The organism is Dialister pneumosintes, from assembly GCF_001717505.1.
GTDB lineage: Bacteria > Bacillota > Negativicutes > Veillonellales > Dialisteraceae > Allisonella > Allisonella pneumosinta.
Genome location: NZ_CP017037.1, coordinates 744,042 through 801,712, shown reverse-complemented (window position 1 = coordinate 801,712; position 57,671 = coordinate 744,042). Strand labels below are relative to the sequence as shown.

The 57,671-nt window shown below is 33.7% G+C and carries 54 protein-coding genes and 1 pseudogene (2 of these 55 cut by a window edge); 50 read left to right on the top strand and 5 right to left on the bottom strand.

Features of this window, described 5'->3' with window-relative positions:
- From BCB69_RS06475 to BCB69_RS03895, 13 genes and pseudogenes are all read left to right on the top strand, one after another.
- Positions 1-67, top strand: the 3' end of a protein-coding gene (locus tag BCB69_RS06475) for an FRG domain-containing protein (protein WP_216821527.1). It extends 704 nt beyond the left edge of the window; the window shows 67 of its 771 coding nt (coding positions 705-771); the start codon falls outside the window, past its left edge; it ends in the stop codon at positions 65-67.
- 127 nt (positions 68-194) lie between these two features.
- On the top strand, positions 195-590 hold the full coding sequence (locus tag BCB69_RS06470; protein WP_216821526.1) for a hypothetical protein: 396 nt from the start codon (positions 195-197) through the stop codon (positions 588-590).
- Positions 590-3,736, top strand: coding sequence for a type I restriction endonuclease subunit R (locus BCB69_RS03940; protein ID WP_069177071.1), 3,147 nt, complete (start codon positions 590-592; stop codon positions 3,734-3,736). Before BCB69_RS06470 ends, BCB69_RS03940 begins: the two co-directional genes overlap by 1 nt.
- A gap of 33 nt (positions 3,737-3,769) precedes the next feature.
- Positions 3,770-4,450 (top strand): GIY-YIG nuclease family protein, encoded by a 681-nt coding sequence (locus BCB69_RS03935; RefSeq protein WP_335582817.1) that lies wholly within the window; start codon positions 3,770-3,772, stop codon positions 4,448-4,450.
- 42 nt (positions 4,451-4,492) lie between these two features.
- Positions 4,493-5,353 carry a DNA damage-inducible protein D gene (gene dinD / locus BCB69_RS03930; protein ID WP_069177069.1) on the top strand — a complete coding sequence of 287 codons (861 nt, stop codon included), beginning with the start codon at positions 4,493-4,495 and terminating at the stop codon, positions 5,351-5,353.
- Between the two features lie 517 nt (positions 5,354-5,870).
- Positions 5,871-6,872, top strand: a complete 1,002-nt coding sequence (locus BCB69_RS03925) for a DNA cytosine methyltransferase (RefSeq protein ID WP_069177068.1) — start codon at positions 5,871-5,873, stop codon at positions 6,870-6,872.
- Positions 6,873-6,918: 46 nt separating this feature from the next.
- A complete protein-coding gene (locus tag BCB69_RS03920) occupies positions 6,919-7,875 on the top strand; it encodes a HaeIII family restriction endonuclease (RefSeq protein ID WP_069177067.1) in 957 nt (318 codons plus the stop codon).
- Positions 7,876-8,064: 189 nt separating this feature from the next.
- The gene (locus tag BCB69_RS03915) at positions 8,065-8,688 is read left to right on the top strand and encodes a hypothetical protein (RefSeq protein ID WP_069177066.1); all 624 of its coding nucleotides are present in this window, start codon (positions 8,065-8,067) and stop codon (positions 8,686-8,688) included.
- Positions 8,689-8,774: 86 nt separating this feature from the next.
- Positions 8,775-9,287: pseudogene (locus tag BCB69_RS06500) on the top strand (type I restriction enzyme endonuclease domain-containing protein); the annotation flags it as partial.
- 41 nt (positions 9,288-9,328) lie between these two features.
- Entirely contained in the window at positions 9,329-10,885 is a 1,557-nt protein-coding gene (locus BCB69_RS03910) for an ATP-dependent nuclease (protein WP_069177065.1), read from the top strand.
- Positions 10,870-11,895 carry an AAA family ATPase gene (locus BCB69_RS03905; RefSeq protein ID WP_069177064.1) on the top strand — a complete coding sequence of 342 codons (1,026 nt, stop codon included), beginning with the start codon at positions 10,870-10,872 and terminating at the stop codon, positions 11,893-11,895. The genes BCB69_RS03910 and BCB69_RS03905 overlap by 16 nt, the downstream gene beginning before the upstream one ends.
- A gap of 12 nt (positions 11,896-11,907) precedes the next feature.
- Positions 11,908-12,456 (top strand): hypothetical protein, encoded by a 549-nt coding sequence (locus BCB69_RS03900; protein WP_069177063.1) that lies wholly within the window; start codon positions 11,908-11,910, stop codon positions 12,454-12,456.
- Between the two features lie 554 nt (positions 12,457-13,010).
- A complete protein-coding gene (locus tag BCB69_RS03895; RefSeq protein WP_069177404.1) occupies positions 13,011-14,120 on the top strand; it encodes a hypothetical protein in 1,110 nt (369 codons plus the stop codon).
- 98 nt (positions 14,121-14,218) lie between these two features.
- Here the strand turns inward: BCB69_RS03895 and BCB69_RS03890 are convergent, their stop codons facing one another.
- The 5 genes from BCB69_RS03890 to BCB69_RS03870 all read right to left on the bottom strand — a co-directional run bounded on the left by BCB69_RS03890 (position 14,219) and on the right by BCB69_RS03870 (position 17,344).
- Positions 14,219-14,743, bottom strand: coding sequence for a phage scaffolding protein (locus BCB69_RS03890; protein ID WP_069177062.1), 525 nt, complete (start codon positions 14,741-14,743; stop codon positions 14,219-14,221).
- Between the two features lie 131 nt (positions 14,744-14,874).
- On the bottom strand, positions 14,875-15,264 hold the full coding sequence (locus tag BCB69_RS03885; protein WP_069177061.1) for a hypothetical protein: 390 nt from the start codon (positions 15,262-15,264) through the stop codon (positions 14,875-14,877).
- Positions 15,265-15,314: 50 nt separating this feature from the next.
- Complete coding sequence (locus BCB69_RS03880; RefSeq protein ID WP_069177060.1) at positions 15,315-15,572, bottom strand: hypothetical protein; 258 nt, start codon at positions 15,570-15,572, stop codon at positions 15,315-15,317.
- Positions 15,559-17,061, bottom strand: a complete 1,503-nt coding sequence (locus BCB69_RS03875) for a glycohydrolase toxin TNT-related protein (RefSeq protein ID WP_069177059.1) — start codon at positions 17,059-17,061, stop codon at positions 15,559-15,561. Before BCB69_RS03875 ends, BCB69_RS03880 begins: the two co-directional genes overlap by 14 nt.
- Positions 17,051-17,344, bottom strand: a complete 294-nt coding sequence (locus BCB69_RS03870) for a phage portal protein (RefSeq protein WP_257784618.1) — start codon at positions 17,342-17,344, stop codon at positions 17,051-17,053. The genes BCB69_RS03875 and BCB69_RS03870 overlap by 11 nt, the downstream gene beginning before the upstream one ends.
- A gap of 393 nt (positions 17,345-17,737) precedes the next feature.
- On the opposite strand from BCB69_RS03870, the gene BCB69_RS03865 reads away from it, so the two are divergent.
- The 37 genes from BCB69_RS03865 to BCB69_RS03690 form a co-directional block, all read left to right on the top strand.
- Positions 17,738-18,136, top strand: coding sequence for a hypothetical protein (locus BCB69_RS03865; protein WP_159049969.1), 399 nt, complete (start codon positions 17,738-17,740; stop codon positions 18,134-18,136).
- A 63-nt stretch (positions 18,137-18,199) separates the two neighbouring features.
- Positions 18,200-18,997, top strand: coding sequence for a hypothetical protein (locus tag BCB69_RS03860; RefSeq protein WP_069177056.1), 798 nt, complete (start codon positions 18,200-18,202; stop codon positions 18,995-18,997).
- A 52-nt stretch (positions 18,998-19,049) separates the two neighbouring features.
- Positions 19,050-20,339, top strand: coding sequence for a hypothetical protein (locus BCB69_RS03855; protein ID WP_069177055.1), 1,290 nt, complete (start codon positions 19,050-19,052; stop codon positions 20,337-20,339).
- Between the two features lie 562 nt (positions 20,340-20,901).
- Positions 20,902-21,450, top strand: coding sequence for a hypothetical protein (locus BCB69_RS03850; RefSeq protein WP_069177054.1), 549 nt, complete (start codon positions 20,902-20,904; stop codon positions 21,448-21,450).
- An 87-nt stretch (positions 21,451-21,537) separates the two neighbouring features.
- The gene (locus tag BCB69_RS06400) at positions 21,538-21,687 is read left to right on the top strand and encodes a hypothetical protein (protein ID WP_159049968.1); all 150 of its coding nucleotides are present in this window, start codon (positions 21,538-21,540) and stop codon (positions 21,685-21,687) included.
- Positions 21,662-21,919 carry a hypothetical protein gene (locus BCB69_RS03845; protein WP_069177053.1) on the top strand — a complete coding sequence of 86 codons (258 nt, stop codon included), beginning with the start codon at positions 21,662-21,664 and terminating at the stop codon, positions 21,917-21,919. Before BCB69_RS06400 ends, BCB69_RS03845 begins: the two co-directional genes overlap by 26 nt.
- 41 nt (positions 21,920-21,960) lie before the next feature.
- Complete coding sequence (locus BCB69_RS03840) at positions 21,961-22,506, top strand: hypothetical protein (RefSeq protein ID WP_069177052.1); 546 nt, start codon at positions 21,961-21,963, stop codon at positions 22,504-22,506.
- 132 nt (positions 22,507-22,638) lie between these two features.
- Complete coding sequence (locus tag BCB69_RS03835; protein WP_069177051.1) at positions 22,639-23,076, top strand: hypothetical protein; 438 nt, start codon at positions 22,639-22,641, stop codon at positions 23,074-23,076.
- Between the two features lie 119 nt (positions 23,077-23,195).
- On the top strand, positions 23,196-23,402 hold the full coding sequence (locus BCB69_RS03830) for a KTSC domain-containing protein (RefSeq protein WP_069177050.1): 207 nt from the start codon (positions 23,196-23,198) through the stop codon (positions 23,400-23,402).
- Positions 23,403-23,626: 224 nt separating this feature from the next.
- Positions 23,627-24,103, top strand: a complete 477-nt coding sequence (locus tag BCB69_RS03825) for a hypothetical protein (protein ID WP_069177049.1) — start codon at positions 23,627-23,629, stop codon at positions 24,101-24,103.
- Between the two features lie 76 nt (positions 24,104-24,179).
- On the top strand, positions 24,180-25,424 hold the full coding sequence (locus BCB69_RS03820) for a DUF6630 family protein (RefSeq protein ID WP_069177048.1): 1,245 nt from the start codon (positions 24,180-24,182) through the stop codon (positions 25,422-25,424).
- Between the two features lie 41 nt (positions 25,425-25,465).
- The gene (locus BCB69_RS03815; protein WP_069177047.1) at positions 25,466-26,554 is read left to right on the top strand and encodes a DUF4241 domain-containing protein; all 1,089 of its coding nucleotides are present in this window, start codon (positions 25,466-25,468) and stop codon (positions 26,552-26,554) included.
- A gap of 29 nt (positions 26,555-26,583) precedes the next feature.
- Positions 26,584-27,375, top strand: coding sequence for a hypothetical protein (locus BCB69_RS03810; RefSeq protein WP_069177046.1), 792 nt, complete (start codon positions 26,584-26,586; stop codon positions 27,373-27,375).
- Positions 27,376-27,664: 289 nt separating this feature from the next.
- Positions 27,665-29,248 (top strand): type I restriction-modification system subunit M, encoded by a 1,584-nt coding sequence (locus tag BCB69_RS03805; RefSeq protein WP_069177045.1) that lies wholly within the window; start codon positions 27,665-27,667, stop codon positions 29,246-29,248.
- A complete protein-coding gene (locus BCB69_RS03800; protein ID WP_069177044.1) occupies positions 29,238-30,239 on the top strand; it encodes a virulence RhuM family protein in 1,002 nt (333 codons plus the stop codon). The genes BCB69_RS03805 and BCB69_RS03800 overlap by 11 nt, the downstream gene beginning before the upstream one ends.
- A complete protein-coding gene (locus BCB69_RS03795) occupies positions 30,232-31,503 on the top strand; it encodes a restriction endonuclease subunit S (RefSeq protein ID WP_069177043.1) in 1,272 nt (423 codons plus the stop codon). The genes BCB69_RS03800 and BCB69_RS03795 overlap by 8 nt, the downstream gene beginning before the upstream one ends.
- A gap of 95 nt (positions 31,504-31,598) precedes the next feature.
- Positions 31,599-32,165 (top strand): restriction endonuclease subunit S, encoded by a 567-nt coding sequence (locus BCB69_RS03790; protein ID WP_069177042.1) that lies wholly within the window; start codon positions 31,599-31,601, stop codon positions 32,163-32,165.
- Positions 32,166-32,184: 19 nt separating this feature from the next.
- Positions 32,185-33,270 carry an AAA family ATPase gene (locus BCB69_RS03785; protein ID WP_069177041.1) on the top strand — a complete coding sequence of 362 codons (1,086 nt, stop codon included), beginning with the start codon at positions 32,185-32,187 and terminating at the stop codon, positions 33,268-33,270.
- A gap of 4 nt (positions 33,271-33,274) precedes the next feature.
- Complete coding sequence (locus tag BCB69_RS03780) at positions 33,275-36,292, top strand: type I restriction endonuclease subunit R (RefSeq protein WP_069177040.1); 3,018 nt, start codon at positions 33,275-33,277, stop codon at positions 36,290-36,292.
- 144 nt (positions 36,293-36,436) lie between these two features.
- Positions 36,437-36,619, top strand: a complete 183-nt coding sequence (locus tag BCB69_RS03775; protein WP_069177039.1) for a hypothetical protein — start codon at positions 36,437-36,439, stop codon at positions 36,617-36,619.
- 1 nt (position 36,620) lies between these two features.
- Positions 36,621-37,103 carry a hypothetical protein gene (locus tag BCB69_RS03770; protein ID WP_069177038.1) on the top strand — a complete coding sequence of 161 codons (483 nt, stop codon included), beginning with the start codon at positions 36,621-36,623 and terminating at the stop codon, positions 37,101-37,103.
- Between the two features lie 73 nt (positions 37,104-37,176).
- Positions 37,177-38,649 (top strand): C69 family dipeptidase, encoded by a 1,473-nt coding sequence (locus tag BCB69_RS03765; protein ID WP_069177037.1) that lies wholly within the window; start codon positions 37,177-37,179, stop codon positions 38,647-38,649.
- A 287-nt stretch (positions 38,650-38,936) separates the two neighbouring features.
- Complete coding sequence (locus BCB69_RS03760; RefSeq protein ID WP_022513099.1) at positions 38,937-39,725, top strand: pseudouridine synthase; 789 nt, start codon at positions 38,937-38,939, stop codon at positions 39,723-39,725.
- Positions 39,726-39,903: 178 nt separating this feature from the next.
- Positions 39,904-40,848: a manganese-dependent inorganic pyrophosphatase gene (locus BCB69_RS03755; protein WP_022513100.1), complete on the top strand. Its 945-nt coding sequence runs from the start codon at positions 39,904-39,906 to the stop codon at positions 40,846-40,848.
- A gap of 114 nt (positions 40,849-40,962) precedes the next feature.
- Positions 40,963-43,173 (top strand): DNA helicase PcrA, encoded by a 2,211-nt coding sequence (gene pcrA, locus BCB69_RS03750; RefSeq protein ID WP_069177036.1) that lies wholly within the window; start codon positions 40,963-40,965, stop codon positions 43,171-43,173.
- Between the two features lie 119 nt (positions 43,174-43,292).
- Positions 43,293-45,317: an NAD-dependent DNA ligase LigA gene (gene ligA, locus BCB69_RS03745; protein ID WP_022513102.1), complete on the top strand. Its 2,025-nt coding sequence runs from the start codon at positions 43,293-43,295 to the stop codon at positions 45,315-45,317.
- A gap of 129 nt (positions 45,318-45,446) precedes the next feature.
- Positions 45,447-45,731 (top strand): Asp-tRNA(Asn)/Glu-tRNA(Gln) amidotransferase subunit GatC, encoded by a 285-nt coding sequence (gene gatC / locus BCB69_RS03740; RefSeq protein ID WP_022513103.1) that lies wholly within the window; start codon positions 45,447-45,449, stop codon positions 45,729-45,731.
- A gap of 11 nt (positions 45,732-45,742) precedes the next feature.
- On the top strand, positions 45,743-47,194 hold the full coding sequence (gene gatA / locus BCB69_RS03735) for an Asp-tRNA(Asn)/Glu-tRNA(Gln) amidotransferase subunit GatA (RefSeq protein ID WP_069177035.1): 1,452 nt from the start codon (positions 45,743-45,745) through the stop codon (positions 47,192-47,194).
- Positions 47,195-47,196: 2 nt separating this feature from the next.
- Positions 47,197-48,642 carry an Asp-tRNA(Asn)/Glu-tRNA(Gln) amidotransferase subunit GatB gene (gene gatB, locus BCB69_RS03730; protein ID WP_069177034.1) on the top strand — a complete coding sequence of 482 codons (1,446 nt, stop codon included), beginning with the start codon at positions 47,197-47,199 and terminating at the stop codon, positions 48,640-48,642.
- Positions 48,639-48,959, top strand: a complete 321-nt coding sequence (locus BCB69_RS03725; protein ID WP_069177033.1) for a hypothetical protein — start codon at positions 48,639-48,641, stop codon at positions 48,957-48,959. The genes gatB and BCB69_RS03725 overlap by 4 nt, the downstream gene beginning before the upstream one ends.
- 148 nt (positions 48,960-49,107) lie before the next feature.
- Positions 49,108-51,213, top strand: coding sequence for an excinuclease ABC subunit UvrB (gene uvrB / locus BCB69_RS03720; protein WP_069177032.1), 2,106 nt, complete (start codon positions 49,108-49,110; stop codon positions 51,211-51,213).
- Positions 51,214-51,274: 61 nt separating this feature from the next.
- On the top strand, positions 51,275-54,136 hold the full coding sequence (uvrA, locus tag BCB69_RS03715; protein ID WP_069177031.1) for an excinuclease ABC subunit UvrA: 2,862 nt from the start codon (positions 51,275-51,277) through the stop codon (positions 54,134-54,136).
- Positions 54,123-56,000 carry an excinuclease ABC subunit UvrC gene (gene uvrC, locus BCB69_RS03710; RefSeq protein ID WP_418235875.1) on the top strand — a complete coding sequence of 626 codons (1,878 nt, stop codon included), beginning with the start codon at positions 54,123-54,125 and terminating at the stop codon, positions 55,998-56,000. The genes uvrA and uvrC overlap by 14 nt, the downstream gene beginning before the upstream one ends.
- 117 nt (positions 56,001-56,117) lie before the next feature.
- A complete protein-coding gene (locus tag BCB69_RS03705; protein WP_083990006.1) occupies positions 56,118-56,525 on the top strand; it encodes a PadR family transcriptional regulator in 408 nt (135 codons plus the stop codon).
- A 133-nt stretch (positions 56,526-56,658) separates the two neighbouring features.
- Positions 56,659-56,844: a 50S ribosomal protein L32 gene (gene rpmF / locus BCB69_RS03700; protein ID WP_022513016.1), complete on the top strand. Its 186-nt coding sequence runs from the start codon at positions 56,659-56,661 to the stop codon at positions 56,842-56,844.
- Between the two features lie 207 nt (positions 56,845-57,051).
- Entirely contained in the window at positions 57,052-57,321 is a 270-nt protein-coding gene (gene rpsO / locus BCB69_RS03695; protein ID WP_022513015.1) for a 30S ribosomal protein S15, read from the top strand.
- 79 nt (positions 57,322-57,400) lie between these two features.
- A protein-coding gene (locus tag BCB69_RS03690; protein WP_022513014.1) for a lactate/malate family dehydrogenase crosses the window boundary here: on the top strand, positions 57,401-57,671 show its beginning. The gene runs 671 nt beyond the window's last position; 271 of the gene's 942 nt are visible here — the first part of the coding sequence; the start codon lies at positions 57,401-57,403; its stop codon lies beyond the right edge, outside the window.

The window sequence follows — 57,671 nt, the reverse complement described above, 5'->3', positions numbered from 1 at the left end:
GGCAGGATGCTTTAATTTTGTTTATACCGAGTCTATCAGTGAGTCCAGTATAGAAAAAAGGATATAAAGATTTACGAGATGAATTTGATAGAAAGTTTTTCTATATTTCTGGGGAGAAGAAGAAAGAAATATTAGAGGAATTAGATACTTATAATATAAATGAGGCAACTTTATTTCCTGAATTAGAACATCAATTGAGTTATATAAAAAATAAAAAGAATGCGAAAACAAAGGCTTCATCAGAATTTATAAAATTTGATTCTAACGATATAAACCAACAAATAATAAAAACAGATATTGAAATAAATAGCAGCATAATAAAAGATGAAGGTTTCAAAGATACTGTCATTAAAGATTTAAGCGAAAAATATCATTTCAATATGCAAAAAATATGGGAATTGGTGGAAGAATGGGTTTCAATAATTGATTGGAATAGACAAGAGTCTGTAATAAGTAGATTTAAGGTGAGCGTTCAAAAAGTATTACTGAAAAATGGATTCGATAAAGAACATGCAAAGAATGAATCAGAGTACATCAGTGATAAAATTATAAAGATAGCAACTCAATTATCTGAGAGGAGTGAAAAATAGTGTCGAAATTTTTCATAGAAGCAAATTATGAAAACTCAATAATTGAATTATTTCAGAATGATTTGGGATACGAGTATGTATACGGTCCTGATATTGAAAGGGATTTTTACAATCCATTATATGAAGAGGCTTTGGTTGAATCTCTATATCGTTTGAATAGAGGAATACCGGATGATGCTATTCAGGAAGCACTATATAAACTCAAAAACTTTGAAAACGGAGAGCTTGTGCAGAAAAACGCCGTATTTATGGACTATCTGCAAAATGGTATCCCTGTAAGATTTTTTGTGGACGGCGAGGAGTGTTCTTCTATCGTCTATCTTGTTGACTACAAAAATCTCGAAAACAACTCCTTTATAGTTGCTAATCAATGGACTTTCATTGAAAACAGTAATAAACGTCCTGATATAATTTTGTTCTTAAATGGTTTACCAGTTGTATTAGTAGAACTAAAATCTCCATCTCGTGAAGAAACGGATGCATCAGAAGCCTACAGGCAACTTCGTAATTATATGCAAGAAATTCCGTCTATGTTTATTTATAACGCTATTTGTGTTATGAGCGATCATTTGACATCTAAAGCGGGGACTATCACCTCCGGAGAAGACCGCTTTATGGAATGGAAAACAAAAGATGGAAACTATGAAAATACACAATATGCACAGTTTGATACTTTCTTTGAGGGGATGTTCCAAAAAGAAAGACTACTTGATATTATCAAAAACTTTATTTGCTTTTCAAATGAGGGGATTAACACCTTTAAAATTCTTGCCGGATACCATCAATATTTTGCGGTAAGAAAAGCGATTGAATCTACAAAGCAAGCTACCATTACTGACGGTAAAGGCGGTGTTTTCTGGCATACACAAGGAAGCGGTAAATCACTTTCGATGGTGTTCTATGCTCATTTATTGCAAGAAGTATTAGATAGTCCAACAATTGTTGTTCTCACCGACAGAAATGACCTTGATGACCAGCTTTATAGTCAGTTTGCAAAGTGTAAGGATTTTTTAAGACAAGAACCATTACAAGCAGAAAGTAGAGAAAATCTAAAAACTTTGCTTGCCGGCAGACAGGCAAATGGGATAATTTTTACTACTATGCAGAAATTCGAGGAGTCTAACGAACCTTTATCTGAACGCCATAATATTATAGTGATGGCTGATGAAGCTCATAGAGGACAATATGGACTTGCTGAAAAAATAAAGATTACAAAGAATGAAGATGGTGATGAAGTAGCAAAGCGTGTTATCGGCACAGCAAGAGTTATTCGTAATACGCTTCCAAATGCCACATATATCGGATTTACAGGAACACCTATTTCATCAAAAGATCGCAGTACTCGTGAAGTATTTGGCGATTATATTGATATATATGATATGACACAGGCTGTTGAAGATGGAGCAACACGTCCAGTTTATTATGAAAGTCGTGTTATTAAACTTAACCTTGACGGCACTACCTTGAAATTAATTGATGCGGAGTATGATTTAATGGCTCTTAATGCTGATGAGGAAGTTATTGAAAAGAGCAAGAGAGAGCTTGGTCAGATGGAAGCAGTGCTTGGGAATGATAACACTATTAATTCTTTGGTTTGTGATATTCTTGACCACTATGAGAATAATAGAGAGAATTTGCTTACAGGTAAAGCGATGATTGTTGCATATTCTCGCCCCATTGCCATGAAGATTTACAAGCGAATATTAGAACTTCGTCCGGATTGGACTGAAAAAGTAGCTGTTGTTATGACCTCCGGCAACAATGATCCAGAAGAATGGAGACAGATTATAGGTAATAAACACCATAAGAATGAGCTTGCAAAGAAATTCAAAGATAACGATAGTCCTATGAAGATTGCGATTGTTGTTGATATGTGGCTAACCGGATTTGATGTGCCGTCTCTTGCTACGATGTATGTATATAAACCTATGTCCGGACACAATCTTATGCAAGCAATTGCTCGTGTAAACCGTGTATTCCGTGATAAAGAAGGCGGTCTTGTAGTTGACTATGTTGGAATTGCTACTGCTTTGAAACAAGCAATGAATGATTATACTGCCCGTGATAAAAAGAACTATGGTGATACTGATGTTTCAAAGGTTGCATATCCAAAGTTTTTGGAGAAACTATCAATTTGTCGTGATAAGTTTCACGGATATGATTACACAAAGTTTATTAATGGTACAGATCTTGAGAGAGCAAAAACTATAAGCGGTGCGGTCAACTTCATTATGGGCAGAGAAAAGGTTGATGATAAGGATTCCTTCGTAAAAGAGGCTCTTATGCTTCATCAGGCTCTTTCTCTTTGTTCATCTTTAGTTGATGAAGATAGTAGATTTGAAGCAGCATTCTTTGAAGCTGTCAGAGTTCTTGTTCTAAGACTTACAAATACCGGTGTTGGAAAAAAGATTTCATTACCGGAAATGAATGCAAGAATAAATGAACTTTTGAAACAGAGTATTAAAAGTGATGGCGTAATAAATTTATTTTCAGATATCAAAGAAGAATTCTCTTTGTTTGACCCGAAGTTTCTTCAAGAAGTTGCAAATATGAAAGAAAAGAACCTTGCAGTTGAACTATTGAAAAAATTAATTGCAGAACAGGTTTCTGTTTATCGAAGAACAAATATTGTAAAAGCTGAAAAGTTCAGCGAGATTATGCAGCGTTCTCTTAATGCTTATCTTAACGGCATGCTTACTAATGAGGAAGTTATAGAAGAAATGTTAAAATTGGCAAAACAGATTGCAGCAGCACATCAAGAGGGAGATAAATTAGGACTGATTGCCGATGAGCTTGCTTTCTATGACGCCTTAACAAAACCTCAGGCAATCAAGGACTTTTATGAAAATGAGGAACTGATTGCAATAACAAAAGAATTAGCAGATACTCTACGTAAGAATAAGTCGATTGATTGGCAGAAGCGTGAGTCAGCAAGAGCTAAAATGCGTATGCTGATCAAAAAACTCTTGAAAAAACATAAATATCCGCCTGAAGGAATGGATGATGCAGTTCAAACTGTTATGACGCAGTGTGAATTATGGACTGATAATCTAAGCTTTGAAGAAGAATGTAATGTTTATTCATATACAAACCAAACAGAAGAAATTCTGCCCTCAGTTGCAGAAGATAGAGGAAAGTATAATTGATTAAGCTAATTTTTGAAAGTTTGAAAGGGTTAAATGATGGCAAAAGGGATAATATATTTAATGACTACAGTTGTTTCTGGTCTTATCAAAATCGGCAAGACTGGAAATGACCAATTTGAAAATAGAATGAGGTTTTTAGAAAGTAATGGATATGCAAATATCACAGGGTTAAAAAGGGAGTTTGCTATAGAAGTAGATGGATACGATGACAAAGAAAAACTTATCCATGATATCTTTAGTAAAAGTAGAATTGCCGGTACTGAGTTGTTTGCATTAGACATAGAGATTGCTAAATCCTTATTAGCTTCTTTAGATGGCAAACAAATTTATCCTAAGGATAAAAGTAAAAAAGAAGTGTTCAAGGAATCTACAGAAGAGATTAAACTTAAATCTGATGGAGGATTTATTCCGGATGGTGATTATGTATTAAATCGTAATATAAAAGGTTTTGGAAAAGTAAATGGGAAAGCTACCGTTAAAGACGGAGTATTTAAAGTGTTAAAAGGAAGTCTTTGTGGCAATACCGGTAAAGGATATATCCCATCTATTAGGAGGAATGCAAAAATAAAAGATAATATATTGCAAGAAGATATTGTATGTATGAATCCATCGAGTGCTGGGTGGATAGTTATTGGAAAATCTAATAATGGATGGGTAGAATGGAAAGATTTACAGGGGAATTCTATTGAAAAATATAGAGATAAAGAAAAATAGTTGATATAAGTTAGCTATTATAAAAATAATGAGAGGGTGCTTATGCCAAATTTAAAAGCAAAAGAATATAAGAAATTTGAAGATATTAAGTATGTTAGAGAAGATGGAAGTGAGTATTGGAGTGCAAGGGAACTTGCTGATGTACTTGATTATTCTCAGTGGAGAAACTTTCAAAATGTCATTGATAGAGCGATGATTGCCTGTGAGAACAGCGGACATGAGGTCACATACGATTTTGCTGAGGTCAGCAAAATCGTAGAGGCTGGAGCTACAAGGAAGTCTATAAAAGATTATGAACTTACGAGATATGCTTGCTATTTGATTGTGCAAAACGGCGATCCGAGAAAAGAGGTTATTGCACTTGGACAAACCTATTTTGCCATACAAACATATCGTCAAGAAATAGCAGATCATTTTAATCAGCTTGATGAAGATAGAAGAAGGCTTGTTGTTCGTGGAGATATTAAACAATGGAATCAGCTTTTGGTAGAAACAGCACACGATGCGGGAGTTATCACAAACGAAGAATTTGCTATATTCCAGAATGCAGGATATATGGGATTGTATGGTGGATTAGATGTTGAAGACATACATGATAGAAAAGGCTTAACTGCGAGACAAAAGATTTTAGATTATATGGGAAGTACTGAATTGATTGCTAATCTATTCAGAATATCCCAAACGGAAGAAAAGCTGAGGAAAGATAAAGTTGAAGGTGCAGAAGCAGCAACAAAAGTTCACTACTCAGTAGGAAAAGAAGTGAGAAGTGCTATTGAAAAAATAGGCGGCACTATGCCGGAAGATTTGCCTGTTCCGGAGAAAAGCATTCAACAGATAGAAAAAGAACAGATGAAGCGCTTAAAAGATAAAGCGAAAAAGGGCAAATTGATGTTGGATGAATAATGTGTGTCCCCAACAACACTATTGCTGTAGTATCACCACTGATACTGTTTTGATACTAAAAATCTCAAAAACTATAAAAAATAGATATAAAAACACCTGATTTTAGAAACTTAATAGGTACTGATAATATATAAAAGAAACAAATATGCTACGGTAATTATTGAGTGGGAATAAAACAAAAAGAGTAAGTAGAAATATTCTACTTACTCTTTTTTATTTTAGAGAACATTTTTAGTTTTTAGATAATGAAAAATAGTAGATATTTTATAAAAATGGGTGGATATGCTTTTTAATAAAAGAAAAAAGAATAGAAAAAGAAAAAATAGAAAGCAAAATAAATAGGTTCTAACTTGAATTTATATTGAGCATTTTTATAATAGAAAACAAAATTGTTGGAATCAGTATATAATATATTAAGAAAACTAAAAATAAAATTATAATAAAATATATTGTTCAATAAATCATTTATAGTATTAAAGTATATACTATAGAAAATAAGGTATTTAGGAGTATATTAATGGATGTAATTAGTTTGTTTTCTGGTGCAGGTGGATTAGATTTAGGGTTTGAAAAAGCTGGATTTAATATAGTTGCAGGGAATGAATATGATAAAACTATTTGGGAAACATATGAAAAAAATCATAAAGCAAAACTTATAAAAGGAGATATATGTAATATTTCCTCAGACCAATTTCCTGACTGTGATGGAATTATAGGGGGACCGCCATGTCAATCATGGAGTGAAGCCGGTTCTTTAAAGGGGATTAATGATCCACGAGGGCAATTGTTTTATCAATATGTACGTATTTTGAAAGATAAACAGCCGAAGTTTTTTTTGGCAGAAAATGTTAAGGGAATGATGGCGAGACGACATAATGATGCAGTTAAGAATATAGTTTCTCAATTTGAAGGAGTTGGGTATGATGTTTTTATTCATTTGCTAAATGCGAGTGATTATGGAGTGCCACAAGATAGAAAAAGAGTTTTTTATGTAGGATTCAGGAAAGATTTGAAGGTTAAATTTGAACCACCTAAGCCATATAATTCAAAACTAACCTTTAAGGATGCTATTTTTGATTTAAAAGATTCTGCAATACCAGCATTAGAAAGAAATAAAACTAATGGTGGTAACTGTAAATTTTTGAATCATGAATATTTCATCGGTGCGTATTCACCAATATTTATGAGTAGGAATAGAGTTAGATCTTGGTATAAACAGGCATTTACAGTCCAAGCCTCTGGTAGACAATGTCAGCTACATCCTCAAGCACCTGTAATGCCAAAAATAGGGAAAAATAAACATATATTTGAACCTGGGAAAGAAGCATTATATAGAAGATTAACCGTAAGAGAATGCGCAAGAATCCAAGGATTTCCAGATGATTTTAAATTCTATTATACGAATTTAAATGATGCCTATAAAATGATTGGTAATGCTGTGCCGGTAAATCTTGCGTATGAAATGGCTAAATCTATAATAGTTGCTTTAGAGGAATTTAAATTTAATAATAAGCTTTAATAACAATCTTTTAAAAACATGTATAAGTAATTAATAGAGGTTAATTATGAGCAATAAAAGTAATAATCAAGGTAGAGCATATGAATTCTCTTACTTGATTACACTATTGGAAGAAATATCTAAAATAAGACCAGTAAAAATAGAAGAAAATAGTAGTTACTTTGCGGCAGAAAGAGCATGGAAAACTTTAACTGATTCGGAAAAAATAATATATAAAGTTAGTGCTTTAGCAGGGGTTAACACTATATTTAATCTCGAACCATTAATTTTAGATGATGGTGATGATGAGATTGAGTTAAAAATTCAATCGGATGATAAGGGGAAGCTGGGGGACGTAAGAGATGTCTTAATCATCAGGCGAGGTATCAAATGGGAGATAGGACTTAGCGTTAAGCATAATCATTTTGCGGTTAAACATAGCAGATTATCTAAGAACTTGAATTTTGGTAAGAAATGGTATGGAATAGATTGTTCTGAACAGTATTGGAAAGACATTAAGCCCATATTTGATTATCTTGATGATGAGAAACAAAATGGTTCTAAGTGGAGTGATTTGCCGAATAAAGAGGATGATGTATATGTTCCATTATTAAATGCTTTCAAAAGCGAATTGGAAAGACAAAATAATTTATTTAGAAAAGACATTCCAAAACTTATGGTGGAGTATTTGCTTGGTGAATTTGATTTTTATAAAGTTATTGGAATTGATAATAAAAGAATAACTCAAATTCAAAGTTATAATTTAAGAGGTACTCTAAATAAGCAAGGAAATAAGAGAAAGAGAAGCATTGAATTACCAGTATCAACACTTCCGACAAGAATTGTAAGTTTAGAATATAAACCGAGTAGCAAAAATACTTTGGAATTATATCTTGATGGTGGTTGGCAATTTAGCTTTAGAATTCACAATGCGTCAACTAAGGTAGAAACAAGTTTGAAATTTGATATACAAATCATAGGCATGCCTACAACTATTGTTTCAATAGATTGTAGATGGAAGTAGGGGCTTATTATGAAAGACCTTATTGAAGAATTAAATAAATATCCGGTGGAATATTGAGATTTTAAGGGGAAAAATTAAAATAGGCATACATAATATAGGAAAGTATTTTATTGAAATAATTCTAGATATGCAATATGAATTATTTTAGATAGATAAAACAATTTAAATAAATGGAATGGAGATTCTAGATTGAATGAAAGTAAATTAAATTCTATTAAGGATATAATTCTAGGGATAGTATTGCTAGTAATAATGGGCTATATTAGTGTTTGGTTATTAGGAATATTGTTAGATTGTATAGTAAATTTTATTGATAGATTTAATCAAGTTACCTCAAATATAGATGCTGTTGTTATCGTTGCATTAATAACTGGTAGTGTATCAATTTTGGGTGTTGTGATTAGTTCAATAGTATCTAAAGTAATAGAATATCGTCAAAATACTAAACGATATTTATATGAAAAAAGAGAACAACCATATGTTGAATTTATTGAAATGGTATACAAATTACAAGAAAATGTGAAGAAGAATAGAAAATACACTGAAAAGGAAATGTTAGAAGATGTATTTAGTTTTTCTAAAAAATTAATATTATGGGGCTCGAATGATGTTATTAGAAAATGGCTTAATTTTCGTGAAATCAGCCAGATTGAAAATAGGAACCCCATGGATAATATTTTTATGCTGGAAGAGATTATTTTTGAAATTAGAAAAGATATGGGACAAAAAAAGGGAGGATTAAAACAAGGTGATATTTTGGCCTTTTTTGTAAATGATATTAAGGAACATATTTCTACACATAAAAAGAAATAACTGAAGTTGGGTTGGTCAAGAATAACCTAAAACGGAACAAATTTTCTAGCTTAACTTAATCAAGTTAAGCTAGAAAATTTAATGCATTATTAAAACTACTGAGAAAGGTAATCAGTGACTATAGTAAAACGAATAGAGTAAAGGCACTTGAGTTTTCTGAAAGATTGAAGAGAGTCGTTGATGAATATAATAACCGTGACAACCTTGCCTTTGTTAATGGGGTCACAGAAGAATTTGTTGACAACTTATTTGATGAGCTTATCAGTTTAATGAGGGCATTAGAAATGGATAGAAACTCATTTGAAGAAATGGGAATATCGTAGAAGAAAAGACTTTCTATGACATTCTGGTAAATGTTCGAGATAAATATGAATTTCTTTATAAAGATGAAAAGTGTGTTGTTTTAGCTAAAAAAGATTAAAGCATTAGTAGATGATAAGTCTCAGTATACAGACTGGTCTAACAGAAATAATATTAAGTCACAATTAAAGATGGAGTTAGTTATCTTATTATATGAAAAAGGTTATTCACCAAAGTGGAATGATGAAATCTTTAATATGGTGATGGAACAGGCTGAGAATTTTAAAGCGAATGTGTAGCAGATAATTAGAGATTAAAGAGCAAGGAGGAGAGTTAGATAGTGGGAGTAACTATTGAAAAGATAATTCTAACCAATTATAAGCGCTTTGAAAATTTAACTATATTACCAAACGAGAGAAAAAATATTTTAGTTGGTGACAATGAAGTAGGTAAGAGCTCAATAATAGATGCTATTGATTTGGTAGCGATGGGAAGTGTCAGAAGAGTAGAAAGTATTGGATTAGATAGATTATTAAATATTAATTCTATTAAAAAGTTTGAGGAAACAAGAAAATATGAGGATTTACCAGAAATGAAAATCGAATTATTTTTATCTGGCGCTTTTGCTCACACAATGAATGGCAAAAATAATAGTTTAGGAGTAAAGGCTGACGGAATTCGATTAGTTTGTGCTCCAGATGATCATTATATCACGGAGATTAATGATTATATTTCTTCAGGAATGCAAGTTTTTCCATATGAGTACTATAGAATAAGATTTTCTACATTTGCTGATGAGTCATATAGTACTTATAAAAGAAAATTAAAGACAGTTTTAATAAATAATACTAATATGAGTTCTACTCACGCAACCAATGATTTTATTGAGAGAATGTACAATCAATATACAGAAGACTCTCTTTTAGAAAGGCTTGAGCATAGTAGTCAATATCGTCAAATGAAGTTTAATTTTTGCCAAAATCACTTAGCTAAGTTAAATCAAAGGGTACCAGCAGATAAAGATTATTTATTTGGGTTAGAAAATAATTTTTCAAATGTATTTAGCCAGGATTTAATGATATATGAAAAGGATATCGCAATCAATAATAAAGGTACTGGAAGACAAGTTTTGATAAAAACTGATTTTGCATTAGATAGAGCTGGCGATAATGTTGATGTTGTTCTGATAGAAGAGCCAGAGAATCATTTAAGTCATAGTAATTTAAAAAAACTAGTTTCAAATATTTCTAATAAACAGGAAGGGCAACTTTTTATGACTACTCATAATAGTTTAATAAGCACAGGCTTAGATTTAAATAATCTGATTGTGCTTTCTAGAGGTAACACAAATAAACCTTTATATCTAAAAGATTTAAATCCTGAAACATCAAGCTATTTTCTTAAGGCTCCACCTGCCGGAATTTTAGAGTTTGTATTATCGTCAAAAGTATTTTTAGTTGAAGGACCATCAGAATACATTCTCTTTGACAAATTTTATAAGGATGTAACTAAAAAAACGCTAGAAGAAGATGGAGTTCATGTTCTAGCAATCAGAGGATTAAGTTTTAAACGATATCTTGAAGTAGCAAAAATTACAAAGTCTAAAGTCGCAATAGTCACTGATAATGATGGTGATTATCAAACCAAATGCGTAAAAAAATATGAAAATTACCTGAATAGTAATATTAATGTGTTTTTTGAAGAGGAAAATAATAAACCAACTTTTGAATATTTTCTTTTTGATAATAATAAGCTTGCTTGCAATGAAATATTTGGAAGTGATGCTTTAGCGTATATGCTAAATAACAAAACTGAATCAGCACTAAAATTAATAAGTGTAGAACAGTTAAAAATACCAAATTATATAAAAAAGGCTATTTTATGGATAAACGAGTAATCTTTGCAGTAGCTGGTTCTGGGAAAACAACTCATATCGTTAAAAGTTTAGATGCTGATAAAAGAAGTTTAATCTTAACATATACAAGAGGGAATTATCAGAATTTAAAGAAAAAGATAATAGAAAAGTTTCATGGTAAATGGCCCGAAAACATAACGTTAATGACTTATTTTGAATTTTTATATTCTTTCTGTTATAAGCCTTTTTTGGCAGATAAGATAAAGGCTAAAGGTATAGTATACGAGCCAAACAGCAAAAACTATTTAAAAAAAGAAAATGATAGATACTATTTATCTAAGTCAGGATATTTTTATAGTAATAGAATAGCATTTAGTTTTGAACATTTTGGAATCATTGACGATATTAAAGAAAGAATTGAAAGATATTTTGACGAGCTGATAATAGATGAGATACAGGATGTTTCTGGGCGAGATTTTAATTTTTTGCTTAAGATTATGGAAATAGAAATTAATATAGTTTTTGTCGGAGATTTTTTTCAACACACCTTCGATACTAGTAGAGATGGTAATGTTAATAAGAATTTATTTAAAAGCTTTATAGATTATAAAGAAAAATTTTCTTCAAAAGGATTTATCGTTGATGAGGATACTCTTGATAAAAGTTGGAGGTGCAATAAATTAACCTGCTCCTTTATAAGAGATAATCTAGGTATTAATATTTATTCTCATCAAAGTGAAAATCGGGTAAATGAAATACTTCTTTTAGATGATATTGAATTGATAAATCAGACATTAAATGATGATAACATTATTAAGCTGCATTATGAGAATTCTTCAAAGTATGGGAAAAATAACAAGAATTGGGGTGAAACAAAAGGTGAAGACTACTATCAAGATATCTGTATAGTATTAAACCAGAATACAGAGGAACACTTTAAAAATAATACATTGGATAAGTTAGCGCCATCGACAAAGAATAAGTTGTATGTTGCTCTCACTAGAGCTAGAGGAAATACTTACTTTATAAGCCATAAAGATCTAAGTAAATAGGGGTGATGAAATTTGCAATGGAATAGACATAAAGAGGCTAAGCAGACTATTAAAGAAATTTTTCAAAGATTAGATCGTTATAGAATTATACATTATTCTTGCCAAAGTTTTAATCGTGTTGAGAATGGTAAATCTACAATTATTGCTGCAATAGCTATCTATTTACCTCAATATGATCGTACTGAGTCTTTTGATATTCAATCAACCGCTGAATATTTGAATATTGAGTATAAAGATATAAACAAAAATTTAGAAAAAATAGAAAAAGTATTATTGAAAAATTTTTTTGAGTTTATAAGGAAAAATACAGACCAAAAATATTTACATTGGAATATGCGGAATAGTAAATATGGGTTTCAAGCATTAAGTAATAGATATATGGCTTTAGTACATCAAAAACCCGAATATGAAATACCAAGTGATAAATGTATTAATATAGCGGCTGTTCTGGAGAATTATTATGGAGTGGGCTATGTATCTGATCCTAAAATAAAACACTTGATTGAGAAAAATTTCAATGTACGACCTGGAAATCTTTTGTATGGGGAGGAAGAGGCTTAAGCTTTTGACCGGAATCAATTTAATAAATTACATAAATCAACACTTAGTAAAGTTCGTTTCTTTTTTTATATTTTAAAAGCGGTTGAAGATAACAACTTAGTCGTTGACAATAATTTTCTTACCGCATTTGGTTGGAGTCCTCAAGTGTTTTATGAAATGGTCAAAGAAAAATGGTGGTGGGGAGTGTTAACATTCCTAATTGGGGTTATTGGGGATAAATTATTATAATTAAATATTAGGATTGAAATTGAGAGTGGAAAAAATTTCAGAACAAGTTTAAATAGAATGCGTTTTTTTGTAAGTGCCAAACAAAAAGATTTTATTATAGAGAACTATTTTATGTTTTTATATTTTTTGAAAGTTCAATTGTGACAAAAGTAGAAAATATAAAAGATACATACTAACAAATTTGAAGAGTTTATTATAGGTATTAATGAGGATAAGAGATAATTTTTTATACATTTGAGTATTGATATAGGAAATAATAATTTTTATAAAAAATAGAAGGTGTTTTATTGAGTAATCTGTTTTTAGATTTTCAGAAAACAAAAAATATGAAATTACTAAAACTTGATAATAAAGAAAAATATTATGCTGATTTACTAAATATTGAGCATAGTTGGTCAGATAGAATCGATAGTAATATCAGTAATGTATTTATTATGGAAGCGGAACAGCAATTAATAAATTCTATAGAATTATCCACTGTAATGGTGTTCTTAGCCGATATGCCAGATTGTGAACGTAATAAATTCTTTGATTCATGGCGCTCAACTAAAGAATTTCCTACACAAGGACAAATAATTAAACAACTTTCATTACGTGGAAATATTTTTCTCGATATGAAAGAAAAGATGCCGACATTTTTTTCTGACACGAAAAAGCTAAATGCAAAAATAAATAAATATGTTCATAAACAAGGGTTTCAACACTTTTATGTTGTGAGAAACATTTCAATGAATGTTGGTAAATTGCAGACGGAGTTAATTGAAAAATTTGAATATTACTTAAAAAAGTGTATTGGAGTAGTTGCGGTAATGCGGTTAGCTATTGATCCTTTTCCTTTTTTGCTTATGGATAATGATATTTTATACCGTTCGTTTCCGTTACTGACGCTCCCGTATAGCAAAGAGTTTGTAAATGAATATATTGGCTATTTTGTGCTAGAGCAGTATAAACAAACGGAAATATTTCAAGGAACTTATGAATGGCTAAAAGGATGTAAAAAGAAAAATGAAGCAACATTTAATGTTACAAATTATGAATATATAGATTCAACTAAAATAGAATTTATTATTGAACAATTTGAATTGTTGTCTATCAATGCTCAATATAGCGTATTACTTGTGGCATCTAATGAGAAAGTGGTTAAGATATATTGTTTGGATGGGTTGCTTATGTATTTTACAGATAGAAAGACAAATAGGAAAGAAACACACTGGTCTTCTTTAGATTTTAGCAATTTTTCAAAATCGGATAAATTATATAATCAAGCATATGGAGAAGCCTATATATCTGTGTTTAAATTCAAGGATGGATCATATTTTATTGAGCACAATGACTTTTTGGTTAATGAAGAGATTAAACAAATAGATGAATATGTTAAAAAGAATTTTAAACGACTTAGTTCCAATTTCGATAATAGTTTTAAATTTGTTAGGTAATAGCTATAGTATATAGCTATTAGAGTAATATTAGTTTGCATATTGAGAATATATAATTACCTTATTAATATACAAAACTCACGTCTGAAGATATAAAATTAGTAAAGTGGAAATAATTTAAATAAAATTGTCTTATTGAGATATTTGTTAAAAATAATTATATAACCGCAAATTTTTACTATATATTCAATCCACGCATCCTTCGCGGATGCGTGGATTGAAATAAGCCCCTTAATAGCTCCATCAATAATTTTTGCCTTATCCAAATCAACTAATAAAGCTTTTACCGCTTTAGAATTTTTAGCTTTATTTTTAACAAGTGCCAAATCAACAAGACTATCAATTTGCATTTTCTTAGTATTTGCTTTATAAGTCTGTTCACGTGTTTTAGCATCTTCTTTCATCTTTTCGATTTGTGTAGCTAAATCAGCATTATCTTTATTAGTCTTTTTTAGTTCTTCAATTTCTTTTTTAAATGTATCGGCTTCTCCTTTCAAATGTTTAGCTTCTTCGTTCTTTTGGTTAAATTGAGATTTACTTACATAGTTTTTGCCGTAGTCATCAACTATTTTCTCAATCTGTTCATCAGATAAACCTAAAGCTTTTAATTCTTCTCTTGTCATATATATTCTCCTCTCAAATACGCTTGATTTTCGTGAGCTACACCTCACACATTGATACGGTTGTAGTTATCGCCCAAACCTAAAAAAGGCAATAAAAAAGCACTCTTGTTGAGTGCTTAACAACTAAATAATTATAGTGCCATCAATTTAGTTATAATTTCATTAGAACAAATAACCTCAAAACTATTTTCTCCTTGTTCTGTTAAATCCAGTTCATCTATAGGTAAACACTGAGTGAACGTTAAAATCACAGAATCTTTATTGTTCTTTAGGAACTCACCATTAAAAGAAATGAGTTCTATATTACTAATATCTACTGTCTTCATTTTGTGTTTAGATGTAATTAATAGAGTTGCAAATCGTCTTACAACCGCTTTCTTATTACCAAGACAAGGTAATTCCTGTAATTCTTCCTTAAGCTCTACTTTTGCTTCACACTCTGCTAACACATATCGATTCCCGCTTACAGTGACAAATAATTTACCGTTTTTTACTAAAATTTCTTTATACGTACGAAACATCCCATTCACCTCTTTTCTATAAATAAAAAACCACCTACCTTAGTAAGCGGTTAATTTACATATTTTTTTAATCTAGGTTCAAATCTTGAATACTTAGTTAAATAAAATTTACATGCTTTGTCTTCGCTATCAAATACTTCTTTATAAACAACTTTATCTCGTTCTAACTCTAAGTAAACAAATCCACCTTTATCTTTTATCAAACAAATAGGAGTTTCTGAAAGCGGTTTATTTAAAGTACCGATAGCATAATCATACTTCCATATATTTTCTTTTGTAAGAATTTTTTCTAGATCAATTAGGTTCATTAATAAACACCTCTTTTAGATTTTCCTCTAAAGATTCTACAGAAGAAGGTAGCTTGAGTTGTATACCTAACCCTTTTTGTCCAAACCAAGCAGCAATAACACTTCTTTCTACATCTTTAATATCCTTAACAACTCTATAATAATGCAAATCATTAGTATTTGCCGTTCTAGGCATAGCTCTTTCTTCAAATGAAGTGTCTTTAGGACTAACATAGGATCCTGTTGGTTTTCCGTAACGACTATATATTATTTCTCCTGATTTTAACGTAATCTTTTCTGGAGTACCAATTCCGCCATTATTAGGAGGATATATTGGCCTACCGTTATCAGCATAAAAGCGCTCTTCTCCTACTTTACCTTTAGTATAAGGTTTACCTTGTTCTATTGCAAGTTGATAAATAAACTCATCTGTTGGTGCAACTAAGTTCATGCGCATCTTGGCAAATTTAGGATTAGCGACATATGTATCTTCCCATTGTTCATAAGTTAAATCACTTTTAACTGCTACACTCTTACCTGTCTTAGAATCTCTTGCTGTTCGTGTAGTTCCTTCTGCATCTGTTACCCCTTCAATGTAAGGTATGGTCGTTGTACGGCAATAACAATGGAAAGGCGGAGTAGTAACACCAGGTATTGCATCTTTTAATTCCACTATCTTAGTATCCATTTCTCGACATATTTCAGATGTCTTTGTATCAAGAGTAGCTATAATCTGTAGTTTTTCTACTTCTAAATCATTAAAACAATCAAGCATACTACGCTCTTGGAAATAAGCTGTTTCAGTCTCTACAAGTCTACTGGCTTGTGAGTAGGAAGTATTAAACTTTTTTGCTATCCTCTCTGTGATAAAAGCAGTTCCACGCTGTGTAAGTAGTCCTTGTGTTATTTCTATCTGTAAACTTTTAATTAATTGTGTTTTTTGCCCCCATATCCTCGTTGAAAACTCTTTTCCATCTTGTGTCCACGGTTTACTTAACGTCTTTTCTATTCTGTCACTTGAAAGTGCTGTTACATCTTCAAATCCTTTTACCTGCTGCGTAATGTAAGCCGTTTTATAATAACTATCCTCATAAGTTTTGGCTAACAAATCTTTAAGGTTTAATTCATATTCATTAGCCAGTTTTTCTATCTCATAAAAGAGCTTCAGATACAACGATTGACTACGATCTAACCTTACTCGCATAGACGCATTATTAAGCATTTTTATATATTCCGGTGACAGATTTTGTTTTTGCGCCAATTCTTTATATTGTTCGAGCGTAAACTGGAAATCTTTCCTTTCTCGTGCATTTAATTCTTTCTTTGCTTGTGGAAGAGTAAGATTATTTTCTTCTGCATATCGTTGATACCATGCAAGTATTTCTTTTTCTGATTCCTTAAGAGCCTGCCTAAAGAGTTTCTTTATTTCTCTTTTGGTTAATTCTGCCCTTTTCATTTGATTGTCTTTTAATTCTTCAAATCGCTTTTGCCAATACTCATTATGTGTCATCGCTTGCACCACCATCTTCTACATAATCATCTATAAGCTGTGCTTCTTCCTCTTTAATTCGTTTCAGTTCATCTGCTGTATTCTGTGTCCATGGATGGTTAGCTATGACAGTTTCTTTACTAATAACACCAATAGAGTTTTTGCAGTTATTAATTGCATCCGCTTGATTGAGTGGCAAATCTCTGTTAAAAATAAACTCAACATCAACCTTATGACCGAGCCATGCTTCTACAAATTCCATTAATAATTCAAGCGATGCTTGAAATTCGCCTCCTTTGCGGATAGGTTTAAATAATTTATGATATTTTCCGATTTTTAACTAATAAATTATGTGACAGGAAAATTTGGATGTAGTTCTAATAGCTTTTATATGAAGAGTGGGCATAAAAAATAAAAGAGTAAGTAGATACTATCTATTTACTCTTTTTCTTTATTGAGAATTATTAAAAAATGGAAAGAATTCATAAAGTTTTTACTTTTAAAACAATATAGCAAAATATTATAATAAAGATATCAATCTTTTTATATTTATAAAGGTTAAACATAGTGAGAGTCGGTGGAACTATTTAAATTGCTTGTTATACATTACAAGTAAAATAGGTGGGAGAGAAATATGAAAAATAAGACAATAAAATATCTTTTATACCACATATTTTTGCATAGCAGTTGTATTTTTATGATATATAGTAGTTGTCGGTTTCCTGCATGGGGCGATTGGCTTATTAATACACGATTTTTAAATTATTCTTTTTCCCTATATATTGCAATGATAATTGGTATATTTCCGCTGTTTTCTATCCTACCTTATTATTATCAACATGATTTTCCACATGTTTCCGGAAGAAAGAAGATTACTCTTGCTGCACTTCTGATAGGGAATACGTTGCTCATATTAACTTATAGTGCTTTTATTCATACATATCTGCCAAATCATTTGGTTCATAAGAATGTATTAAATGATAGTTCTGCTTATATGATGGAATTTAATGAAGAGGTGCAAAGAAAATTCAATGAAAAGATGCAAAGTCAACTTTCTGATACTACAGATAAGGAAAGTCTTGTGTCTAATCATTGATATATTTACAAGATGTATTAATGAAGATTTAATATCAGGATTTGCATAGATGGAGCAAAACCAATGAAAACATATATAAGTAGTTTTTTATTGCTGTTAGGCAATATGTGGATTGTAAAAGTTATTAAAAATTATAATTATTGGGATTCGTTCTACTGGTACTTAGTAGAAGTAATGCTCATAGTTGGTATTGTTATTCTCTCTGATTTTTTTATAGTTATCCTATTGTGCCATTCTGAACCAAAGAGTACTTTAAAATCTTACATTGATACACAAAAACAGTTTGGAAAAAGCAGACAGTTGGCACATCTTACTTTACTCTTGATGATTACCATTTTTTTGCTGTCTGATTCTATAAATTCTTATTATAGTTATCAAGATGTGCTTGGGGTGAATTGGAGTCGTTGGTATATAGTCTCTTTTCTTGTTAAGGCAATTTCTATATTAGTTGCAGGCATAACATATATGTGGGTATATCCTACGGGTTATTCTTGCAAATATGGAAAATGGTATTATCTTATTCCTGTCATGGTGATAACGGTGGTATTAGGGGATATAGGACTCGGTGCAGTAAATGCTGTACTCGATTTGAATACACCCACAAAAATTATACAGGTGTCTGCAAATAATATGAGAGTAGAAAAGAGAATACATCGTGGAAATGGATGGCGGTATGCTATAGATGATTTCAAAGAGTATTTTATAGTTTATAATGGTGAAAAGTATTTTATAAACCATGCGATGAGTAATACTATTTCTAAGCAGATATTGGAAAAGAGAATCTATGATAAAAGTTTGACTTTATGTGTTGCTTATTATCCTCGTTCTAAGATTGTACAGTCGTATACCTTATATCGATGAAGGGGAACAATATTTTTATATAATTGTTTTAAAACAAGGGAGATTAAAGTGTATGAAGTGGATGAGACACATTAATCAACTTGATATCGAGAATTTTACCATAGTAGCGATTGTTATTTTTTTTATTATATTGTATGTTTCTATTTTTATGGTTCGATCTAAATATTGGGAAAAAACATTTACTTCTTGGTTAAAAAATTTCTTGATAGCAGAATTGATAGGGATGTCTTTTATTTTTGTGGCGGCATTTTTATTCATGATGGCGATTCATTCGTTATATCCTTTTGTTGCATTAATTGGTTTTATAACGGTATTTATTTTTATATTATGGGGAAGTCTATTTTTTATTAATGCTAAAGCAAAAGAATGGAAAAGAAATCACCCGGATTATGCCGTATTGGTTTTAGGTAAAAAAGAAAGCATTTTTCGTTTAGAGAAGGTGGAACTTTTATCTCTTGATAAGACAAGTATTCAAAAAGAATTTGCTTGTATTACCGCAGAAACTATAACAAATTTACCGGGGGCAGCATCATTGAAGATTCTGCTGACACCGGGGAGACACCTTTTAGAACTTTCTTGGCAACAGCGTCATTCATACCGTTATAGTGATCTGATGTCCGAATTACTTCGTCAAGAATTGCAGATAATAGTTCAGCCGGGGAGGACATACTATATTCCTATTCCGGAAGAAGATAGTGGATTCAAGATTCAAAATTTAAATGAGAGACCACAGGATTTAAAAGAAAAAAAGAATCGTTGGCAGTGGAGAGAACATTATATCCCACTTATTTTAGCAGCACATGCCTGGGTAGCCTTTTTCTTGGTTGGTGAGCAGGATGGAGATATGTATTCTGCTGCTATCTATTTAAGTAATTGGATTCTTCAATTCGCGATTGGATTAGCAGCTTGCCTATTTTCATGGTATTTTTTCTTGCATATCCAATTATTATCAAGGAAAGGGAAATTTTTATATAGTATTCCTTTTATTTTAATTACGACATTATTTCTTAGTAGCTATGGACTAAGGGGGCTTTATGCAATGCAGGATTCTTTTGAGAAACCGCAAACAGTAACGATGGCAGTAACTGATTTAGATATAGGTTATATTCTTCGTTTCGACTATTATGAAGGTGTGTATTTAGAAGAGAAGCAAGCTTGTATATACTATCACGGAAACTATTATGTTATTAATCGTGGTTTAGCTTGGGCGATAGAATCACAGTTTGACTTTCCTTTGACGGAAGAGCAAAAATTATCTTTAGAATTTTATCCACACACTAAAATTGTACATGCTTACTCCTTTAATAAGAGCCACTCCAGTTTACATCCGATGAATCAGTAAAGAATTATCACTTTTATTATTTATAGATTCTTATGTGGGAGACATAAAAGGATTTATGAAATAATCTAAAGAAAATCTATTTTATTATGGAGATAGTGTTTTTACATTAGTAGTTAAAAATCACGAAATTAAATAAAAAATAGAGTTATAAAATATAGATCAAAAGGGAAATAGTATTTTTCAAAAGAAGAAAAAATATTTGGATACAAGTATGTGTATAAAGTAAACATAGTATCCATTGATAAAGAAATAGCTCGTAAGTCAACATTAATTTGCCGAAGTGATATATGGATTATTTAAACGGAACAAAATGACAGCTAGATATTTCATAAAACACGGTGTACATCAAGTGGAACTAGTAAAATTTTATAATGATGTGACTACTATATATAGTGGTGGTATTGATTATAAAAAGCAGAAAAGATTTGAAATTAAGCACATGGATAATCAAATTTAGATATAAAATAAAAACTTAGTATCACTTTATGATAGCAAACTTTTTTAGATATAATGAAAAATAAACTCTATTTTGTTTAATTGAAAATGAAAAAGAGGTGCCTACGTGGAATCCTTTATTTTGGCAGTATGTTTTGGAGGTTTTACGCTTGGACTGTTTTTATTTACGGCATTTTTGTACTTTTTGTTGGTTAAGGCTGTACAAAATAAAGAAGAAGTACCTTCTTGGATGTATAAAATTGGACATGCATTAAAAGCAAGAGTAAAAAATTCTTATGAAAATACAACGAACCGTCAGGCTTTACAAGAAGTTAATATGACTTTATTACTTTTTATAGTTCTTAATGGTATTGTTTTTTTCATACAATACAGTAAGGGAGTTGGCATTCCTGCGTCTATTTACTTTTGTTTAAAAACAGAATTTATAATGGTTTTGGGGGTAGAATTTCTTACAAGTATCATAAAACTTTTAATGGTAAGACCTCTGCATGTATACGCTTCTGCGAATGCTGTACAGGGAATGCTTGTTATCTCATCTTTTGCGTTATTGTTGTTTCTTAATATGACAGGATTTCCGGAGAAAGCTCCTCGGATTGAATTTAATGGAAGTACAGTTATCATCGGTGAAACCAAGGCGGAAGAACTTTTGGCATAAGGGTATTATTTTAAGGACGAAAAACCGGAAAATATAATTGTAAACGAAAGAAATAATCATTTTTATTATGGAGAAAAAACATTTTTAATGAAAGATCAGAAAGTCTATGGAATTGTTTATCTTACCCCTGCATGGAGAGATGTAGCACCACTTAAAGATTGCATCGTTACTCGAGTTATTATAGATAATAGGGAAAAAAACGATTGGAAGTGTGAAAATCAACGGAAAAAATATTAAAGATATAAGTTGGGAAGATATTAAAAATAAAGAATTGATTGAAGTATTTGGATTACAGCCGGCATCATATAAGGAGTTCAAAGAGTACGAAAGAGGCAATACTAATTTTAATTTACAACTTCAATCTGAACTCTATTCTTTATGGAAAAGGTATACAATTACAGGAAATTTTAACTCTCATGGTAGTTGCTACAGATATGAAGTTGGGGCGCAATATAGTTTGTGGGAGTAATTTGTTTACATCAATAAGTAGTAAATTGGGAGTGGCATCTTATGGCTTTTTTATTGGTTTTAGGAATTATTATTGCATATATCAGTTTACTTTTCTTTTTTAAGAAAAAGATTTTAGATAGAAGTAACTATAGAGGATTAAACTATATAATAGGAATGATGGTTGCTTATGCGATTTTGCTTGGAATTACTATGTTATGTAATGAGTATACATGGATAAAAATGGCTTTTCAGTCTACAAGTACGCATATTCGTATTAATAAAGAAGTATTGGGAATGGTTCTCCTTCTTGTACCTGCCGGATATTCTGTAGTTTTGTTAGGATACTCCAAAGAACAGGCGAAGTGGAAAGACAAGAAAATAGTTATGTTATCGATGGCTCTTAATGGGATATTTTCTTTCTTTGGGATTTTACTATTTGATACCTATTTACATGGAGTAAGTGGCAAAGAAATTTATGTAATGATAAAGGAAATTCCGGATTTTATCGATTGGAAATATATGGCAGGTGCTGCATTAGCGTGTATAGCTTTTATTCAGCTTATGAAATATGACCATTTCAAATATAATAAAGAAGAAAAAGATTAGAAGTATAAAAAATAAGGTGAGATGGTTTTAAAATTCTAGGTAATATTTAGTATATATTAGTAGGAAATCAGAGTAACTACTCATTAATGTAATGCATATAAGACAAGTAAAATGAATTAAGGAGGCATATAATTGTTATTTTCTATTGATTCCGCAGTTATACATGTGTTGGTAGTAGGTGTCCCCACTTTTATTTTTGTTATCATGGCATTCATTACATTAATGAAAAGTGGGAAGCAAGCGATAAGAAATATAGACTTTCCGGTTCATGTGACTTGTCGGGTTTGTGGTCATTCTTTTACGGTTACGATGGAAGAGTATACAAAGCATGTCATGGCTATTAGAGAAAGGCGGCTTTTTAAAATTAATCCTCTCAAAGAGATGCGTAAAGTATTTTGTTCTAAGTGTGGGAAAGAAACCTATTGCAATTGGGATAACATTAACGCATTTTCATTAAGAAAGCATATACCACCTCTTTTTATAGCAATGTATGTACCTGTTTTTAAATACATGGGAATGGCGGCATTATGGATATGCTTATGTAGCGTATTATTTAATATTAAATTGTAAACATTGTTTGTGTAGTTTGAGAGCATTAAAATAATGTTACATATAAAGCAACTTATTTTTATGTGTAGTGGTATAATATTTTATATTACAATAGAAAGAACTTAGGAAGGAGAACTATTTTGCATTTAATTTCGGTCGAATCTTCCAATGTAGAGTGTATTGGATATGAAGATGGAGTTATTGAGGTTCATTTTAACAATGGATATGTATATCAATATACAGGCACTACAAGTAGTTTGTTTGATGAGTTTCTTAATTCAGAAAGTAAAGGACGATTTGTTCATCAAAGGTTAAAAGATAATTTTCCAACAATTCGTATTGAATAAAAGTAATTTTTATAGTAGTAAAAACTTATATTAAAAAGAGTGTTGTATTATTGCAATGCTCTTTTTTTGTGGTGTGAAATTAAAACAAATATTGATAAAAAATTAATTTATATATTTTTTATTACTTCTTTTTTGAATATAATAGGAATGGAAATAATGAGTTTTATTTCTAATTAGAAGAATGTATATGGCGTTTAAGTGTGTAAAAAGATAAGTGTAAATTCATGATATCACTCGATGTTATTTCGTATTTATTTGATTTTTTATTTGGTGGAGATCATTTGCTTGCTACTCTTTTTCTTATTCATAGTGCCTATATGATAAGGAAATTGTTTTTATACCAAAATGTGGTGGTAGACGGTAAGAAGGTGGATGAAGAGACTGTAAAGGGGGTCAAACACACTTCACAATACGTTAAATATACTCTGGGGGTTGTTGTAGCTAATTTCATTCTTATGGTATATTTTGATTTCATACCTATTTTTATCAAGAGTGAATTTTCGAGTAGTTTCATTTGGATTGCAGGTTTCTTGCTTTTGCTTTACGGTCGTACTCTACTTAGCTTTTGGTTATTTTGGAGATGCCCTCATTGTGGAAAAGTTATGGATGGAGAACTTTTGTCGCGACATCGTTGGATAAGTAGACGTCCGGTTATACGTGAGAATTGCCCACATTGTGAGAAGTCTATATTGTATTACTAATAATAAAACGGGCGTATCGTATTTATAAAATCCACATGGTTCAAAGATATTATTCGTTATTTAAAAGTGGGTATTTATGGATTGGATGAAAATTATTACGGATTCCGGAAATATTTTTTTAGGGAGTATACTTTTTATTTCTTTAACGATTATTGGTGTTTATCTATATTTACTCAGTAAGTACAACCGAGTTGGTGATGCACGATTTGATGTATTTTACATAGAAGATGGAACCTTTATTATCAATTCTTTATGGAAACCTACTTTTTCATTAGATGATATAGAAAGAGTTGAAGTCGGTTATGCACCTTATCACCGGCATGGTAGACCTTACATCGGATTTTTACGTATTGTATATCCGAATGGTAATCGCTCTTGTCGCTATTATTTTGATATTAGTGTTGTGACTCGCAAAGTTTTTAATTTTAAATATCATCAAGATGATATTTTTCGTGCCATCCATCGAGTACAATCCGATTTAGAAAAAGAGGGGATTCCCTATACTTTATTAGGATTCGAATATTTAGGATGGAAAGAATTAATTGCTGGAAGCATGAAGAACCAATTCCTATATAAGCGAGATAAATATATAACTAATATTATTTTATTTGTTTGGTTTACTGGATTACTTTGTAGTTTTACTTATCTAGGAATAGAGTTTTGGAAAGAAAATTCTTTTATAAAAGGTACGTTTTTTATCCTTGCCGCTTTTTTATTACTGGCACTTATGGAAAATTCTGCTTGGAATATATTTCAGAATAGTCGAATACAGGTAGCCGTTCATGCACTTCCCACGACAGAAAAAGAGATATTAAGAACGGTAGGTGCGATTTCCACCTATGATGATTCTCTTATGATGGAAATGAGCAAGTGCATTGCAGAACCTGGTGATTATATAGAAAAACAAATAGCAAATGGAATAGATGGAGAATATGCATATCCCCCTTTATATACTGCAGAAGACGGATTGACTCGAGAAAAACAGATTGCAAGGGTAGGTATGACTTTGCTGCATCAAACGTCATATACGATGTTTCTTCTTAAAAATATAAAGAGGGATACTTTTCTTTCCTTATTGCGAGAGTTGGTATTATTTAAAAGATATGAATTATCTGTAGAATCTTATCAATTAAAAGATGAAGACTCTTTACTTACTTGGTGTAAAACTCTAAATAAATTGTGGAAACCACAATCCGTAACTATAGAGCTGATACGAATTAATAATTATAGTTATTGGGGCTATTTAAAATATTTTAAAGCTCCACAAATGGATTCCCGAGAAAAATATGACAGAGTATTTTTTGAATACTTTGATGATTAGAACAACATGACTTTTATGACACATATGGAGAGAGAATAATCATGGGATTTTTCAATTTTGGTAAGAATAAAGATATAAAAGAAACGAATCATACTTCATGGGAAAGCTGCCATAAAGCACAGCCGAATATGTACGAAAAAGACGGGAAAAGATATATGTTCTTTACTTTAAAAGAAGGGGTAGATACCGTTTTATGTTTACAACCGGCAGAAGTGTATTCCGTAGATAAACCGGAAGAAGTAGAATATCGTTTGTTGCTATTAAGTACGACAGAAGACACCCTTATTGGTAATTTACCTTTTTACAAAAGTGTACGTTTTTTAAAAGACTATGTAGTAGAAGATAAATTTCCGCTAGTATTACTTCGTGGACTTACTCTTGAAGATATGAAAATCTTTGTTCAAAATATGGAAGTGGCATTGCAAGAAGAGCAGACCATTAGAGAAATTTGTGAACAAACAGATGAACTGTTACAAGCAGAAACCATCGCACCGGAAACAGTAGAGGCAGTATTTCATTCACGACATGTTAAGACATATACTTTTGAACAAGTGTATTTCCCGTCCGGCACGTTAATGGCGGCAGATCCTATTTGTGAATTGCAATCCATGTATGTTCCGGTAATAAAAGAAACTATTCCGTCAGGATATTACCCAATTACTATTGGGATATTGGACTCTGAGTTGGTCGGTATACGAATGACAGGTATGCGTCTCAAAGTGACAGAAGAGGAAGCGTTGTCATATCAAGCGGCAACAATGTATAAAGCTAAAGATAAAAAGGAATTTCGAGCAGCTTTTCCGGTGGATGCAGGCATGTCTACATTCTGTGATAAGGAAGCGGCAGAAAGTTATTGGAAAGTATTGTATGCATGGTATAAAGAACACCCCAATGGAAATTGGTATAATGACTACTTAGCCGATTTATTTAAAGAAAGTGCAGAAGCATATCCTGACTTACAAAGAGAAGGCGGTGACTTTATCCGCTTTAAAATTCCGGAGTCTAACAATGAAATAGTCATGGTTGCTACCGGTTTCGGCGATGGTATCTATCAAGTGTTCTGGGGCGTGGATAAGAATGGAAAGCGTTGTGAATTAGTGACCTTATTTGTAGACCCACGTAAAGCGTAATTATATAGTTGTTATAAAGGAGAAGAAATATGGGATTTGACATTACTTATCATCCGATTTCTGTAGAGCAGATGACACAATGGTATTTTTCAAAACTGTTGGATGTAGCAGACGGAAATATTGCTGCATTAGAAAAGATAGGGGAAGAGTATCATTTGAAACCCTTTTTTATGAACGAATATATCGATACCATGCGTGTAGCATCCAAAGTAGAGGAGAATATAGCTTTTGAAAAATTGCATGTATTCTATATAGCAATTGTACAAGGTTATTTTAGTCCTTATTACTATACAAGAGGAACTGCTTTTTCCTTTTTAATGGATGATAAACCGCAGATGAAGAAATATGTAACTCCATGGGAGCAATTAAAACCAGATTTTATTCATAGTCCGGTAAATGGAGGACTTGTTGAAAATTATTCCGGAGGTGTTTACATCGCACCGGAGCAAGTCGTACAGCTGTTGGATGATTATGAAAAACAGGAAGAAACACGAAAAATTATCGATGACTTTTATGTACAGAATCTTCCGGTTTTTATAAAAGCGTTACAGTATGCAAAAGAGAATAATTTAGGATTATTAGAAGCATCTGAAGTAGTAGAACCGAATCCTTTAGACTTAAACAACTCCGAATCCTACTCAAATTTATTAAATTGCGATACAGAAGGGGCACTTATTTATGAAAAGATTGCTTTAAAGCAATTGGGGAGATTTATACAAGAATCCGAGAAAAATAAAGAACAGTCAAATCTGTCAACAAAAATAAAAAATGGTATTCAAAACCTTTTAAAGAAACTACCATTTGGAAAAAATAAGGAATAGTCATAGTAAAGTTTACTTCTATGTAAAGAATATATAATTTTAACCACTGGATAACCTAGCAGAGAAATTTGCGAAAATAATGGAATAACAATTAGTAAAAAAGACTGCAATACATGCAGTCTTTTTTGTATGGGGATAAATAAATGGAGTTTATAAAGTGTTTAATTACTGTTAATAATATATGCTATACTGTAAAAGTGTGAAGTTATCGATACTATAATGAATGACAATGATAATTTATGTGTATTATTGTTGAGATTTTATAAAGTCAATCAGGAGTGTGTTATAAATGAGCAATTATACCGGTGAATCTAATGGAGCAGCACAGAGAGCAGAATTACATCGTAAAATATGGGCGATTGCCGATGATGTTCGAGGCGCCGTTGATGGATGGGATTTTAAGCAATATATTTTAGGTATACTTTTTTATCGGTTTATTTCTGAAAATATAACAGAATTTTTTAATGCAGCAGAACATGAGGTGGGGGATTTAGAGTTTAATTATGCCGATTTAAGTGATGAAGAAGCAGAAAAAGACTTTAGACCCGGTACAGTAGAAGATAAAGGTTTTTTTATTTTACCGAGCCAGTTATTTGAGAATGTAGTGAAAAATGCAAAAACTAATGAAAATTTAAATATTGACTTAACTAATATTTTCAAAGCCATCGAAGGAAGTGCCGTAGGATCTGCTTCAGAAGAAGATATTAAAGGATTATTTGATGATGTGGATACAACCAGTAATCGTCTTGGTGGAAGTGTACCGGAGAAAAATAAGAGGCTCGTAGATATATTGACAGGGATAGCCGGCATTAACTTTGGCAATTTTAAAGATAATGATATTGATGCATTCGGGGATGCTTATGAATATTTGATATCGAATTATGCAAGTAATGCCGGTAAATCCGGTGGGGAATTTTTTACGCCACAAACTGTATCTAAACTATTATCTCGTTTAGTTATGGATGGAAAAGACAAAATTAATAAAGTATATGACCCGACTTGTGGAAGCGGTTCGTTACTTTTGCAAATGAAAAAACAGTTTGATGAACATATCATTGATGAAGGATTCTATGGGCAAGAAATCAATATGACGAATTTCAACTTAGCTCGTATGAATATGTTCTTACATAATGTTAATTACAATCATTTTTCTATCGAGCGAGGGGATACCTTATTACATCCGAGACATGGAGAAGAAAAACCGTTTGATGCTATTGTTTCTAATCCTCCTTACTCTATTAAATGGATTGGGGATGCTGATCCTACTTTAATTAATGATGAACGTTTTGCTCCGGCGGGGAAACTCGCACCAAAATCTTATGCTGATTATGCTTTTATTATGCACTCTTTAAGCTATCTTTCGAGTAAAGGGCGTGCTGCTATTGTTTGTTTCCCTGGAATTTTTTATCGTCGAGGTGCAGAAAAAACAATTCGTAAATATCTAGTAGATAATAACTTTATCGATTGTGTGATTCAACTTCCGGAAAATTTATTTTATGGAACTTCTATTGCTACTTGTGTTTTAGTAATGGCTAAAAATAAAACAGAAAATAAAATTCTATTTATTGATGCAAGTAAAGAATTTAAGAAAGAAACGAATAATAACATCTTAGAAGAAAAGAATATTGAAGCCATACTTCATGCATTTAGAAATAGAAAAGATACAAAATATTTTTCAAGATATGTAGAGTTATCTGAAATAGAAGAAAATGATTACAATCTTTCCGTATCTACCTATATAGAGAAGGAAGATACGAGAGAAAAAATTGATATAAAAGTATTAAATAAACAGATTGAAGAAACTGTAAGTAAAATTGATGAATTAAGAGCTTCTATCAATGAAATTGTAAAGGAGCTTGAAAATGAAGAATAATATTATTTTATATAATACAGAAGATGGAAAAGCTAAAATTGAACTTCATGTAGAAAATGAAACTGTTTGGCTAAACCAACTTGAGATGGCAGAGTTGTTTCAAACGAGCAAACAGAATATCAGTAAACATATTAAAGCTATTCTTGAGGATGGAGAATTGGATGAGGAGTCAACTGTCAACTATAAGTTGACAGTTCAAAATGAAGGTGGGCGAAATATTTCTCGTAATATAGCTTATTATTCTCTGGATATGATTTTGGCAATTGGATATCGAGTTCGTTCTCCTCGTGGTATTCAATTTAGAAATTATGCTTCCACTATATTAAAAGAATACTTAATCAAAGGATTTGCTATAGATGATAATAGACTGAAAAATCTTGGTGTAAGCAGTTATTTTAAAGAACTTTTAGACAGAATTCGAGATATTCGTTCTAGTGAGAAAGTTTTTTATCGTCAAGTCTTAGATTTATTTGCTACTAGCATAGACTATTGTTCTCATAGTGATGATGCAAAATTATTTTTTGCAACGATTCAAAATAAAATGCATTTTGCTATTCATCATCATACAGCCAGTGAACTGATTTACGAACGTGTGGATTCAGCTAAAGAATTTATGGGGCTTACCGTATTTCAAGGAGAATTACCAACTTTAAAAGAGGCTAAAACTGCCAAGAATTATTTGAGTGAAAAGGAATTGAAGAGTTTAAATACCTTAGTTTCGGGGTTTCTTGAGTTTGCAGAAAGACAAGCACAAAAACAAATTGTCATGACGATGAATGATTGGCTGCAATATACAGATAAAGTATTAAGTATTACTGGAGAAGAGTTATTAGTTGGAAATGGAAGTATTTCGAAAGAACAAGCCAATAAAAAAGTGCAGACAGAGTATAGAAGATATCAACACAACACACTGACTCAGGTAGAAAAAGATTACTTAAATGAAATAAAAGCCATTGAGAAAAAGGCAAAAGAAGGTGGCAAGAATGAGTAGCATACTGGAACTATTGAAGAATGAAAAAGTAGAGTGGAAGAAATTAGGAGAAGTATCTGTAATATCAAAAGGTAAGCAATTTAATAAAAGAGATATGTTAGAAAATGGTAAATATCCGGTAATTAATGGTGGGATTTTACCATCTGGATATATTGATTTATGTAATTGTAATAAAGATACAATTACAGTATCTCAAGGCGGAGCATCTGCTGGATTTGTTAATTTTATTAAAGAAAAATTTTGGTTAGGAGCACATGCATTTTCAATAATACCAAATAAAAATATATTAATTGAATGGGATTATCAGTATTATTATTTTAATAAATTTTTGTTTCATATATTAAAAATGAATCAAGTTAATTTGCAGCATTTAAAAGAGGGAGCAGGGATACCAAGTGTTTCTAAAGATAAACTGTCAAATATAGAAATTCCTTTAATATCAAAAGAAACTCAAGAAAAAATTGTAGAAATACTTGACAACTTTACTAATTATGTTACCGAGTTACAGACCGAGTTACAGACCGAGTTACAGTCTAGAACTCACCAGTATTCTTATTACAGAGACTTATTATTAAGTGATGGATATCTCAATAAACTTTCAGAAAAGATAGATGGATTTGACGGAATGAATAATATTTCTTATGAAAAATTAATTAAATTGTGTGTAAGACAAAAAGGAATTCCCATTACTGCCAATAGAATGAAAGAAATTAATCAAGTTGGAGCACCAATAAGAATATTTGCAGGAGGTAACACTGTTGCTGATGTGAGACTAGAGGAAGTTAATGAGGAAGATATAATTAATAAACCAAGCATAATAGTTAAATCAAGAGGTAATATTGACTTTGAATATTATGATAAGCCTTTTACTCATAAAAATGAGATGTGGTCTTATTCTACATTGGATAGTAATATATTAAATATTAAATTCTTATATTATTTTTTGAAAAATAATATTAAATACTTTAGAGATAGCTCAACAGTAGGAAAGCTGCCTCAAATATCAATTGGAATAACAGATAATTATAAAATTCCAATTCCAAATATTTGGATACAAAATAAAGTAGTTAAAATTCTGGATAAATTCCAGAGTCTTTTGGCAGATACCCAGGGGTTGTTACCTCAAGAAATAGAGCAGAGACAGAAACAGTATGAGTATTATCGTGAAAAGCTATTGACATTTGCTTTTGAATGTGATAGCAAGCAAGCAAGCAAGCAAGCAAGCAAGCAAGCAAGCAAGCAAGCAAGCAAGCAAGCAAGATAATCTCTCATAGTTATTTTAAACTTCTCAAAAAAGCAGCAAATATTGTTGGGATTAATTTATTTGAAGTGGAATGGAAGAAATTGTGGGAAGTCACAATGTGGGATAAAAAATTTAATGGAGTTGAGAAATTCAAGCAAAATAAAACTATTAAATATCACTATTATTTATCTAATGAGTTAAAAGAATTGTCTTCCGAAAAAGGAACAATTAAGGTTTTAACAACTAATAAAACTGAACTTTATGCTATTGAAGAAAGAGTAAAGAATAATATTAGTGAAGGAGAGATTGTTTGTATTCCATGGGGTGGAAATCCAATCATTCAATACTACAATGGTAAATTTATTACTGGTGATAATAGAATAGCAACTTCTTTAGATACTGAGACATTAAATAATAAGTTTTTATATCATAGTTTATTAAACAAAATAGATTTGATAGCCAGCTTTTATAGAGGTTCTGGGATTAAACATCCACATATGTATAAGATTTTGGAGCTTGAAATTCCAATCCCATCAATAAAAGTACAAAATTATGTAGTAAAAATTCTTGATCAGTTTGAAACACTGGTTAAGGATATCAAGCAAGGTTTGCCGAAAGAAATCGAGTTACGGCAAAAGCAATACGAATATTATAGAGATAGGTTATTGAGTTTTAAGACATAATTTAGGGTAAGGTGGAAATATGGAGGAGTATAACTCGTTAAAAAAGATTGCTCAAAAAATTAGAGGTTCCAATAAGAAAGTTACTTTGCTATATGCTTTTAATGCAACAGGAAAAACAAGATTATCTATGGAATTTAAAAATCTTGTTAATGAATATAAAGAAGACGAAATTATTAAGCATGTAATTTATTACAATGCATTTACAGAAGATTTATTCTATTGGGATAATGATTTAGAAAATGATAGTGATAGAAAGCTTAAGATTAATAAAAATTCAAGCTTTATTAGGATGATTGAGGAGCAAGGCAAAGAGAAGCAAATAGCCCAAAAGTTCCAAGAATTTACTTCGTCCAAGATTGAACCACACATCAATACGAGTACCGGAGAAATTACTTTTAGCTTACCGACCGGAGATAAGGAAGCAGTTGATAATATAAAGATTTCAAAAGGGGAAGAAAGCATTTTTATTTGGGCTGTATTTTTTGTCTTAATGGAAACTATTATAGCTGAACTGAATATTGATGAAATTAGTGATAGAAGTACAGACGAATTTAATGCTATTCAATATATTTTTATAGATGATCCTATTTCCTCTTTGGATGATAACCATGCTATTGATATAGCGTTAGCATTAAAGGAAACAATGAATTCTTCGGAGAATGAAAATTTGCATTTTATTGTGTCTACACATCATGCTTTATTTTATAATGTTTTGCATACTGAACTTAAAAAGGCACAAAAATTGTGGTTGAGTAGAGATGGTAATAAGTATATTTTGGATAAATTGGATGAAAATAAAACACCGTTTGGATATCATTTGTTACTTAAAAAAGAAATAAAAAAAGCAATAGCTAACAATATGATAAAACGATATCATTTTAATTTGATGCGTAATTTATTAGAAAAAACAGCACATTTTTTAGGTTATGATAGTTGGAAAGATTTAATAAATGAAGATGACAAAGATGCTTATGTTAAGCGAATAAATTTATATAGTCATAGCAATCATTCTGTTTTAGAAGCAAAAATATTGGAACCTCATGAAAAACAATTCCTAAAAAGAATATTTGAAAAATTTCTTAAAGAATATAAATGGAAGGAGTAAGTCTATGTCAGAAGTAAGACAAGAATATAAAACTATTGCAGAAATGACTAATGGAATTATTTTGGCAAACTTCAAAAAATCCAATTATGTAGGAGAAACTTCTTATCAAACTGAAGCACAATTGGAAGCAAATATGATAGAAAATCTAGTTTCTCAGGGATATGAGCGTCTAGTTATTAATTCACAAGAAGAATTATATGCCAATTTGAAAGTACAGATTGAGCGATTAAATGGTGTTGAATTTACTTCGGCAGAATGGGGACGTTTTCTTCAGGAATATTTAGATGCGCCTAATGACGGGATGATAGAAAAAACTCGTAAAGTACAGGAAAATCATATTTATGATTTTATTTTTGATGATGGGCATTTAAAAAATATTAAAATCATAGATAAAAAGAATATCCATAATAATTTTTTGCAGGTTACGAACCAGGTTCAACAAACGGGAAGTCATCATAATCGTTATGATGTAACGGTTTTAGTGAATGGGTTACCTTTGGTTCATATTGAGTTAAAGAAACGTGGCGTAAATCTGCATGAAGCGTTTAATCAGATTCATAGATATAGTAAAGAGAGTTTTAATATAGAAAATTCTTTATATAAGTATGTACAAATTTTTGTTATTTCTAATGGTACATATACACGGTATTTTGCTAATACAACAGCACAAAATAAAAATAATTATGAATTTACTTGTGAATGGGCAGATGCTAGAAATCAGGTTATTCGAGATTTGGAAGACTTTACAAGAACATTTTTCGAGAAACGTGTATTGCTTGAGGTATTAACCAAGTATTGTATTTTTGATTGCAATAATACATTACTTGTTATGAGACCTTATCAAATTGCAGCAACAGAACGTATTTTATGGAAAATAAAGTCCAGTTATGAAAATAAAAGAGCAGGAACTACGGGGGCAGGGGGATTTATTTGGCATACGACCGGTTCAGGGAAAACATTAACTTCTTTTAAGACCGCAAGACTTGCAACCGCATTAGATTTTATTGATAAAGTGTTTTTTGTTGTAGATAGGAAAGATTTAGACTATCAAACAATGAAAGAATATCAAAAGTTTCAAGAAAATAGTGTCAATGGAAGTAAAGATACCAAAGAATTGAAAAGAAGTATTGAAAAGGATGATGATAGAATTATCGTTACTACCATTCAAAAATTAAATGAATTTGTAAAGAAAAATCCTGTTCATGAAATTTATGATAAGCATTGTGTTCTTATATTTGATGAATGTCATCGTTCTCAGTTTGGAGATGCACAGAAGAATATTAGAAAAGCATTCAATAAATATTATCAATTTGGGTTTACGGGGACTCCGATTTTTCCGGAGAATTCAATTGGTGGGGATACGACAGCAGGTATATTCGGAGCGCAGTTACATAGTTATGTTATTACAGATGCTATACGAGATGGTAAGGTTTTGAAATTTAAGGTGGATTATAACAACATTACACCATTTTCCAAGTCTGCAGAAAAAGAAAAGGATGACAAAAAATTAGCAAAGCTTGAGAAAAAACTATTGCTTCATCCGGAACGCATTGCTGAAATTACAAAGCATATATTAACTATTTTTAACACTAAAACACATAGAAATGAATTTTATAATGTAAAAGAACGTAGATTGAACGGGTTTAATGCTATGTTTGCTGTTCAGAGTGTAGAAGCGGCTAAATCGTATTATGAAGAGTTCGAAAAACAGCAAGCAGAATTACCAAAGGAAAAGAGATTAAAAGTTACGACTATTTATAGTTTTGCGCCGAATGAAGAACAAACCGCTATTGGTGAAATATCAGAAGAAAATTTTGATGTAAGTGCTATGAATTCTTCTGCAAAAGAATTTTTAGATAAGGTGATTTCCAACTATAATCAGTCTTTCCAAACAAATTATTCAACACAAGGGAATGAATTTCAAAATTACTATAAAGATTTATCACAAAGAGTAAAAAATAAAGAAGTTGATTTACTGATTGTGGTAGGTATGTTCTTAACCGGATTTGATGCACCTACTTTGAATACCTTATTTGTAGATAAAAATCTTAGATATCATGGATTGATTCAAGCATTTTCAAGAACTAATCGTATTTTGAATAAGGTAAAGGCATTTGGGAATATTGTTTGTTTCAGAGATTTACAACAAGCAACAGAAGACGCTATTAAAACTTTTGGTGATGAAAACAGTGTAAATGTTATTTTAGAAAAGAGTTATTCTGAATACATCGAAGGTTTTAAAGATGAAGAAACAGGTAGGTTTGTTAAAGGGTATAAAGATTTGTGTAATGAAATTATTTGTAAATTCCCGGATCCGACAAGTATTATTCTTGATTCAGAGAAAAAAGAATTTGCAGAGCTTTTTGGTGAATTGTTAAAAGCGGAAAATGTTCTTAAAAACTTTGATGAATTTGAAAGCTTTGAGACAATTATATCTGAAAGACAAATGCAAGATATGAAGAGCGTATACGTAGATATTAGAGAAAGAGTTTTATTATCACAGTGCCAATCAGTATCGGATGAGGAACAGGTGGATTTTTCTGATATTGAATTTCAAATTGATTTGTTAAAAACAGACGAAATCAACTTAGATTATATTTTGGCTTTAATTTTAGACAAATCGAAAGAACATAATGATATAGAAAGTTTAAAAGCTGAAGTTCGTAGAGTTATTAGATCCAGTTTAGGAACTAGGGCTAAAGAAGAGTTGGTTATCGATTTTATAAACCAAACGAATCTTTCAGAATTAAAGAATACCGATGATATTCTGGAATCTTTCTACAGCTTTGCAAAGAAAGAAAAAGAGAATACGGTTAATAAATTGGTAGAGGATGAAAGATTAAAAGAAATTTCTAAGCGCTTTATTAATAGAGCTATTAATAAAGGGTATGTAGAGTATGCCGGTGATGAATTGGACCAAATCATTCCACCAACCTCCCGTAGACAAGGCGCAAGAGAGAAAAAGAAAGAATCGGTGTTAGAAAAGATAAAGAGAATCGTAGAGGTATTTATAGGAATTTAAACTAATATACACAAAAAAGGACTGCTAAAAGCAGTCCTTTTTAATATTTAAAATAAACAGATTATGAACAAAATGGAGTATAATATTAGTGTTAATATTTAAAATATAAATAGGAATTATTTTTATTGGTTTATGGGGGAGTGTATGGAGGAGAATTGGGAATCTTTTATAGAGAGTATCTTGCTTGCGGGGGAGCGGATAAGGAGTTTTTCTATTGCTAAAAAGACGGGAACGATATATATTCTTTTTCAACGTGGGGAGTTTGCCTATCTTCCTATTCGTATAGCTGACCATAGAACGATTTTTTTTTGCGAATCGAACCTTTAATATGGGACAAGATATAGAAAAATTGTTATCTGCTATTAGAAGATATTTGGATGAGAGTGATTGGTATATCTTTAAATATGAAGACTATTTTACTTTGCGTGCGTTATTTATTTTGAGTAGAAAACGTATTTATACGTATATTGATAATACGATGGAGATTTTTGAACAATCTAAAATGGGACTTGTGTTTTATCAGATTCGACGTTTTTATCGTAAGCAGTGTATTAATCCGGTATCTGAGTCTTTACAAAAATATTTACGAAGATTATTTGCTCCCGGACTTATCAGTGGGAAACAACAGGAGTCCAGTGATTATAGTGTGTATATTACTCGAATGGGTGTTACGTTTTTACATGAGTTCGGTATACGTTTTGATCAAAGATTCAGAAAAGATTTCAGCATGGTGAACATAGAATATATAGAAATTCCTGAAACAGAAGCGTCTATGGAGTGTGCAGAATCATTACAAAATGTGTTTATCTAATTCTTATTTAAGAGTATAATAATATAAGTGATAATTACTTTCATTTAGTTTGTTTATATAGAGGAGGATGTTTATGGCTTGTACTACAATTCTTGTTGGTAAAAAGGCTTCTTATGACGGTTCAACGATGATGGCTCGTAATGAGGATTCTCCATCCGGTGTATTTACTTCGAAAAAGTTTATTGTGGTAAATCCGGAGGAGCAACCTCGTTATTATAAATCTGTAATTTCTAAGGTGGAAATGGATTTGCCTGAAAATCCGATGCGTTATACAGCGATGCCGGATGCTCCTTCTAAGCAGGGGATTTGGGGAGAAGCAGGAATTAATGAAGTGAATGTAGCTATGTCGGCAACTGAAACGATTACTTCGAATCCACGTGTATTGGGAGCAGACCCTTTAGTACCCGGAGGTATTGGGGAAGAAGATTATGTAACGATTGTTCTTCCTTATATTCGTTCTGCTCGTGAGGGTGTAAAACGTTTGGGAATGCTTCATGAACAGTTCGGCACGTATGAGATGAATGGTATCGGATTACAAGATAAAGATGAAATTTGGTGGTTTGAGTCCATTGGCGGACATCACTGGATCGCAAAGCGTGTACCGGATGACAGATATGTAGTAGTACCGAATCAGCTCGGTATCGACTATCTTGATTTGGTAGATGCTTTTGGTGAGCAAGAATCTTGTATGTGCTCAGCAGATTTATTAGAATTTATTACAGAAAATCATCTGGACTTGGTACGTCATGAAGACGGATATTGTTTAAAGAATGAAAGAGCTTTTGATGTAAGAGCCGCTTTTGGCAGTCATGATGATTCGGATCATACCTATAATACTTGTCGTGCCTGGTTCATGGAGCGGTACTTAAATCCGAATACCTATCTGTGGGATGGAGAAGATGCCGATTTTACTCCTGAATCCGATGATTTGCCGTGGAGCATGGTTCCTGAAAAGTTGATTACGGTTGAAGATGTGAAGTATGTATTATCTGCACATTATCAGGGGACTCCGTATGACCCGTATGCAAAGCATGGCTGCCATACAAAGAAAAATAAATATCGTGTGATTGGAATTAATCGTAATAATTTTGTGGCGTTGACACAGCTTCGTCCGTATATGCCGAAAGAAATTATGGCGGTGCAGTGGATTGCAGAAGGTTGTAATGTGTTTAATGCGTTTGTTCCTTTTTATGCAAATATTACAAAGACTCCGGAATATATTGCGAATACAACAGCAGAAGTTACGACGGAGAATTTCTATTGGGCAAACCGCCTTATCGGCACATTAGCAGATGCTCACTTCCAGACAACTGCTATTTTTATTGAAAGATACCAAAATCAGGTACATAGTAAAGGACATGCACTTTTGAGTAAGTTTGATAAGCAGTTTATGACAGAAAAGCCGAATCAGGTACAACATTTCTTAGAAGGTTGTAATGAAGAAATGGCAAAAATGGCAAAAGAAGAAACGCAGAAAACATTGTCGAGTGTATTGTATACGGCAAGTAACGGAATGAAAAATTCATTTGCAAGAAGTGATGCGTAAGAAATATAAAAAGCAGAGAAAATTTTCTCTGCTTTTTTAATGGAATGAAAATGGGAAATAAAAAAGTCGATATCGTAGAGATATCGGCGATAATATCAGAGCTGGACTGTCAGAGTATCCTCGACCAGCATCCGGTGCTAGGGTTTCAACGCTGGATACTCAGCTCTACTCATCCGGCAATTTTAGTGTATCAAAAGAAAATGGGGGTGTCAAAAAAGTAAGTGATATACCTATTATTTAGTATATACATGTTACAATAGAGAAAATTCTTAAAAGGCGGATGAGTTATGCGTTTAGATAAATTTTTATCGGATATGAATAAGGGAACTCGTAAGGAGTTGAAACGGTTAGTTAGACAGGGGCGAGTAGCCGTGAATGGAGTGACCGCTACCAATTCAGGAATGGCGGTGAACGAAAGCGACTGTATAGAGGTGGATGGCGAGTCAGTTGTGTATGCCAAGTATGAATATTATGTAATGAACAAGCCACAGGGGGTAATTACGGCAACAGAGGATTCCAGGCAGGATACGGTGTTGGATTTAATGGAAGAAAATCGTCGAAAAGATTTGTTTCCTGTGGGGCGTTTAGATAAGGATACGGTAGGGTTACTTCTTATAACGAATGACGGAGATTTGAATCATCGGTTGTTATCTCCCAAAAAGCATGTGGACAAAGAGTATGTTGCAAAGATTAGCGGACGAGTTACGGAAGAGGATGTGAAAATATTTGCTAAGGGGGTTTTTATTGAAGACGGATTTCGTGCGTTACCGGCAGAGTTAAAAATTCTTTCTTATAGAGAAAAAGCAACAGAAGAAGATTTGTTGGATGTAGAGCAGAGTAATGCACCGCAAAAACATCTTTCTCAGGGGATAACTGAAATTTCTATCGTTATTCATGAAGGGAAATATCATCAGGTGAAAAAGATGTTTCATGCGATTGGGAAGGAAGTGTTTTTCTTAAAAAGAATACGAATGGGAACGCTTCTCTTAGATGAGGAATTAGCAGAAGGGACTTATCGTAAGTTAACTGCGGATGAGTTGAGTGGTTTAATGAGAATCACTTGCAAGGAAAAATAGAGAAATATAAGGAAGAAAGAAAAATTAATATAAAATTTACATAAAATAGATTAAAATCTTTGTTTTATGATAAATATTGTAAAATTTACTTAAAAATAGACAAAAATATATAGAGAGTGTTATATAAAATTGTGATATAATACAAATATACATTTTTTATAGAAAAGGATGAGATGAAATGAGTAAGGTAATAGTTATCGGTCACAAGTCTCCGGATACAGATTCTATCGGAGCAGCTATCAGTTATTCCTATTTGCAGCGTCAAATGGGTGTGGAAGCTATAGCAGGTCGTGCCGGTGAATTGAATAAAGAATCTAAATTTGCTTTGGAATATTTTGGCGTAGAAGCACCGGAATTCATTTCTTCGGTAGCACGTAAGAGTGAATCTGATGAAAAGCAGAAGGTGATTCTCGTTGATCATAATGAATCGAAACAATGTGTAGACGGTATTCAGGACGCAGAAGTTATTGAAGTAGTAGATCATCATCGTTTGGGAGATTTTGAAACTTCCAATCCGATTTTTATGCTGTTTTGTCCGGTGGGATGTGTAAATACTATTATTTATAATTTGTATAAAATGCGTGGTATTCAGCCGACCAAGGCGGTAGCAGGTATGATGCTTTCCGCTATTATTTCTGATACCGTACTATTCCGTTCTCCGACTACTACGGATAAAGATCGTGAAGCCGTTAAGGAATTAGCGGAACTTGCGGGTGTAGATTATGAACAGTATGGTATGGAAATGCTCAAGGCTGGTGCGGATATTTCTGACTATTCTGCCGAGCAGTTGGCAAGTAATGACCGCAAGGAATTTGAATCTGCCGGAAATACTTTTACGGTAGGGCAGATTTCCGTGATGGATGTAGCACCTATCAATGCAAAGAAAGATGCTATTATGGCAGTTCTTGAAAAGAACAAGGCAGAAAAAGGATATGTTGCCTCTTATTTGATGGTTACTGATATTCTGGCAGAAGATACATTCTTGTGGTTTACTGACGGAGCACAGGAAATTGTAGAAGCTGCTTTTGAAAAGAAGGCTGACAATCAGTGTGTATATTTACCTAAGGTCATGTCTCGTAAGAAGCAGGTATCTCCACCATTGATTAATGCATACGCAAAGTAATTTAATTATAGATGAAAAGAACCCGTACATGGCATGTTCGTGTACGGGTCTTCTTATGAGTATCTGACCGTGATAGAATCAGTATATGATACATGGCAGATAGGAGGATGGGATATGGCAGACTTTTTAAATGGTCTTAATAAAGAGCAACGTGCGGCTGTAGAACAAATAGAAGGTCCACTTTTGATTATGGCAGGTGCCGGTTCGGGTAAAACAAAAGCATTGACTTGTCGTATTGCTTATATGCTTAAACAGGGGATTAATCCACGTAAAATTTTAGCAATTACCTTTACTAATAAAGCGGCACAAGAAATGCGTGAGCGTGTGCATTCATTAGTGGGGGCGGAAGCAGAACACATTTGGATGTATACATTCCATTCTTTTGGTGCGAGATTTTTAAGAAGTGAAATAGAGAAGTATCCGCCGTATAATAGCCAGTTTACTATTTATGATTCGGACGATTCGAAACAACTGATAAAAAATATTTTGAAGGAAATGAATTTGGATGATAAGCAGTTTCAGCCAAGTTCTATACAAAGTCATATTTCCGGGGCAAAGAATCGATTGTTGACAGCTAAAGCTTTTCGTGCATCGATTGGCGATAATTTTTTTGCACAGCGTATAGCGGATATTTATGATCGTTATGATGCAGAAATGAAACAAAATAATGCATTAGATTTTGACGATTTATTATTGGTTACCACTTCTTTGTTGCAGAAAAAAGAAATCAGAACCAAGTGGCAAGATCGTTTTCATTATATTTTAATTGATGAATATCAGGATACCAATCATGCACAATATCTAATGGCAAAATATATTGCAGGCGACCGTCAGAATATTTGCGTCGTAGGGGATGCTGATCAGAGTATTTATTCTTGGCGTGGTGCAGATATTCGTAATATTATCGATTTTAAAAAAGATTATGCTGATGCAAAAATTATTAAGTTGGAACAAAATTATCGCTCTACGGATACGATACTCAAGGCAGCCAATGCTGTTATTAAAAACAATACAGACCGTCCACCTAAAAAGTTATGGACCGAAAATGAAAAAGGGGCATTGATTCAACGTTTTGAAGCGATGGATGAGCATGAAGAAGCTGATTTTATCGTTTCTTCTATGAAGAAAGAACATGATACGAATCATATTCCGTATGGGGATATGGCGATTTTGTATCGTATGAATGCACAGTCTCGAATCTTAGAAGAATCTTTAGTTCGTAAAGGCATTGCTTATGCCATGGTAGGCGGGGTACGATTCTATGATCGTGCAGAAATTAAAGATATCATGGCTTATTTAAAAGTTCTTGGAAATAGTAGAGATACGGTCAGCTTACAGCGTATTATCAATGTTCCGAAGCGTGGTATCGGAAACACGACGGTAGAGAAATTGATGGCATTTGCGGAAGAACAGGGAATTTCTTTGTTTGAAGCCATTATGGCAGTCGAAGAGTCGTCTTTAACGAAGGGGACGAAAGATAAGGTGCAAAAGTTCAGCGCTTTAATTTTCTCTCTCATTAATGCAGCGGCTGAAGGTGATGTATTTCACTTGATTGAAACGGTTATGGCGGAAACCGGATATTTACATATGTTACGTGAACAACAGGATCCGCAAGCGCAGAGTCGGGAAGAAAACTTGGGAGAACTTTTATCGGTAGCTAAAGATTTTACGAGAAATAATCCGGATGGAGACTTAATTGCATTCTTAGAACAGGTTGCCTTGGTTAATGATGTAGATAATTATGAAGGGGAAAATGAAAAAGTAACTTTGATGACTTTACATAGTGCAAAGGGCTTGGAATTTCCTATCGTATACATGGCAGGATTGGATGAAGGAGTTTTCCCGGGAGCTCGTTCTTTAATGGATGAGTCTGCCGTGGAAGAAGAACGAAGACTTTGTTATGTAGGGATTACACGTGCAAGAAAGAAACTATATATTACGAATACACGTATGAGAACGATGTATGGACAATTAAAGCCATATACGCCCAGTCGCTTTTTGGATGAAATTCCATTTTCTTTGGTAGAAGAAATTAAGGTGGAAGAGGAACAGCGGCGGAAAACGAAAGTTATGCATCGATATAATCGTTTTGCAAGTGAAAAAGCACTTTCAACAGCAGCTTATTCCGGTGTTCCGAAGAGCAAGAGCAAAACGGCTCGTTATGACTGGAAAGAGGGCGACAAAGTTGTTCATAAATTATGGGGACATGGTGTGGTAGTAGCGATTTCCGGTGAAGGTAAGAGTATGACCTTGAAATTGCAATTTCCCGGACAGCAGGTTCGCCAAGTTATGGTTGCTTTTGCTCCGATTGAAAAAGAAGAATAAAATAAAAAACTATCTTTCTGGGACAGAATCTGTTTCATGGAAAGGTAGTTTTTGTTTTGTTAACAAGTGGTATCGTGATAAAATAAAAGGGTGTTAAAACCTGATCTGTAGGAGGCATTATGGCATCAGAAACTGTTGTACGTAAGATAGAGAAATTACGTAAAGAAATACATTATCATAGTTATCTTTATTATGTAAAAGACCAACCAGAAATAACGGATTATGAATTTGATAAGTTATATCGGGAATTGGTTGATTTGGAAAAAGAATACCCGGAACTGATTACTTCGGATTCTCCGACACAACGAGTGGGCGGTAAGGCGACGGATGATTTTGATAAGGTCAAGTTTAAGAAGCCTATGCTTTCACTTAGCAATGCTTTCAATGCGGAAGAATTGCATGATTTTCATCGACGTGTGACGGGTGGTTTGGGCGATGCAAAGGTGGAGTACATCACAGAACTTAAAATTGACGGATTGTCTATGAATTTAGTTTATGAAAATGGGCGATTTGTACAAGGATTGACTCGTGGTGATGGGAAAGTTGGAGAAGATGTAACCGCTAATGTTAAGACGATAAAAACGATTCCTTTATTCATTGAAAATGCACCAAAGTATATGGAAGTACGTGGTGAAGTCTATATGCCGAGGCAGAGTTTTATTCGTCTTAATAAAGCAAGAGATGAATCGGGGGATATGCCTTTTGCAAACTGTAGAAATGCGGCGGCAGGGTCTTTACGTCAATTGGATCCGCAGGTGACCGCCGGAAGAAACTTGGACTTTTTTGCCTATGGTTTGGGAAGTATAGAAGGTATGGAAATTACTTCACAAGCACAGCTATTGGCACAATTAGAGCGATTCCATTTTCATGTAAATCCGCATTATAAGAAATGGAATTCTATAGAAGAAGTAATTCAAGAGGTCAATCAATGGCAGGATAGCCGTCGTACTTTGGAATATGATACAGATGGACTGGTTATCAAAGTCAGTGATTTTGCACAGCAGGAACGATTAGGTGCTACGGGAAAAGATCCGAAATGGGCGATTGCCTATAAGTATCCACCGGAAGAAGCGGTAACAAAAGTGGAACGTATTGTGGTTACGATGGGGCGTACGGGCGTATTGACACCTTCTGCTGATTTGGTACCGGTACGTTTGGCAGGAACGGTTGTGAAACGTGCTACATTGCATAATATGGACTTTATTCGGGAAAAAGATATTCGTATAGGGGATACCGTTCGTATATATAAAGCAGGGGAAATTATTCCGGAAGTGGCGGCGGTAGAAAAAGATAAGCGCAATGGTAGTGAAACACCTTTTGAAATGCCTACGCAGTGTCCGATTTGTAACTCTACCGTGGCACGTATAGAAGGGGAAGCTGCTTATCGTTGTGTGAATCCGACTTGTGGCGGTGTAGTGAGAGAAAAACTGATTCATTATGCTTCTCGAAATGCGATGAATATTGAAGGAATGGGACCTTCTGTTATAGACAGTTTACTGGCCTATGAATTAGTTAAAGACCCTGCCGATTTGTATACATTAAAGGCGGAAGATATAGCACAAATCGAACGTATGGGGGAAAAGAGTTCTAATAACTTAGTGGCATCGATTGCAAGTAGTAAAACAAGAGGGTTGGCTAAATTATTGTTTGGATTAGGGATTCGTTATTTAGGGGAAAAAGGAGCGGAACTTTTAGCGGCTACTTATCAGAATATAGAATCTATTATGCAGGCAGAACAAGATTCTTTACTACAGGTAGAAGGTATTGGGCAAGTGATTGCTGAAAGTGTGCATCAATATTTTCACGATGAAAAAAATATCGATTTAATAAATCGCTTACAGCGTGCCGGTGTAGTAACGGAAGAAGTAAAAGAAATACAACTTGGCGGAGCTTTTAACGGAGAAATGGTCGTACTCACGGGGAAACTTTCGTCTATCGGACGTAAAGCGGCCGGAGAACGTATTAAGCAATTAGGTGGACAGGTACAAAGTGCTGTAACCAACAGCACTACTTTAGTGGTAGCCGGTCAGGATGCCGGAAGTAAATTAACAAAAGCAAGAGAAAAAGGAATAATGATTATTGATGAATCTACATTTATGGTTCGTGCGGGGCTTATAGATGCACGAAACACATCTGTGGAATAATTTTTCTGATATTTTATTAGAGATAAAGTAGGTTTTATTCTTACAAATGTACCTTATTTTTAGTAAGGTAGATACAATAAAATTATGATATACTAAAAGGGTAAATGTCTTGAAAAGGAAGTGGAAATAGTGAAAATTACAACTGAAGAAGTAAAAAAGATAGCTCTTCTTTCTCGTTTGTCTTTTAGTGAAGATGAGTTGGAAAATTTGAAGGACTCCATGAGTGGAATTCTTACTTATATGGAAGAATTAAAACAGTATGACACGGAAGGTGTAGCACCTATGGCGCATGCGGTAGAACAGTTTAACGTAATGCGTGAAGATATTCCGGATACATCATTTACTCATGAAGAAGCGTTGATGAATGCACCGGAACAAGAAGACGGCTATTTTAAAGTAAAGAGAATCATATAGGAGGGAAGACTGTGAGTTATACCATTCATGAACTTCATGAAAAGTTGATAAATAAAGAAATTTCTTCCGTGGAATTGACAAAACAGTTTATCGCTCATCGTGATAAAGTGGAAGCGGATGTACATGCTTTCTTGTCTACTACGGATGAAGAAGCATTAAAACAGGCAGCGGCTGTGGATGCAAAGATTGCAGCAGGCGAAGAGATTTCTATGCTTGCCGGTATTCCGGGGGCAATTAAAGATAATATTTGTGTTAAGGGACAAAAGTGTACTGCAGCATCTAAAATGCTTGAAGACTGGGTGTCTCCTTATAATGCAACCGTTATTGAACGCTTGATGGCGGAAGATTATGTATCCATTGGCAAAACTAATATGGATGAATTTGCTATGGGTAGCTCTACTGAAAACTCTTTCTTTGGTCCGTCAAAGAATCCTTGGAATGTAGACTATGTACCCGGCGGTTCTTCCGGCGGTAGTGCAGCAGCTGTAGCGGCAGGGGAAGCGGTATGGACTCTTGGCTCTGATACCGGCGGCTCTATACGTCAGCCGGCTTCTTTCTGCGGATTGGTAGGACTTAAACCGACTTATGGATTAGTATCTCGTTATGGCTTAATTGCATTTGCCTCTTCTTTAGATCAAATCGGACCGATTACTAAGGATGTTACTGATGCAGCTATTGTGTTGAACAGTATTGCAGGTCATGATGAACGAGATTCTACCTCTATTCCACAGGAAAAAGTAGATTATCGTGATGCATTAGTTGACGATGTAAAAGGCATGAAAATCGGTATCCCGAAAGAATTCTTCGGAGAAGGTATTAAAGCGGAAACTCGCGCTGCTATTGATAAAGCTATTGAGTTTTATAAGAAAGCAGGAGCTGAAATTATTCCGGTATCAATTCCTCATGTTAAGAGCGGGGTATCTATTTACTACATTATTGCGCCGGCAGAAGCAAGTTCTAATTTAGCTCGTTATGATGGGGTAAGCTATGGATTCCGTGCTGATGGCGATAACATTGTTGATATGTATATTAATACCCGTAATCAGGGATTCGGTATGGAAGTTAAGCGACGTATTATGCTTGGTAACTATGTACTTTCTGCCGGCTACTATGATGCATACTACAAGAAGGCATTGAAAGTTCGTAGATTGCTTAAGGAAGCTTTTGATAAAGCATATGAACAATGTGATGTATTATTAGCTCCATCTGCGTCCGGTACAGCATTCAGGTTTGGTGCATTTACAGATCCGTTAGCACTTTATATGGAAGATATTTGTACTGTTCCTGTGAATTTAGCCGGTTTGCCATCTATCAGCATCCCTGTTGGATTCCACGACGGACTTCCTTTAGGAATGCAGATTATCGGACCGACTTTAGGAGAAAAGAAGATTTTGCGTGCCGCTTATGCATTTGAGCAGAATCATCCTGAATTTACTAAAACAGCGCCGAAAGGAGAAATGTAAGCATGAAATATGAAGCAGTCATCGGTCTTGAAGTGCATACAGAACTTCAAACGGCTACTAAGATTTTTTGTAATAGTAAAACTTCTTTCGGAGCACCTCCGAATACGAATGTTTCTCCCGTATGTTTAGGGCTTCCGGGGGTATTACCTGTTTTAAATAAAAAGGTATTGGAATTTGCAGTTCGTGCCGGTTTGGCATTAAATTGTGAAATTGCAAGATTTAGTAAATTTGATAGAAAAAATTACTATTATCCGGATTTGCCGAAAAATTTCCAGACATCACAGTTTGATCTTCCGATTTGCAAGGAAGGGTATTTGGATGTAGAAGTAGATGGAGAAGTCAGCCGTATTCGTATCACTCGTGCTCATATGGAAGAAGATGCGGGAAAATTGGTTCACCACGGTGATTCTATTACAACGGCGGATTATTCTTTAGTTGACTATAACCGTACGGGTACGCCACTTTTGGAAATTGTATCGGAACCGGATATTCGTTCTGCTAAACAGGCAGTCGCTTATATGGAAAAGATGCGTGCTATTCTTCAGTATTGCGGTATTTCCGATTGCCGTATGGAAGAAGGTTCTTTGCGTTGTGATGCAAATATTTCCGTACGTCCTGTAGGACAAAAGGAATTGGGAACAAAGACGGAAATTAAGAATATCAACTCTTTTAAAGGTGTTGAAAAAGCGATTGAATATGAAGCGATTCGTCAGGCTAAGATTTTAGAAGCCGGCGGTACTATTAAACAGGAAACCCGAACTTGGGATGAAAAAGAAGGCGTAACTAAGAGTATGCGTTCTAAGGAAGAAGCTAACGATTATCGTTACTTCCCGGAACCGGATTTAGTTCCGTTTACTGTATCAGATGAATATATTGAAAAGATTCGTCAGACACTCCCTGAACTTCCGGATGCACGCAAGGCTCGTTATATGGAATCTTTCGGGTTATCTTCTTATGATGCTGATTACTTAACTAATGATAAGGCGAGAGCGGATTACTTTGAAGCAATGGTTAAAGCAGGTGCGGAACCTAAGGAAGCTTGTAACTGGCTTATGGGAGAATTTGCCGGAAAACTTTCTGAAAACGGTATTGAAATTACAGAATCACCTGTTACACCGGAAGGACTGGCAGCATTACTTACTTTGATTTCTAAGGGAACTATTTCCGGCAAGATTGCTAAACAGGTATTCCCGGAAATGTGGGAAACCGGTAAAGCGGCAGAAGAAATTGTTAAAGAAAAAGGATTAATTCAGATTAGCGATACTTCAGAATTAGAAGCCATTGTTATGGAAGTTATTCAAGCAAATCCGAAGTCTGTTGAAGACTTTAAGGCAGGTAATAAGAAGGCTGTCGGCTTCTTTATGGGGCAGATTATGAAAGCTACTAAGGGGAAAGCAAATCCACGTGTAGTAAGTGGTATGGTTATGAAGAAGTTGCAAGAATTATGATAGAAAACGAAAAGAAGACGAACTTTGAGGAAGAACCGAGAGTGATGTCTACTCATGATGTAAAAGATTATGAAGGTATTACTTTAAATGAACAGGGAGAAGAAGATTATCAGGCGGAAGGTACTTGGGAAAATTCTCATGCACAAGTGCGTGTTATTCGAATCAATGATTTACCTCTTTGGAAAAAGGTTTTATATGGAATCGTAGTAATAGGAGTTCTTATTGCTTTAGCGATATTTGCATGGTTTGCTTTTCTTTGGTTTGGTGTCATAGCGGTGGTAGGAAGTATCCTTTACTTTTTACGTCGATTATTATAAAAAAGATGCTCGAAATATTGAGCATCTTTTTTTATTAGAGAATCTATATTATGATGATATTTTTACAAAAATGTGTTTGGATGAATATTAAAAAGGGGCGGAACAAATGTTGCCTCTGATGTTATAATGAATCCAAAGAGGTGTATGCATGAATAATTCCAGAATAAAAAGAAATTATAGAGAGCCACCAGTTCCGTTTACTTTAAAAGCACCATTTAAACCGATGGGAGATCAACCGAAAGCCATTAGTCAATTGGTAAATGGCTTGCAAGATGGGCATTGGGCACAGGTTTTAGTGGGTGCTACTGGTACGGGGAAAACTTTTACAATGGCAAATATTATTGAAAAAGTACAACGACCGACGTTGATTATTTCACCGAATAAAACATTGGCAGCACAAACATCGAGTGAGATTAAAGATTTTTTCCCGAATAATGCAGTCTATTATTTTGTAAGCTATTATGATTATTACCAACCGGAATCGTATCTTCCTACAACGGATACTTATATTGAAAAAGATTCTTCGATGAATGAAGAAATTGACAGGCTTCGTCACTCGGCAACGATGTCTTTGTTCGAACGTCGAGATGTTATCATTGTAGCTTCTGTTTCTTGTATATATGGGTTAGGAGATCCTGAAGATTATAGTGCAATGGGGTTATCTCTTCGTCCGGGAGATATGATTTCTCAAGATGAACTGTTGACTCGTTTGGTGGAAATGCAATATTTACGTAATGATGTCAATTTTACTCGTGATGCTTTTCGTGTTCATGGAGATACGATTGATGTATTTCCTGCTTCATCGAATAATACGGCTGTTCGTATAGAAATGTTTGGTGATGAGATTGATCGATTGACAGAGTTTGATGTTCTTACAGGACAAACCGTTGCAGAACGAAATCATATCGGAATTTTTCCTGCTTCTCACTATGTAACAACAGGTCCTAAGTTAAGACGTGCGGTCAGCAGTATAGAGCAAGAGTTACAAGAACGTTTACAAGTGTTAAAATCGGAAGATAAATTACTGGAGGCACAGCGACTTAAGCAACGAACGGAATATGATTTGGAAATGATGCAGGAAGTAGGATATTGTTCGGGAATAGAAAATTATTCCAGGCACATGTCAGCACGAAATCCCGGAGATCCGCCTTTTACATTATTGGATTATTTTCCGGATGACTTTCTACTTATGATTGATGAATCACATGTTACAGTTCCTCAACTTCGAGCCATGTATAATGGAGATAGAGCTAGAAAAACGACGTTGGTAGATTATGGATTTCGTTTGCCAAGTGCATTAGATAATAGACCTTTAACTTTTGATGAGTTTACAGAAAGAATTAATCAGGTTATTTATGTATCGGCGACACCGAGTGCCTATGAATTGGGGGCACAAACTAACTTGGCGGAACAAATTATTCGTCCGACGGGATTATTGGATCCAAGTATTGAAGTACGTCCGATTGAGGGGCAAATTGATGATTTGTTGGGAGAGATTCATAAACGTGAAGAGGTCGATGAACGTGTGCTTATTACGACACTGACCAAAAAGATGGCGGAGGATTTGACAGATTATTTAAAAGAAGTAGGCGTTAAAGTTCGTTATCTTCACTCCGATATTGCAACGATTGAACGTGCTGAAATTATTCGAGATTTACGTGCTGGAGTTTTTGATGTTTTAGTAGGAATTAACTTATTAAGAGAAGGTTTGGATATGCCGGAAGTATCTTTGATAGCTATTCTGGATGCGGATAAAGAAGGATTTTTACGATCAGAAACATCGATGATTCAGGTCATTGGTCGTGCAGCACGCAATGCTCACGGACATGTCATTATGTATGCAGATCGGATGACTAAGTCGATGAAACATGCTATTGATGAAACCAATCGTCGTAGAAAAATTCAGCAAACATACAACGAAGAACATGGTATTATTCCTAAAACCGTTCAGAAGAAAGTTAAAGATTTGATTGATTTAACAAAGGTAGAAGAAGGAAGTTCTTCTTATGATGTCACACATAATACTAAAGAACTTTCTGATGATGCTTTGTATCAACAGATAATAGATACAGAAAAAGATATGAAACGAGCTGCAGAAGCACTTGAATTTGAAGAAGCAGCTTTGTGGCGTAATCAATTGGCAACTCTTAAACAGCAATGGAATGACCGGTTCGGTTCTCGTTCACATATGGCGATGAAGCAAAAAAAGAGTGGAAAAAATAGAATTAATAGAGAATTAAAAAAGAAAGTATAAGAATGGTATAAGGAAGGGCAAAGGTTTTGCTTTTCCTTTTCTTATCTATTATGGAGGATGTATGGAAAAAGGTATTGTTATACAGGGGGCACGTCAAAATAATCTAAAAAATATTGACTTAACACTTCCTCGTAATAAATTGATTGTATTAAGTGGACTTTCCGGTTCGGGGAAATCATCTTTGGCATTTGATACTATTTATGCAGAAGGACAACGTAAATATGTAGAATCATTATCTGCTTATGCACGCCAATTTTTAGGACAAATGAATAAACCGGATGTAGATAAGATAGAAGGATTATCTCCTGCCATTTCCATTGATCAAAAATCCACGAGTCATAATCCACGTTCTACTGTAGGAACAGTGACCGAAGTACATGATTATCTTCGTATGCTTTTTGCACATGCAAGTCGAGCTTTTTGTCCTAAGTGCGGCAAGCCGATTACCAGACAGACGATTGACCAGATTGTAGATGCAGTAGCCGGACTTGATGAACGAACTAAAATTATGATTTTAGGACCGGTTGCTTTTGAGAAAAAAGGGACACATAAAAAATTATTAGAGCAATTACGCAGAGAAGGGTATGTTCGTGTTCGTGTAGACAAAGAAATTAAACTTCTTTCGGAAGATATTATTTTGGAAAAAAATAAAAAACATACCATCGAAGTAGTGGTTGATCGTATTATTATTAAAGATGGAATTAATAAAAGGCTGACAGACTCTATAGAAACAGCACTTTCTTTAGGGGAGGGAATGTTGTTGGTACATGTTATTGACTCCCATGATTTAATTTTTAGTACACATTTTGCATGTCCGGAATGTGGAATTTCTTTACCTAAGCCGGAACCACGTATTTTTTCGTTTAATAATCCGTTTGGCGCTTGCTCTTCCTGTTCCGGGTTAGGGTCTTCTTTAGAAGTGGATTTTGATAGAGTCGTTCCTGATAAGAATAAGTCTTTTAGACAGGGAGCTATTATTTCTTTTCCTGTAAACCCGGATAGTTGGCTTATGAGGCAACTGGGAGCTTTTTTACATCATTATGGACTTACGATGGATAGTTGTTTTAATGATTTAACGAAGTCGGCACAGCAGGAATTTATGTATGGGGGCGGAGAACTTTTAACTTTTGAATATGAGAATATGCGAGGAGATACCAATACGTATACTCGAGTTTTTGAAGGGCTGGTACCTATGGTTAAGCGTAGGTATGAAGAAGCCTTTACTGATAAGATGAAAGAAGGTTTGGCAGAATATCTTATTGAGAAACCATGCCCTGTATGTCATGGTGCAAGGTTAAAAGAAGAAGTATTGGCTTTTCGTGTAGGGGATAAAAATATTGCAGAGCTCTCCACTATGTCTGTCAGTGAATTATTGGAATTTTTTGAAAAAGTTCAGTTTACTGAAAAAGAAAAAATTATATCGGAACAAATTTTGAAAGAGATAAAAAATCGATTGCTCTTTTTAAAGAATGTAGGGCTCGATTATCTTACTCTGGCTAGAAGTGCAACTACTCTTTCCGGTGGCGAAGCACAACGTATTCGCCTTGCTACACAAATTGGATCGGGATTAGTAGGGGTTCTCTATATACTGGATGAACCGTCTATCGGTTTGCATCAACGTGATAATGATAAACTTATTGCCACTTTACAAGGTATGCGTGATTTGGGTAATACCGTTATTGTCATTGAGCATGATGAAGATACGATTCGTGCTGCCGACTGGGTTATTGATATTGGACCCGGTGCAGGTGAACATGGCGGTGAGATTATGGAGGAAGGGACACCTCAAGAAGTAGAAGAGAGACATAAATCTCTTACCGGACAATATTTAAAAGGAATCAAATATATTCCTTTGCCGGCTAATCGAAGAAGCGGAAATGGTATGTTTTTAAAAGTGTTAGGTGCAACGGAGCATAATCTGAAAAATATTGATGTCACTATTCCTTTAGGAACATTTACTGTAATTACGGGGGAATCAGGTTCAGGTAAAAGTACCTTGATTAATGATATTCTTTATAAAGGACTTGCTCGTATTAAGAGTAAATTGCCTTTAGGAAACGGCGGTTGTCAAGCTATTGAGGGCGATGAATATATAGATAAAATTATCAATATTGACCAGCAGCCTATCGGACGCACTCCACGTTCAAATCCGGCTACTTATGTAGGAGTTTTTAGTGATATACGAGAGTTATTTAGTCAAACTTCCGAAGCCAAGATGCGCGGATATAAACCGGGACGGTTTAGCTTTAATGTGAAAGGTGGACGCTGTGAAGCTTGCCATGGGGATGGCATTATAAAAATTGAAATGCAATTTTTGTCAGATGTATATGTTCCTTGCGAAGTTTGTCATGGTGCCAGGTATAACAGAGAAACGTTAGAGGTCAAGTATAAAGGTAAAAGTATTTACGATATATTAATGATGACTGTCGATGAAGCGATTCCTTTTTTTGAAAATCATCCTAAGATTTTACGTAAATTAAAAACCATGCAAGAAGTAGGTTTAGGATATATTCATTTAGGACAACCGGCAACTACTATGTCAGGTGGGGAAGCACAGCGTGTGAAGTTAGCTACAGAGCTCATGCGTCGTGATACCGGTGATACTTTGTATATATTAGATGAACCGACTACCGGACTTCATTCAGAAGATATTCGTAAGTTATTGCTAGTTTTACAAAAACTGGTAGATGCAGGAAATACGGTTGTGGTTATTGAACATAATCTGGATGTAGTAAAAGTGGCGGACTATATTATAGATTTGGGACCGGAAGGCGGTAATCGCGGAGGTGAAATTGTAGCAAGCGGTTCACCGGAAGAAGTATGTAAAGTAAAAGCATCTTATACAGGACAGTATTTAAAACCGGTGATTGCTCGTACAAAACAGTTTATGGAGAGAGATGGTCATGGAGATGGATGTAAATGACAAAATACGTGCGAAGGTAGAAACGTTACCGACTACTCCCGGCGTATATCGATGGATTGATAAAAACGGTAAAGTCATTTATGTAGGGAAAGCAGTCAATCTGAGAAATCGTGTTCGTTCTTATATAAGAGTCGATAAGAACAGGTCTCCTAAGGTCGCTGCCATGCTTCGTCATGCGGATGATTTGGATATTACGATGACGAAAACCGAAATGGAAGCATTAATTCTTGAATGCAATCTTATAAAAGAATTGCATCCTAAGTACAATATCTCCCTTCGAGATGATAAAACATATCCTTATGTAAAAATAACTCATGAAAAATGGCCTCGTATCTTTGTTACTCGCAATGTACGTAGAAATGATGCGGCTACTTATTATGGTCCTTTTACCGATGTAGGAGGTTTGCGTAAAGCACTTCGTTTCATAGAACGTCGATTTCCTATAAGGACATGTCGCTCTATGAAAGTGGACAGGCCTTGTCTTCAATATCATCTGGGGCTTTGTACAGCTCCTTGTTGTAATAAGGTTTCTCATGAACAATATATGGCAGATGTAGAAGCAATTTGTGATATTTTTGAAGGTAAGAATACTTCTTTAATACAAGATTTAGAAAAAGAAATGTTAGTAGCTTCGGCAGATATGGCTTATGAAAAGGCGGCTTTATTACGTGATCAATTAGTAGCTGTTAAAAGTATTCAGCAAAAACAAAATATTGTTGCTAAAGAAGGCGAATTTGATGTTATTGGATTGGCACGTGATGGTGAACACGCCGGTATTGAGATTTTTTATGTGCGTTATGGGAAAATGATTGGTAAAGAGAATTTTAATATTCCGGAAAGTCAGTCTGAAAGTAATGAAACTATTATTTCTGCTTTTATCAAAGATTTTTATGGCGGAAATTCTTTGCAAATCCCTAAAAGTATATTAGTTCCTTTTTTACCGCTAGATGCGGATTTATTAGAAAACTGGATTTCAGGAAAACGAGGAAGTCAGGTATCCATTGTGGTGCCGGAGCGAGGATTTAAACGACGGATTAAAGATATGGCACAAGAAAATGCAGAAAAGTATATAAAAGATAAGAAATTACAGTGGACTTATCAAGATGCGAGAGAGCAAGGAGCTTTGAAAAAATTACAAAAACTTCTTTCTTTACCAAGATTGCCGGAACGGATGGAGTGTTTTGATATATCACACAATCAAGGAGCAGAGACTACCGGTTCTATGGTTGTATTTGAGCACGGACGTCCTGCTAAAAGAGAATATCGAAAATTTAAGTTGCAAATCACACAAGGAAAACCGGACGATTTTAAGTCGATGGCAGAAGTCATGCAACGTCGCTATGGGAAAGAAAAATCATGGACTATGCCGGATCTTATTGTATTAGATGGTGGATTGGGGCAAATGAATGCTGCATTACCGGTTATTCGTGGTTGTGGGGTGGATGCTCCTGTTATCGGATTGGCAAAACGTATGGAAGAGATTTATATAGAAGAAAGCGATACTCCTATTTTACTTGATGTACATGAACCGGCATTGCAGCTCCTTCAACATATTCGAGATGAGGCACATCGCTTTGTTATTTCTTATCATCGAAATTGGATGCGAAAGAGGAATACCGGTTCTATTTTAGAACATATAGAAGGGATAGGGCCTGTTCGTAGAAAGGCTTTATGGAGAGCTTTTCGTTCTTTGGATGATATGAAAAAAGCAAGCATCGATGAGCTGTTACAAGTACAAGGAATGAATAGAAAAGTAGCAGAAAATATATATAATTTTTTTAGGTTGAGAAAAGATAAAAAGCAGATGATTATATATGAAACAGAACGAAATGATAGGAAGGATGATAAAAAGTCTCATATATGAATCAATATAGTAATATACCCTTGTAATAAGTAAATAAAAAATATATAATAAACACACATATTTACATAGATTATTATGTAATTTAACATTTGAACTTATACGCAAAGGTGGTATAACATGCAAAATACAAAAGATTCTCTATATGTAGGAGAAGAGTATTGGAAGCAGCATATTGATGAGCTAGTGACTAAAAACCAATGGAAGAGATTGTTGACAGCAACTTTTATATTGGAACTTCTTTTAGAGTCAGATAGCTATGGTAATAAATTAGAAAAAGATATTCACGCAAGAACTAAAAAGATTTATAAGCCGAATCCAAATGAGCTATATCCGGTGTTACGTCTTATGGAAGAACGAGGTTTCGTAAAGAGTCAGTGGGACAGCCCGGATAAGAGAAGCAAACGAATTTATCAAATTATGGATACAGGTCGTGAAGCTTATCCGTACATGAAGGATAAAGTATTAGAATGGGTTGAACGTTTTGAAAAATTCATAACTGCAGTACGTGATGCATTCAGTAAATAAACATATTATGTTGACAAAAGAATCGGCACTTCGTATAATATTGAAGTTGAATATTTTCATCATGCAATGAAAACGGTTTGTGAATCGTAAAACGAAAATAGCGGAGTCGTCCGAATGATAAGGGGGTGCCGAAATGCCAAGTCCAAAGAGAAAACATTCCAAGTCTCGCCGTGATAAGAGACGTGCTAATTGGAAATTGACAATTCCAGGATTGGTGGAATGTCCACAGTGTCATACATTAATTAAGCCTCATAGAGTTTGTCCAGAATGCGGTTTCTACAAAGGAAAGTCCGTTGTGGCAGCTAATGCAGCAGAATAATGATGAATGAGAAACACACCTACGTAGGGTGTGTTTTTGCTTTGGTGAAAAAATTTTTATAAAATGGCAACTAAGGGTTATTTTTATAAAATAACTTGAAAAAGAATGAGAAGACAGGTATAATCAATAGAGTTGAACCGTACCTGAGTTATACGATTCTCCAACGTTAACCCAGATATGGCAATTTTATTTATTTAGGAGGAAATTATGTTAACAGTAGAACAGAAAAAAGAAATTATTGCTAAATATGCAGTACATGAAGGGGATACAGGATCTCCCGAAGTACAGATTGCTATGCTTTCTGAAAGAGTAGCACTTCTTACTGAACACTTGAAGTCCCACAAGAAGGATCATCACTCTCGTCGTGGTCTTTTAAAATTGGTTGGTCAACGTAGACGCCTTCTTGAATATCTTCGTAAGAAGGATATTAACCGTTACAGAACTCTTGGTGAAAAGCTCGGACTTCGTATCAAGTAATATCAATAAAGCAGCGGATTTTTTCCGCTGCTTTTTATATGTGTTATAAATAATAAAAAACAGTAGAGAGGAGATAGGGATGAGGGTATTAGGAATTATTGGTGCAGGTCATGTAGGTTCACATATTGCATATGCAGCCGGATTGCTGCATGCAGCAGATGTTATTAAAATATGTGATATTAACGAAGAGGTAGTTCGTAGTCAAGTACAAGATTTAAATGATGCGACAAAATATATGCCGGGGAAAGTGCGTTTTGAACAAGCAACTTATGCGGAATTAGGTGATTGTGGCGTATTAATTAATACGGCAGGAAAAGCAAGTATGAGTGCTGCTAGTAGAGATGATGAAC

Coding starts and splice junctions, on each gene's coding strand:
- BCB69_RS03770 (WP_069177038.1), top strand. CDS start 36,621: ATGGGACAAGATATAGAAAAATTGTTATCTGCTATTAGAAGATATTTG.
- BCB69_RS03760 (WP_022513099.1), top strand. CDS start 38,937: ATGCGTTTAGATAAATTTTTATCGGATATGAATAAGGGAACTCGTAAG.
- BCB69_RS03925 (WP_069177068.1), top strand. CDS start 5,871: ATGGATGTAATTAGTTTGTTTTCTGGTGCAGGTGGATTAGATTTAGGG.
- BCB69_RS03800 (WP_069177044.1), top strand. CDS start 29,238: ATGAAGAATAATATTATTTTATATAATACAGAAGATGGAAAAGCTAAA.
- pcrA (WP_069177036.1), top strand. CDS start 40,963: ATGGCAGACTTTTTAAATGGTCTTAATAAAGAGCAACGTGCGGCTGTA.
- BCB69_RS03905 (WP_069177064.1), top strand. CDS start 10,870: ATGGATAAACGAGTAATCTTTGCAGTAGCTGGTTCTGGGAAAACAACT.
- BCB69_RS03815 (WP_069177047.1), top strand. CDS start 25,466: ATGGGATTTTTCAATTTTGGTAAGAATAAAGATATAAAAGAAACGAAT.
- BCB69_RS03785 (WP_069177041.1), top strand. CDS start 32,185: ATGGAGGAGTATAACTCGTTAAAAAAGATTGCTCAAAAAATTAGAGGT.
- BCB69_RS03820 (WP_069177048.1), top strand. CDS start 24,180: ATGGATTGGATGAAAATTATTACGGATTCCGGAAATATTTTTTTAGGG.
- BCB69_RS03795 (WP_069177043.1), top strand. CDS start 30,232: ATGAGTAGCATACTGGAACTATTGAAGAATGAAAAAGTAGAGTGGAAG.
- BCB69_RS03810 (WP_069177046.1), top strand. CDS start 26,584: ATGGGATTTGACATTACTTATCATCCGATTTCTGTAGAGCAGATGACA.
- uvrC (WP_418235875.1), top strand. CDS start 54,123: ATGGATGTAAATGACAAAATACGTGCGAAGGTAGAAACGTTACCGACT.
- BCB69_RS03790 (WP_069177042.1), top strand. CDS start 31,599: ATGTGGGATAAAAAATTTAATGGAGTTGAGAAATTCAAGCAAAATAAA.
- BCB69_RS03780 (WP_069177040.1), top strand. CDS start 33,275: ATGTCAGAAGTAAGACAAGAATATAAAACTATTGCAGAAATGACTAAT.
- BCB69_RS03855 (WP_069177055.1), top strand. CDS start 19,050: ATGAAGTGGATGAGACACATTAATCAACTTGATATCGAGAATTTTACC.
- rpmF (WP_022513016.1), top strand. CDS start 56,659: ATGCCAAGTCCAAAGAGAAAACATTCCAAGTCTCGCCGTGATAAGAGA.
- BCB69_RS03880 (WP_069177060.1), bottom strand. CDS start 15,572: ATGAACCTAATTGATCTAGAAAAAATTCTTACAAAAGAAAATATATGG.
- BCB69_RS03875 (WP_069177059.1), bottom strand. CDS start 17,061: ATGACACATAATGAGTATTGGCAAAAGCGATTTGAAGAATTAAAAGAC.
- BCB69_RS03755 (WP_022513100.1), top strand. CDS start 39,904: ATGAGTAAGGTAATAGTTATCGGTCACAAGTCTCCGGATACAGATTCT.
- uvrB (WP_069177032.1), top strand. CDS start 49,108: ATGAATAATTCCAGAATAAAAAGAAATTATAGAGAGCCACCAGTTCCG.
- dinD (WP_069177069.1), top strand. CDS start 4,493: ATGCCAAATTTAAAAGCAAAAGAATATAAGAAATTTGAAGATATTAAG.
- uvrA (WP_069177031.1), top strand. CDS start 51,275: ATGGAAAAAGGTATTGTTATACAGGGGGCACGTCAAAATAATCTAAAA.
- BCB69_RS06400 (WP_159049968.1), top strand. CDS start 21,538: ATGAAAGATCAGAAAGTCTATGGAATTGTTTATCTTACCCCTGCATGG.
- BCB69_RS03935 (WP_335582817.1), top strand. CDS start 3,770: ATGATGGCAAAAGGGATAATATATTTAATGACTACAGTTGTTTCTGGT.
- ligA (WP_022513102.1), top strand. CDS start 43,293: ATGGCATCAGAAACTGTTGTACGTAAGATAGAGAAATTACGTAAAGAA.
- BCB69_RS03775 (WP_069177039.1), top strand. CDS start 36,437: ATGGAGGAGAATTGGGAATCTTTTATAGAGAGTATCTTGCTTGCGGGG.
- BCB69_RS03865 (WP_159049969.1), top strand. CDS start 17,738: ATGATATATAGTAGTTGTCGGTTTCCTGCATGGGGCGATTGGCTTATT.
- BCB69_RS03765 (WP_069177037.1), top strand. CDS start 37,177: ATGGCTTGTACTACAATTCTTGTTGGTAAAAAGGCTTCTTATGACGGT.
- BCB69_RS03825 (WP_069177049.1), top strand. CDS start 23,627: ATGATATCACTCGATGTTATTTCGTATTTATTTGATTTTTTATTTGGT.
- BCB69_RS03920 (WP_069177067.1), top strand. CDS start 6,919: ATGAGCAATAAAAGTAATAATCAAGGTAGAGCATATGAATTCTCTTAC.
- gatB (WP_069177034.1), top strand. CDS start 47,197: ATGAAATATGAAGCAGTCATCGGTCTTGAAGTGCATACAGAACTTCAA.
- BCB69_RS03705 (WP_083990006.1), top strand. CDS start 56,118: ATGCAAAATACAAAAGATTCTCTATATGTAGGAGAAGAGTATTGGAAG.
- BCB69_RS03840 (WP_069177052.1), top strand. CDS start 21,961: ATGGCTTTTTTATTGGTTTTAGGAATTATTATTGCATATATCAGTTTA.
- BCB69_RS03725 (WP_069177033.1), top strand. CDS start 48,639: ATGATAGAAAACGAAAAGAAGACGAACTTTGAGGAAGAACCGAGAGTG.
- BCB69_RS03885 (WP_069177061.1), bottom strand. CDS start 15,264: ATGTTTCGTACGTATAAAGAAATTTTAGTAAAAAACGGTAAATTATTT.
- rpsO (WP_022513015.1), top strand. CDS start 57,052: ATGTTAACAGTAGAACAGAAAAAAGAAATTATTGCTAAATATGCAGTA.
- BCB69_RS03805 (WP_069177045.1), top strand. CDS start 27,665: ATGAGCAATTATACCGGTGAATCTAATGGAGCAGCACAGAGAGCAGAA.
- BCB69_RS03890 (WP_069177062.1), bottom strand. CDS start 14,743: ATGACAAGAGAAGAATTAAAAGCTTTAGGTTTATCTGATGAACAGATT.
- BCB69_RS03860 (WP_069177056.1), top strand. CDS start 18,200: ATGAAAACATATATAAGTAGTTTTTTATTGCTGTTAGGCAATATGTGG.
- BCB69_RS03895 (WP_069177404.1), top strand. CDS start 13,011: ATGAAATTACTAAAACTTGATAATAAAGAAAAATATTATGCTGATTTA.